The organism is Mesoflavibacter sp. (assembly GCF_964226795.1).
In the GTDB taxonomy this organism is placed as follows: domain Bacteria; phylum Bacteroidota; class Bacteroidia; order Flavobacteriales; family Flavobacteriaceae; genus Mesoflavibacter; species Mesoflavibacter zeaxanthinifaciens.
Genome location: NZ_CAXQQP010000014.1, coordinates 1 through 57,671 on the forward strand (window position 1 = coordinate 1; position 57,671 = coordinate 57,671).

General features: G+C 32.1%; 51 protein-coding genes (1 of these 51 running past the window's edge). 17 read left to right on the top strand and 34 right to left on the bottom strand.

What is annotated here, in order from left to right; translation table 11 throughout:
- From ACEQT4_RS11910 to mnmE, 17 genes are all read right to left on the bottom strand, one after another.
- On the bottom strand, positions 1 to 1,064 hold a 1,064-nt coding region (locus tag ACEQT4_RS11910), incomplete at its 3' end, for an HAD-IC family P-type ATPase (RefSeq protein ID WP_370227948.1).
- Complete coding sequence (locus ACEQT4_RS11915; RefSeq protein WP_013622781.1) at positions 1,061 to 1,423, bottom strand: DUF3703 domain-containing protein; 363 nt, start codon at positions 1,421 to 1,423, stop codon at positions 1,061 to 1,063. The genes ACEQT4_RS11910 and ACEQT4_RS11915, both read right to left, overlap by 4 nt.
- A 56-nt stretch (positions 1,424 to 1,479) precedes the next feature.
- Positions 1,480 to 1,893 carry a Fur family transcriptional regulator gene (locus tag ACEQT4_RS11920; protein WP_013622780.1) on the bottom strand — a complete coding sequence of 138 codons (414 nt, stop codon included), beginning with the start codon at positions 1,891 to 1,893 and terminating at the stop codon, positions 1,480 to 1,482.
- Between the two features lie 2 nt (positions 1,894 to 1,895).
- Entirely contained in the window at positions 1,896 to 3,101 is a 1,206-nt protein-coding gene (locus ACEQT4_RS11925) for an efflux RND transporter periplasmic adaptor subunit (protein WP_013622779.1), read from the bottom strand.
- A gap of 4 nt (positions 3,102 to 3,105) precedes the next feature.
- On the bottom strand, positions 3,106 to 7,440 hold the full coding sequence (locus tag ACEQT4_RS11930; RefSeq protein ID WP_138434440.1) for a CusA/CzcA family heavy metal efflux RND transporter: 4,335 nt from the start codon (positions 7,438 to 7,440) through the stop codon (positions 3,106 to 3,108).
- Between the two features lie 123 nt (positions 7,441 to 7,563).
- Positions 7,564 to 7,959, bottom strand: coding sequence for a hypothetical protein (locus tag ACEQT4_RS11935; protein ID WP_229720477.1), 396 nt, complete (start codon positions 7,957 to 7,959; stop codon positions 7,564 to 7,566).
- A gap of 63 nt (positions 7,960 to 8,022) precedes the next feature.
- Positions 8,023 to 10,134, bottom strand: a complete 2,112-nt coding sequence (locus ACEQT4_RS11940; protein WP_138434439.1) for a Piwi domain-containing protein — start codon at positions 10,132 to 10,134, stop codon at positions 8,023 to 8,025.
- 21 nt (positions 10,135 to 10,155) lie between these two features.
- The gene (locus tag ACEQT4_RS11945; protein ID WP_138434438.1) at positions 10,156 to 11,409 is read right to left on the bottom strand and encodes a hypothetical protein; all 1,254 of its coding nucleotides are present in this window, start codon (positions 11,407 to 11,409) and stop codon (positions 10,156 to 10,158) included.
- Positions 11,410 to 11,412: 3 nt separating this feature from the next.
- Positions 11,413 to 11,721, bottom strand: a complete 309-nt coding sequence (locus tag ACEQT4_RS11950; RefSeq protein WP_013622774.1) for a helix-turn-helix domain-containing protein — start codon at positions 11,719 to 11,721, stop codon at positions 11,413 to 11,415.
- 154 nt (positions 11,722 to 11,875) lie between these two features.
- Positions 11,876 to 13,627: a DUF3987 domain-containing protein gene (locus ACEQT4_RS11955; RefSeq protein ID WP_013622773.1), complete on the bottom strand. Its 1,752-nt coding sequence runs from the start codon at positions 13,625 to 13,627 to the stop codon at positions 11,876 to 11,878.
- On the bottom strand, positions 13,624 to 14,352 hold the full coding sequence (locus ACEQT4_RS11960) for a BT4734/BF3469 family protein (protein WP_370227953.1): 729 nt from the start codon (positions 14,350 to 14,352) through the stop codon (positions 13,624 to 13,626). Before ACEQT4_RS11960 ends, ACEQT4_RS11955 begins: the two co-directional genes overlap by 4 nt.
- Positions 14,353 to 14,518: 166 nt before the next feature.
- On the bottom strand, positions 14,519 to 14,815 hold the full coding sequence (locus tag ACEQT4_RS11965) for a helix-turn-helix domain-containing protein (protein ID WP_133355496.1): 297 nt from the start codon (positions 14,813 to 14,815) through the stop codon (positions 14,519 to 14,521).
- Positions 14,812 to 15,114 carry a helix-turn-helix domain-containing protein gene (locus ACEQT4_RS11970; protein ID WP_027879783.1) on the bottom strand — a complete coding sequence of 101 codons (303 nt, stop codon included), beginning with the start codon at positions 15,112 to 15,114 and terminating at the stop codon, positions 14,812 to 14,814. The genes ACEQT4_RS11965 and ACEQT4_RS11970 overlap by 4 nt, the downstream gene beginning before the upstream one ends.
- 156 nt (positions 15,115 to 15,270) lie before the next feature.
- Complete coding sequence (locus ACEQT4_RS11975) at positions 15,271 to 16,218, bottom strand: DUF6617 family protein (RefSeq protein ID WP_370227955.1); 948 nt, start codon at positions 16,216 to 16,218, stop codon at positions 15,271 to 15,273.
- The gene (locus ACEQT4_RS11980) at positions 16,218 to 17,312 is read right to left on the bottom strand and encodes a phage integrase SAM-like domain-containing protein (protein WP_370227957.1); all 1,095 of its coding nucleotides are present in this window, start codon (positions 17,310 to 17,312) and stop codon (positions 16,218 to 16,220) included. The genes ACEQT4_RS11975 and ACEQT4_RS11980 overlap by 1 nt, the downstream gene beginning before the upstream one ends.
- A 7-nt stretch (positions 17,313 to 17,319) precedes the next feature.
- Positions 17,320 to 17,781, bottom strand: a complete 462-nt coding sequence (locus ACEQT4_RS11985) for a helix-turn-helix domain-containing protein (protein ID WP_370227959.1) — start codon at positions 17,779 to 17,781, stop codon at positions 17,320 to 17,322.
- A gap of 121 nt (positions 17,782 to 17,902) precedes the next feature.
- Complete coding sequence (gene mnmE, locus ACEQT4_RS11990) at positions 17,903 to 19,309, bottom strand: tRNA uridine-5-carboxymethylaminomethyl(34) synthesis GTPase MnmE (RefSeq protein ID WP_106678580.1); 1,407 nt, start codon at positions 19,307 to 19,309, stop codon at positions 17,903 to 17,905.
- 65 nt (positions 19,310 to 19,374) lie between these two features.
- Between mnmE and ACEQT4_RS11995 the strand changes: the two genes are divergently transcribed.
- Positions 19,375 to 19,887, top strand: coding sequence for a peroxiredoxin family protein (locus ACEQT4_RS11995; protein ID WP_370227961.1), 513 nt, complete (start codon positions 19,375 to 19,377; stop codon positions 19,885 to 19,887).
- Positions 19,888 to 19,948: 61 nt separating this feature from the next.
- Here the strand turns inward: ACEQT4_RS11995 and ACEQT4_RS12000 are convergent, their stop codons facing one another.
- Positions 19,949 to 20,599: a rhomboid family intramembrane serine protease gene (locus tag ACEQT4_RS12000; protein ID WP_370227963.1), complete on the bottom strand. Its 651-nt coding sequence runs from the start codon at positions 20,597 to 20,599 to the stop codon at positions 19,949 to 19,951.
- Between the two features lie 62 nt (positions 20,600 to 20,661).
- Between ACEQT4_RS12000 and ACEQT4_RS12005 the strand changes: the two genes are divergently transcribed.
- Positions 20,662 to 21,552: a lysophospholipid acyltransferase family protein gene (locus ACEQT4_RS12005; RefSeq protein WP_370227965.1), complete on the top strand. Its 891-nt coding sequence runs from the start codon at positions 20,662 to 20,664 to the stop codon at positions 21,550 to 21,552.
- Between the two features lie 70 nt (positions 21,553 to 21,622).
- Here ACEQT4_RS12005 and ACEQT4_RS12010 read toward each other — a convergent pair whose 3' ends face one another.
- From ACEQT4_RS12010 to uvrA, 3 genes are all read right to left on the bottom strand, one after another.
- The gene (locus ACEQT4_RS12010) at positions 21,623 to 22,312 is read right to left on the bottom strand and encodes a TIGR00730 family Rossman fold protein (RefSeq protein ID WP_027879775.1); all 690 of its coding nucleotides are present in this window, start codon (positions 22,310 to 22,312) and stop codon (positions 21,623 to 21,625) included.
- 146 nt (positions 22,313 to 22,458) lie between these two features.
- Positions 22,459 to 22,626 carry a lmo0937 family membrane protein gene (locus tag ACEQT4_RS12015; RefSeq protein ID WP_370227968.1) on the bottom strand — a complete coding sequence of 56 codons (168 nt, stop codon included), beginning with the start codon at positions 22,624 to 22,626 and terminating at the stop codon, positions 22,459 to 22,461.
- Positions 22,627 to 22,714: 88 nt separating this feature from the next.
- Complete coding sequence (gene uvrA / locus ACEQT4_RS12020) at positions 22,715 to 25,549, bottom strand: excinuclease ABC subunit UvrA (RefSeq protein WP_370227970.1); 2,835 nt, start codon at positions 25,547 to 25,549, stop codon at positions 22,715 to 22,717.
- A gap of 152 nt (positions 25,550 to 25,701) precedes the next feature.
- Between uvrA and ACEQT4_RS12025 the strand changes: the two genes are divergently transcribed.
- A complete protein-coding gene (locus tag ACEQT4_RS12025; RefSeq protein ID WP_370227972.1) occupies positions 25,702 to 26,226 on the top strand; it encodes a hypothetical protein in 525 nt (174 codons plus the stop codon).
- A gap of 115 nt (positions 26,227 to 26,341) precedes the next feature.
- On the opposite strand, the gene ACEQT4_RS12030 is transcribed toward ACEQT4_RS12025, so the two are convergent.
- Genes ACEQT4_RS12030 through ACEQT4_RS12040 form a run of 3 tightly spaced genes read right to left on the bottom strand, consistent with a single transcriptional unit; the run spans position 26,342 to position 29,365 of the window.
- Positions 26,342 to 27,070 carry a hypothetical protein gene (locus tag ACEQT4_RS12030; protein WP_370227974.1) on the bottom strand — a complete coding sequence of 243 codons (729 nt, stop codon included), beginning with the start codon at positions 27,068 to 27,070 and terminating at the stop codon, positions 26,342 to 26,344.
- A 10-nt stretch (positions 27,071 to 27,080) separates the two neighbouring features.
- Complete coding sequence (gene ggt / locus ACEQT4_RS12035; protein ID WP_370227976.1) at positions 27,081 to 28,769, bottom strand: gamma-glutamyltransferase; 1,689 nt, start codon at positions 28,767 to 28,769, stop codon at positions 27,081 to 27,083.
- Complete coding sequence (locus ACEQT4_RS12040) at positions 28,766 to 29,365, bottom strand: ACP phosphodiesterase (RefSeq protein WP_370227978.1); 600 nt, start codon at positions 29,363 to 29,365, stop codon at positions 28,766 to 28,768. Before ACEQT4_RS12040 ends, ggt begins: the two co-directional genes overlap by 4 nt.
- A 40-nt stretch (positions 29,366 to 29,405) precedes the next feature.
- Here ACEQT4_RS12040 and ACEQT4_RS12045 point away from each other — a divergent pair, with 40 nt between their 5' ends.
- The 6 genes from ACEQT4_RS12045 (at position 29,406) to ACEQT4_RS12070 (ending at position 39,831) form a co-directional block, all read left to right on the top strand.
- On the top strand, positions 29,406 to 30,476 hold the full coding sequence (locus ACEQT4_RS12045) for an acyltransferase family protein (RefSeq protein WP_370227980.1): 1,071 nt from the start codon (positions 29,406 to 29,408) through the stop codon (positions 30,474 to 30,476).
- Positions 30,473 to 31,861 carry a phosphoglucosamine mutase gene (glmM, locus tag ACEQT4_RS12050; protein ID WP_370227982.1) on the top strand — a complete coding sequence of 463 codons (1,389 nt, stop codon included), beginning with the start codon at positions 30,473 to 30,475 and terminating at the stop codon, positions 31,859 to 31,861. Before ACEQT4_RS12045 ends, glmM begins: the two co-directional genes overlap by 4 nt.
- Before the next feature lie 27 nt (positions 31,862 to 31,888).
- Positions 31,889 to 33,388 carry an aminotransferase class V-fold PLP-dependent enzyme gene (locus tag ACEQT4_RS12055; protein WP_370227984.1) on the top strand — a complete coding sequence of 500 codons (1,500 nt, stop codon included), beginning with the start codon at positions 31,889 to 31,891 and terminating at the stop codon, positions 33,386 to 33,388.
- A gap of 10 nt (positions 33,389 to 33,398) precedes the next feature.
- The gene (locus ACEQT4_RS12060; RefSeq protein ID WP_370227986.1) at positions 33,399 to 34,235 is read left to right on the top strand and encodes a hypothetical protein; all 837 of its coding nucleotides are present in this window, start codon (positions 33,399 to 33,401) and stop codon (positions 34,233 to 34,235) included.
- A gap of 232 nt (positions 34,236 to 34,467) precedes the next feature.
- Entirely contained in the window at positions 34,468 to 37,233 is a 2,766-nt protein-coding gene (locus tag ACEQT4_RS12065) for a metalloprotease (RefSeq protein WP_370227988.1), read from the top strand.
- 186 nt (positions 37,234 to 37,419) lie between these two features.
- Entirely contained in the window at positions 37,420 to 39,831 is a 2,412-nt protein-coding gene (locus ACEQT4_RS12070; RefSeq protein WP_370227990.1) for a thiamine pyrophosphate-dependent enzyme, read from the top strand.
- A gap of 71 nt (positions 39,832 to 39,902) precedes the next feature.
- Here ACEQT4_RS12070 and ACEQT4_RS12075 read toward each other — a convergent pair whose 3' ends face one another.
- Entirely contained in the window at positions 39,903 to 40,733 is an 831-nt protein-coding gene (locus tag ACEQT4_RS12075) for an alpha/beta fold hydrolase (protein ID WP_370227992.1), read from the bottom strand.
- 147 nt (positions 40,734 to 40,880) lie between these two features.
- Between ACEQT4_RS12075 and ACEQT4_RS12080 the strand changes: the two genes are divergently transcribed.
- Together ACEQT4_RS12080 and ACEQT4_RS12085 are read left to right on the top strand one after the other, a co-directional pair.
- A complete protein-coding gene (locus ACEQT4_RS12080) occupies positions 40,881 to 41,147 on the top strand; it encodes a DUF202 domain-containing protein (RefSeq protein WP_370227994.1) in 267 nt (88 codons plus the stop codon).
- On the top strand, positions 41,148 to 41,621 hold the full coding sequence (locus ACEQT4_RS12085; RefSeq protein WP_027879760.1) for a hypothetical protein: 474 nt from the start codon (positions 41,148 to 41,150) through the stop codon (positions 41,619 to 41,621).
- Between the two features lie 84 nt (positions 41,622 to 41,705).
- On the opposite strand, the gene ACEQT4_RS12090 is transcribed toward ACEQT4_RS12085, so the two are convergent.
- The 3 genes from ACEQT4_RS12090 to holA all read right to left on the bottom strand — a co-directional run bounded on the left by ACEQT4_RS12090 (position 41,706) and on the right by holA (position 43,795).
- On the bottom strand, positions 41,706 to 42,266 hold the full coding sequence (locus ACEQT4_RS12090; protein WP_370227996.1) for a type 1 glutamine amidotransferase domain-containing protein: 561 nt from the start codon (positions 42,264 to 42,266) through the stop codon (positions 41,706 to 41,708).
- A gap of 162 nt (positions 42,267 to 42,428) precedes the next feature.
- The gene (locus tag ACEQT4_RS12095) at positions 42,429 to 42,791 is read right to left on the bottom strand and encodes a cupin domain-containing protein (protein WP_370227998.1); all 363 of its coding nucleotides are present in this window, start codon (positions 42,789 to 42,791) and stop codon (positions 42,429 to 42,431) included.
- Positions 42,791 to 43,795 (bottom strand): DNA polymerase III subunit delta, encoded by a 1,005-nt coding sequence (holA, locus tag ACEQT4_RS12100; protein WP_370228000.1) that lies wholly within the window; start codon positions 43,793 to 43,795, stop codon positions 42,791 to 42,793. The genes ACEQT4_RS12095 and holA overlap by 1 nt, the downstream gene beginning before the upstream one ends.
- 96 nt (positions 43,796 to 43,891) lie before the next feature.
- Here holA and ACEQT4_RS12105 point away from each other — a divergent pair, with 96 nt between their 5' ends.
- The 3 genes from ACEQT4_RS12105 to ACEQT4_RS12115 all read left to right on the top strand — a co-directional run bounded on the left by ACEQT4_RS12105 (position 43,892) and on the right by ACEQT4_RS12115 (position 46,337).
- Positions 43,892 to 44,341 carry a type I restriction enzyme HsdR N-terminal domain-containing protein gene (locus ACEQT4_RS12105; protein ID WP_370228002.1) on the top strand — a complete coding sequence of 150 codons (450 nt, stop codon included), beginning with the start codon at positions 43,892 to 43,894 and terminating at the stop codon, positions 44,339 to 44,341.
- A 47-nt stretch (positions 44,342 to 44,388) separates the two neighbouring features.
- Positions 44,389 to 45,378 (top strand): glycosyltransferase family 2 protein, encoded by a 990-nt coding sequence (locus tag ACEQT4_RS12110; protein ID WP_370228088.1) that lies wholly within the window; start codon positions 44,389 to 44,391, stop codon positions 45,376 to 45,378.
- 95 nt (positions 45,379 to 45,473) lie between these two features.
- Positions 45,474 to 46,337, top strand: coding sequence for an OmpA family protein (locus tag ACEQT4_RS12115; RefSeq protein ID WP_027879754.1), 864 nt, complete (start codon positions 45,474 to 45,476; stop codon positions 46,335 to 46,337).
- Between the two features lie 61 nt (positions 46,338 to 46,398).
- Here ACEQT4_RS12115 and ACEQT4_RS12120 read toward each other — a convergent pair whose 3' ends face one another.
- From ACEQT4_RS12120 to ACEQT4_RS12135, 4 genes are all read right to left on the bottom strand, one after another.
- Positions 46,399 to 46,743: a VOC family protein gene (locus ACEQT4_RS12120; protein ID WP_370228004.1), complete on the bottom strand. Its 345-nt coding sequence runs from the start codon at positions 46,741 to 46,743 to the stop codon at positions 46,399 to 46,401.
- A gap of 147 nt (positions 46,744 to 46,890) precedes the next feature.
- On the bottom strand, positions 46,891 to 47,511 hold the full coding sequence (locus ACEQT4_RS12125; RefSeq protein ID WP_370228006.1) for an L-threonylcarbamoyladenylate synthase: 621 nt from the start codon (positions 47,509 to 47,511) through the stop codon (positions 46,891 to 46,893).
- A gap of 109 nt (positions 47,512 to 47,620) precedes the next feature.
- The gene (locus ACEQT4_RS12130; protein ID WP_370228008.1) at positions 47,621 to 49,960 is read right to left on the bottom strand and encodes an ATP-dependent helicase; all 2,340 of its coding nucleotides are present in this window, start codon (positions 49,958 to 49,960) and stop codon (positions 47,621 to 47,623) included.
- A 75-nt stretch (positions 49,961 to 50,035) separates the two neighbouring features.
- Entirely contained in the window at positions 50,036 to 51,586 is a 1,551-nt protein-coding gene (locus ACEQT4_RS12135; RefSeq protein WP_370228010.1) for a hypothetical protein, read from the bottom strand.
- Positions 51,587 to 51,699: 113 nt separating this feature from the next.
- Between ACEQT4_RS12135 and ACEQT4_RS12140 the strand changes: the two genes are divergently transcribed.
- Together ACEQT4_RS12140 and ACEQT4_RS12145 are read left to right on the top strand one after the other, a co-directional pair.
- Positions 51,700 to 53,253, top strand: a complete 1,554-nt coding sequence (locus ACEQT4_RS12140) for an FMN-binding glutamate synthase family protein (RefSeq protein WP_027879749.1) — start codon at positions 51,700 to 51,702, stop codon at positions 53,251 to 53,253.
- Positions 53,254 to 53,341: 88 nt separating this feature from the next.
- Positions 53,342 to 53,860 carry a hypothetical protein gene (locus ACEQT4_RS12145; RefSeq protein WP_223076497.1) on the top strand — a complete coding sequence of 173 codons (519 nt, stop codon included), beginning with the start codon at positions 53,342 to 53,344 and terminating at the stop codon, positions 53,858 to 53,860.
- 3 nt (positions 53,861 to 53,863) lie between these two features.
- Here the strand turns inward: ACEQT4_RS12145 and ACEQT4_RS12150 are convergent, their stop codons facing one another.
- Positions 53,864 to 54,796, bottom strand: coding sequence for a patatin family protein (locus tag ACEQT4_RS12150; RefSeq protein WP_223076496.1), 933 nt, complete (start codon positions 54,794 to 54,796; stop codon positions 53,864 to 53,866).
- A gap of 24 nt (positions 54,797 to 54,820) precedes the next feature.
- Positions 54,821 to 56,887, bottom strand: coding sequence for a M1 family metallopeptidase (locus tag ACEQT4_RS12155; protein WP_370228012.1), 2,067 nt, complete (start codon positions 56,885 to 56,887; stop codon positions 54,821 to 54,823).
- A gap of 83 nt (positions 56,888 to 56,970) precedes the next feature.
- On the opposite strand from ACEQT4_RS12155, the gene recG reads away from it, so the two are divergent.
- On the top strand, positions 56,971 to 57,671 hold the beginning of the coding sequence (gene recG, locus ACEQT4_RS12160) for an ATP-dependent DNA helicase RecG (protein ID WP_370228014.1). It continues 1,438 nt past the right edge of the window; the window shows 701 of its 2,139 coding nt (coding positions 1–701); its start codon is at positions 56,971 to 56,973; its stop codon lies beyond the right edge, outside the window.

Below are 57,671 nucleotides of genomic sequence, written 5' to 3' on the forward strand. Positions count from 1 at the left end.
ACGGTTCCTGTTTTGTCCATTACCAAAGTATTTATCTTGGTCATTGCATCTAAAAATGAAGCACCTTTAAATAAGATTCCATTTTTTGAAGCTGCTCCCAATCCACCGAAATATCCTAATGGAATTGAAATCACTAACGCACAAGGACAAGATATTACCAAGAAAATTAATGCTCTGTATAACCAATCTCTAAACACATAATCATCTACAAAAAAGTAAGGTATAAAAGTAACACCAATAGCTAAAAACACTACAATTGGTGTGTAGATACGAGCAAACTGTCTGATGAATAATTCTGTTTTAGATTTACGTGCTGTTGCATTTTGAACCAAGTCTAATATTCTCGCAATAGAACTGTCTTCAAACTTATTGGTTACCTCAACTTCAATAACGCTTTCCAAATTAATACTACCCGCGTAAACCTTTGCTTCTTTTTGAATGGAATCTGGTTTGCTTTCTCCTGTTAACGCAGCTGTATTTAAAGATGCTTTTTCGGATAATAAAATGCCATCCAATGGAATTTTTTCACCTACACGAATTTGAATTTTCTCTCCAATATTGACAACTTCAGGCGAAACACTTTTATAATCTCCCTCACGAAATACATTGGCTTCTTTAGGTCTAACATCTAATAATGCTTTTATATTTCCTTTTGCACGATTTACAGCAGCACTTTGAAATAATTCGCCTACTGCATAAAATAGCATTACTGCAACACCTTCGGGATATTCACCAATAACAAATGCACCAATGGTTGCTATAGACATTAAAAAGAACTCTGTAAAAACATCACCTTTTTTAATACTAATCCAACCCTCTTTTACAACAGGAAACCCTACAGGAAGATATGCAATACCATACCAAGCAATACGAATCCAATCCTTAAAGAATGAAACATCAAAATAATCTAAACCTATACCAATGATAAGCATTGTAAAACTTATTATTGCAGGCACGTAGGTTTTGAATGCACTTCCATTACCGTGATTATGACCATCATTATGCGTGTGTTGCACTTCTGAATTTGGTTTTAAATCTCTTAAATTGACTTTCTTTTTTTTCATTTAATATCTAATAATTTTTCAATGTCATTGGGAATAGGCATTCGTTTTAATGGTGGCACGTTTGCTCCACCAGTATTACCAAGTGGAACGTGATTTATAAATGATTTCCAGCCACCCACAAGCAACCTAATTATTTGACCTATTACTTCTTTCGTATCTTTTTGTCTAAATCCAAACTTTAGCATAAGCCAATGTGAATAGGTATGTTCTATAGGATAAGATTGTCCTATTATATGACTACGTTCTAAATGATACCAAGCATTACCAAACTGCTTATTTTCTAAACAGAAACTGTATTGTTTTAATTCTTGGTTATACGCCTGTTTTAGATGTTTAGGTATTTTAGTATTAAACTTCATATCCTCTAATTTTGGATAAATGTACTTTAATAGTAAGTGCAATGGAAGTGCAATAATTAGACACTACACTTGTCGCAAATACCTTTTACCACCAAATTTACATTCTCTGACACAAAACCATCTGGCACTTTTATTTGAGGTATTTTATGTTCTGTTAAGCAAATGGTTTCATTGCAATTATTACAATGGAAATGTAAGTGCAAATCGGTTTCAATTTCACAATTACATCCCTTTTCACATAATGCATATTTTGTAATCCCTGTACCATCGTCTATTTGATGCACAATAGCCTTTTCTTCAAAGGTTTTAATAGTTCTGTATAAAGTGGTTCTGTCTGCTTTTGAGAAAGCATTTTCAATATCACTTAAAGTAACAGCGACCTCTTTTTCTGCAAGAAACTTATATATAAGCAAACGCATTGCTGTAACACGAATATTTTTTGACTCTAATACTTGTTCTATTGTTTCCATAATTAATGTGCGTGTTCTGCTTCTCCTTTTTTCATTTCTGCGTTAAGATAATAAGCATTGTTATAAGCAAATTTTGTATTACTTTCTATGTTTTCAGTAAATTGAACCGATACCCAATCACCATCTTTAGTGCCTAACACAACTTCGATAGGTTTAAAGCTCCAATCGTCATTTTCTTTTTCTACTGAAAACACATAATATCTTTCGCCTTCTTTTATAATTGCACTTTCTGGTAAAGCTTTTGTTTGGGTATTATCTACTTGAATTTTACCTTGAATATACATACCAGGAATTAAGTTACCTTTTTTGTTTTCTATTTCTGCGTGAACGTGGACTGCTTTTGGGTTGTCCTCAAAGGTTTTGCTTACGGAATAGATTTCTGCGATAAGCTCTGCATCTGGTATGGATTGTACCGTAAAGTTAACTTTCTGACCTTTCTGTACTTTATAAACATCTTTTTCAAAAACCATTAAATCGGCGTGAACGTGATGCGTATTTACAATTTCAAATAATTCGGTTTGTGGCTCTACATATTGACCTGTTTTTACTTCAACTTTTTGCACAAAGCCTTCTATTGGACTTCGCAATGCTATGCGCTGTGCAATTGTTCCATTGCGAACTGATGTAGTGTTAACGTTGAGTATTCTTAATTGCGCTTCTAAACCATTAACCATTGCTTTTGATGCTTGATATTCTGCTTCTGCTTTCTGGAAATTAGCACCAGAACCAACACCAGCATCGTATAATTTTTGTTGACGTTCATAATTTTTCTTTGCAAGCTCGCTATTGCTATAAGCGTTTAAATAATCCGTTTGCGCTTGTATGATATTTGGGTGCGATAGATAAGCCACAACTTGACCTTTATTAACCTTATCACCTTCAATCACTTCAATTGAAACGACATTTGCACCAACAACAGTAGTAATAGCTGCTTCGTTTTGTGGTGGTACTTCTAACGTTCCGTTTGCTTCTACATAGCCGCTCATATTACGTAATGCTAACGTATCTATTTTCATTTTCAATGCATCGAATTGCTGTTGTGAAAGCATTACTTCGTCTTCATCGTGATGCTCTTCGTTAACTTCTGTTTTTTCTTCCTCATCGTGGGAATGACCATCATTCTCGTTATGATTTTCTTTATTTCCGCAAGCTGAAACAAATATGGCTAACACCATTACGGTAAGGATTTTATATATTTTGTTTTTCATTGTCTTATTTATTAAAATATTGTAATTGAAATGTGCTTTCTAAATAGTTTACTAATGCAGTCTGTGCTTCCAGTTCCGATTGAATTGCTTCTTTTATCAACTGCGTAAATGCAGTATAATCAATTTCGCCTTCTCTATATGCCAGTAATGCACCTGTTTTTTGCTCTTTTGTTAATGGTAAAACTTGGTCTTTGTAAAACTCCCAAGATGTTTTCCATTTCATATAATTTTCTTTAGCCTGAACAAACCTTGATTGTACTTCCTGTTTTTTGAACGCTACATTGGTTTCCGCTATTTCTTTATCAATTCTGGCACTTCTAACTTGTGCTTTGCTAGAACCTGATAAAAACGGAACTGAAATTCCTGCTTGATAGGTGTAAAATCCTGAATTGCCATTTACTTTTTGTAAACCACCTTGAAGATTGAACTTTGGCAAATTATCTGCTTTTGCAGCTTTATATTTAGCTTCCGCTTCATCTACAATGTTCTGCGACATACTGTACAATGGATGACTTTCAATACTGAATGTTTCCATATCACTATCTATCGCTACCTCAAATTCATCTGAAACTGTAAAAATTTCTTCTGATACCAACCACAAATTGAATTGCTGTAAGGCAATAAGATAATTACTATAGGCTTGCGCTTTTTTATTCTGAATTTGAAACGCTTGATTTTTTGCTGCCGAATATTCTAATTTAGAAATAGCTTCGACTTCATAATTTAAAGCTACTGCTTGCTCGAATTTGGAATAAATGGAATCCAATTCCTTATACAAATCATAGTTTTGTTTCATTTGATAGCAATTAGACCAAGCTTTTTTAACTTCCAATTCTAATTCCAACTCGGAAAGTTGAAAGGCTTTTTGTGCCAATTGAATGCGTTGTTCTTGTAGCTTCTTTTTAGAACCAATGCCAAATACATCGATATTTGATTGACCAATACCAATGGTTGTATAGATGCCATTTCCATTATCAATTTCTTCTCCACCTGTAAAAATTTGAGTCGTTCCGAAATCATAGGCAGTCGATTTTAATTGTTCTTGTTTTGTAATTTCCAACTGCTTTTGCTTCAATAATGGATAATTACTTTTTGCGAGTTTAACAGCTTCCTGTAATGAAATTTCGGGAATTGTATCATTCAACTCTTGTGCATTACTTTGTGGTGAAAAGCCAAATAGTAATAATACAACTGCTGTTGCTGTTACTAACTTTTTATTTGGCTTAAACGTAAAAGATTTGTTTTCTACCCAATGATATAAAATTGGTAAAACAAATAAGGTAAGCAAAGTTGAAGTTAATAATCCACCAATAACAACCGTTGCCAATGGACGTTGTACTTCTGCACCAGCTGATGATGAAATAGCCATTGGTAGAAAGCCTAATACATCTGTAAAAGCAGTTAGCATAATAGGTCTGATTCTTCGTTTAGTACCTTCAACTATTCTATCCTTTAGATTGGTTACACCTTCTTCTTTTAATTCGTTGAGTCCGCTTATCATTACCAAACCATTTAAAACTGCAACACCAAACAGCACAATAAAACCAACACCTGCCGAAATACTAAATGGCATATCACGTAACCACAACGCCACAACACCACCAATAGTTGCCATTGGAATAGCTATGTAAATCATTAAGGTCTGTGGTAAAGATTTTAATGCAAAATATATTAGTATAAATATGAGTAACAATGCAATAGGCACAACGGTTTGTAATCGGTTGCTGGCACGTTCTAAATTTTCAAATGCACCACCATAACGAATAAAATAACCTGATGGTAATTCTAATTGTGCATCTAATTTTGATTTAATTTCAGTTACTAACGATTTTACATCACGTCCTCTAACATTAACACCTACATAGGTTCTTCTATTGGTGTTATCTCTACTGATTTGCATTGGTCCTGCTTTATAGCTTACATCTGCAATTTCACGTAAAGGAATTTGAGCACCCGAAGGTAAATTGATATACAGGTTTTGAACATCTGAAATATCCTTACGGTTTTGATCGCTTAATCGTACTACTAAATCGAAGCGTTTTTCACCTTCAAAAATTACACCTGCTGTACCACCTGCAAATGCAGATTGTACGGTTTGATTAAGCGTATTTATTTGAAGACCATATTGCGCCAATTTATTCCTGTTGTAATTGATTGTCATTTGTGGCAAACCTGTTGTGGCTTCCGCTTTCATATCACCAATACCTTCAGTACCTGCGATAATTTTAGATATTTCTTCGGCTTTTTGAGATAGAATATCAATGTCTTCACCATAAAGTTTTATAGCAATATCTTCACGAACACCTTCTAATAACTCGTTAAAACGCATTTCAATAGGTTGTGTAAACTCATAATTAACACCAGGAACCATTTCAACTGCTTCTTTCATTGCTTCAATCAATTCATCTTTTGATTCTATAGTAGTCCATTCACTTTTAGGTTTCAGAATTACAAAAACATCGGCAATATCCATAGGCATCGGGTCGGTTGGAATTTCGGCAACACCAATACGACTCACAATTTTATCAACTTCTGGAAATTTTGCTTTTACTATTTGTTCTATTTTGGTAGTAGTTTCAATAGTTTCTGTAAGTGAACTACCTGGTTTTAAAATAGCGTGAAATGCAATATCACCTTCATCGAGTTGCGGAATGAACTCGCCACCCATTCTTGAAAACATAAAAACGGTTATTCCGAACAACACAACTGCAATACCAATTACCCATTTCCCTTTTCGCAAGGCTCTAACCAATAAAGGTTGGTATTTATCTTCAACCCAATGCACAAATCTATCTCCATAAGATTTTTTATCGTTTTTAGGTGCTCTTAATATTAAAGCTGACATCATTGGCACATAGGTTAAACAAAGTACCATTGCACCAATCATAGCAAAAATAAAGGTCAAAGCCATTGGTTTAAACATCTTTCCTTCAATACCTTGTAAGGCTAAAATGGGTAGAAAAACGATAAGGATAATCAACTGACCGAAGAAGGCAGCATTCATCATCTTTTTTGAAGCATTAGAAGCAACTTTATCTCTTTCTTTAGATGTAAGTTGTTTCTTTTTCAAAACTTGTGATGCTATAAGAAAAACAGTGCTTTCAACAATAATTACAGCACCATCTACAATGATTCCGAAATCAATTGCTCCTAAACTCATTAGGTTTACCCAAACATCAAAAACATTCATTAAAATAAAAGCAAATAATAAGGATAATGGAATAGTAGAGGCAACTATTAAACCTCCTCGCCAATTACCTAACAAAAAGACCAACACAAAAATGACGATTAATGCACCTTCAATAAGATTAGTTGTTACTGTAGAAGTTGTTTCGCCAATTAATTTACTTCGGTCTAATAATGGTTCAATAATTACGCCTTCTGGTAACGACTTTTCAATTTGAGTCATTCGCTCTTTTACATTGGCAATAACATCATTGGAATTAGCTCCTTTTAGCATCATTACCAATCCACCTACAACTTCTCCTTCACCATCTTGGGTTAATGCACCGTAACGAATTGCAGAGCCAAATTGTACCGTAGCAATATCGCCAATAGTGACAGGTATATTATTAATATTCTTGACAGTGATTTTTTTAATGTCCTCTAAACTTCTCACCAAGCCTTCACCACGAATAAAATTGGCTTGATGGTTCTTTTCAATATATGCACCTCCTGTATTTTGATTATTGGCTTCAAGTGCATTAAACACATCTGTAATGGTAAGGCCAATAGCATTTAAATCGTTTGGGTCAACCGCTACTTCGTATTGTTTTATTTTTCCACCAATAGCGTTTACTTCTACCACACCAGGAACCATTGCCATTTGACGCTGTACAATCCAGTCTTGCATTGAGCGTAAATCTGCAATGTTGTATTTGTCTTTAAACTCTGGTGCAACTTTTAGTGTGTATTGGTAAATCTCTCCTAAACCTGTTGAAATAGGACCCATTGTAGGTTCGCCAAATCCAGCAGGTATTTGCTCTTTGACTTTGTTTAGTTTTTCGGCTACTAATTGGCGAGGTAGATATGTTCCCATATCATCATCAAATACAATAGTAACCACAGATAAGCCAAAACGAGAAATTGACCTTATTTCCTGAACATCAGGAAGATTGCTCATTGCCACTTCAATTGGATAAGTAACAATTTGCTCAATATCTTCAGTACCTAAATTGGGGGATTGTGTAATAACCTGTACTTGGTTATTGGTAATATCTGGAACAGCATCTATTGGCACTTTGGTCATACTCCAAATACCTGTTCCGATTATGGTAAGCGTAAGCAAACCAATAATGAATTTGTTATTGATTGAAAAATCAATGATTTTATTAATCATAGAAAATGTATTAATTCAGTTAAACTATTCGATACAATTCTGATATAAGAAAATAGAATTACACAAAATGAAATGAACCCTTTAGGCTCAAAATTGGATATAGCTATCCATTAAAAAACTGAATTATACTTTAGGTGGCTGGAAAAGTGATTCCAAATATCTGGAAGTGAAGTTTACTTTATGTAAATTATATTGTTTTTTCTCTTCAAACTTTAATAGATTGGTTAAAGCCAAATTATTGTTCGCAATAATTAATACCAAAGGGTGACAACATTGATTATGGGAATGGACTGGTGTATTCTCCTTATCTGGGTTATGATGATGCTCTTCATTTTTAGCATCGCTCTCAATGTAATCTTCAACTACATATTCAAAGAAAGAGTCTCCATAAACTTTATGGTCTTGATAATGGGTAATTACATTTGAAATTTCTTTAATTGGACCACAAAAGTCCATATCTATGCTTATCCCTTGAAAAAAGAATAAAATAGACATTGATATGGAAACAAATATTTTCATATAATTTATACAAATATACAAATTATTGAATGCAATGGTGTTGCAAATAAATTGATTGGTAAATTACAAAAACCATAGAGCATCTTTAGCATCGTCTGGAACGCCATTATTAAAATGTGGTGCTATTTGTGCTACCATTTCTGGATATTTTATTGTGATTGGTACATTTTGTTGTCGAAGCGATTTCCAATATAATCTGCTAAACTGATACACTTGTGTTAATAATTCTAACACTACATCTGCATCTTCAAAAGCATCTTCATCTGGACTGCTTACCTTAATTTTTATTGGGAACGGATAACCATCTGTATCTGCATACCGCTGTGAATTAGGGTAACGTGCATTATTAAACAACAAAAAATGATTTTCGCTAATACGTATGTATGTACCACTTACAGGCATTAACTTTTTGTTCCAATTAAGGTCGTAAGCAATAATATCTTCTGCTTCTGTTTTATTGATATTTAGAATGTAGAGCGGAATTTTTAACCCTAATGTATGCATCCCTCTAATAATTGGTTTTAGTTCCTCGTAACTCATTTCCTTATAGAAGTGAATGACTACTTTATCTGCTTCTGCAACCGATGTAAAATCTCTAATGGCTTTACATATACTTCCTGCCAATAGGTCTGTTTCGCTTTGGTCAAAATATTCGAACTTTCTAAATAAGCCATTGTTTTGAAAGCTAAAAGCACTTGCTATATAACGTCTGTTTTCGCCTTGATTGGTAAATGCACCAACACCTATTACTAATTCTTTTTTATCGGTTACTGCAAGTTTCCAAGGTGCGCCACCTAATTTGGCGTGAATAGCTAACGCCATATTTTGCAATGAAAATTGGAAGTTGTATTGATTCTCGATATTGACCACCATTTTTTCATAATCTACCACTTGTGTAACAATGCCTTCATTTAAAAACAGTTCTTTGATTTGAATATAGATTTCGCGGTCTTCGGGATTTTGTGTGAACTTATCGAAAGGACTTAAATAAAAAGCTGCGTAAAGCACATTATCGTGGTCGAAGGTTAAACTCTCTAACTTTTCAACTATTTCTGGTATTGGGTTGTTTTCGTTAGTAAATTCAATAAAATGTTCTTTAGAAGTTGAAGCCTTAATATTTACATAAGCCTCAATCCCTTTAAAATACTTTTTATCCGCAGTAACACCAGTTTTGAGGTTATTGTAAAAGGTTTTAATTGCTTCTTTATGTGAGGTATGGTATACAAAGAAAAACTTAATGTTTTGGTTGTTGGGTCTTTTGTAAGGGTTGAGGTTATTCATTGCCAATTTAGGCACTAAATGTGTTTTTTTATTACCATATTGGTCTTTACCAAATTCTAATAAACCTACTTGTGGGTCGATATGGTTGATACGATTGAGAGGCACATCTATAAAAGCATCATTCTTAAATGGAAATATGGCTTTAAAATCTTCTGTAAACAGATAGTTGGTTGCAAAATTATTGATAAGTGCTACATATTTTTGGTATTTATTAATTGGTCTTACAGGTTCTTCAATAGGTATATTTAATGCTCGTGCTAATGGTAAACTAAATATTGGGAATGCTTGGTCAAACTCAATTGCATTATAAAATTCTTCTTTCTCCTCTGTATCGAGTTTCATTTGGTAATTAAAAGTCTTTTGTCCATATACACAACGCTTAATATTCTCTGTTTCCTCTATATCCTTAACAGATGTTGTAAGGACTTTTGATGTGCCATCATACGATACAATAAGCTCTGGTAAGTCTGTGAGTTTTGCAAATTGTACCTTAAATGAGAATTTGTAATACAAATTATAATGTTCTGTATTGCCTTTAAGAGAAGGCATCCACACTTGTACATCACCAACAAAGTTTTTTACTACTATATAGTCTTTTGATTGAAAATAGCTTCTTAATTGGTGTTTAAGGTATTGTTTATATATTCTCAATTCTCTACCATTTACTAAATTCAGCTTAATGCTTGGTGCATTAGGTGTTTCTGTTGTAAATGTTGTAAATATTTGGTCTGTATTAGATAGGTCTGTGTCTGGAAACACCTCTTTAATCTGTCTTGAAAATTTAGATTTATGAATGGGATGACTGCCTTCAATATCCTCTAATGATAAAAATATTGTAGGCGCACTATTAGGCCATTTAAAATTAAGTATGTTGGTTTTGAGGTGTTCTTGCATAAATGAAATTATATTGTAATTTTACATAGAAGGTTGAACTTTATTATTGTTATCAACTAATAAATCTTTGTTTAGTAGTCTATTTACAGACTGCATATCTTGGTATGTAGATTTAGCACGCTCTATTATTTTTTCAATAATTTTATCAGAAACTTCCATTTGTTTCACCAAGCCTAAACCAACCAAATAATCTAATAAAAAGGATATATACAATAGTTCAAACTGTGAAAAAATATTGTTTTTTGTTTTAGTGCGATGTATTAAATAATCTCGATGACGAACAATCTTTGATACATATGTTTTAATATCATCTTCTGGAATATTAGTTATATCGACTAATAATTGCTTTTGTTCTAATAAATCTTTGGCAAAAGATGAGTTCTTAATCTTATTACCAAATTTCAAACTATAAGCCTCGAAAGCTGTATAGGAATTTGTAAATCGCCTACTATGACTCGTTTTAACCGAGAGTAAATTTTCGATAATAATATCAGCACAATAACTTATGCCTTCATTGTTATACCAATGCTTAATTATATTGGACAAATCATCTTTAATAGTATCATAGTCAAGCGCTATAAAACCAGATATGTTTTCTTTGTTGAAATCATCCTTGTAATATAACGAAGCCCAATTACCACAGCTTAAACATTTAAAATTAAAAGATTTAAATTGTACAGACTTACCGTATAAAAAATGAAATAATTTTTGAAATGAATTATATAAATCTATACTCTCAAGAATACTCAATTTTTTTTCTGATATAAAATCGACATATCCAACATTGTCCATTCTAAAAAAGTCGTGGTTAGAAGTATATGATGTTGATTTTGTGATTTTAATAGATAAGTCTTTAGTAATATTCGTATTGTGGACTACGTCATCCTCTTTTTCAAGTTTGTCTTCTAAAGAATTATACCAATGCATTTTTCTAACCCAACTCACTATTGCTAAATTGTCAATTTGAAATTCATTAATTTTCAAACCTATAGGTTCAATTAAATGATATGCACAAGCAAACGTATATTTAGGCTTATAAGTTTTAGTCTCTACTATTCCATTGCTACTGTTTTTAATCTTGCAGTTTACAAAAGTTAAATAGCCTAAACCTGTAAAAACCCCATAAATTAACTCTATTTGATAGGCAGGTAATCTTTCTGACAAATTGGTCGTTATGTGCACTTCATCATTAATTAACTCTAATACACAAAAGCACTTATTATCCTCTGCAGATTTAAACCATACCTCGCCATAATATTTATTCTCTTTAAACATAAATTACTTTAAATCCTTACCCTTTTTAACAATCTTACTAATTTTTTCTTCAGCTATTTTGAGGATTTCCGTACTCTCTTTTTCATTTTTGAGCATTAGTACAATTTGTTCGGACATCCATAGCTTAATTAATTCGTTTTCGTCTTGTTTTAATGCTTTAGCGAATGCAACTACTTGTTCGCGTCTTGCCATCCGATTTCCTCGTTCTATTTTGCTTAAATAGGCAACGTCCATATTTAGGTTTGCAGCCATTTCTCTTAATAGCAAATTGCGGTTTTCACGCAATGAGCGTATGTACTCTCCAAACTCCATAATAGAATTATTTAGACTTGTCAAATTTTGTCTAATTTAAGTAAAGGAAACTAAAGGAAAAGAAAAAGATATTAGTAGTTATTAACAGATAATGAGGATATTAAGGATTTGAGGAAGTCATTTAATCATATCCCTAAATCCTTAAAATCCTTAACTACGGCTTTGCAGGATTTGAGTAGTTATTGTGTGCTTCTCTGTGTATTAATCCTGCTTCTACAAATTTGGTAATATATCCTTCTGCGGTTTTATGTGGGATGTTCTGTTTTGTGGCTAAATCTAAATACACTTGTCTGATAAATTGTTTTGGTAAACTTTCTAAAAAGCGTTCTTTTCTATTTGAACGTTTTGTTGCTTTCTGCTCTATTGGTAAATCATTAAATACTTTACTACTGTGCTTCACTAAAATTGAAATTATGGTTATAGCGTTCTCAAAATCTATATCCTCACATTCTTTAGTTCCATTTACATCACCATCTTCCATAATGCGGAATGCTGTGAATAGCATCATTACCCTAAATGCAATTAAGCCTAATCTCCTTATTGTTGCAATATACTCTTCGGGTTGTAGGTTGATGTATTTGGTCTGTAAGGATTCAAAAAAGGTATTGAATTGCTGTTGTTGAGTTGTGGTTAATCGTATTTCAATCTCTGGATTGTTTTTTAGCGTTTTGTACAGTTCTAAAAACTCACTACCTAATTGGTTATAGTAATCATCTAAACCTACTTTATTGCTATTTTGAAACACGTTTTTCCAAGTTGGTTTTATATTCATATAGTAAAACATAAAGCGACTAAATAAGCCATTTTCTGCATTGGGTATTAGAGTCGCCACTTGTTTAGGTGTACCTGATAATACTGTTGATAAACAGGGTTTTTCAATATCTACGTATTCTCTATCCGTTCTGCGATAATAGCTTATAGTTTCGTGATGAAAGGCTTTCCGAAAACCATCGGAATAATTACCATAATCGCTTTTAAAGGCTTGTGCTAACGTATCGCCTTCGGTTTCAAAAATTAATCCTCTGCCTTTATTATCAGAAATTAATTGATATACGCCTGTTACACTATTGTTAGCAGGAATGAATAGCATTCGCTCTGGCGGTTTACTCGGTTTTTCTAAGTTTTCATCTTTGCCTTTGTTCATATTGTAAGTAGCGGTTTCTGATTGAAATTGCTGCTTTAATACTTTGGCTTGTTCTCGTTTTAATTTGTGAACGGGCTCTACCAAATTTTTAATTTGGTTAAGCCTTCCTTTTCCTGCAGAAGCAGGTGCGGTTACAAATAAATATAAGTTGCTGAATACTTTACGTTGGTCATAGATTCCGAAGAGTTTAGGAAAGCACGCACTAAATGCTGTTAATGCGCCTAACAATAAAATGTCCTTTTCTTCCTGTCCATTAGCAGGGTTTACAACTTGTTGTAAAAACTGTGGCAAATTCTCATATACCGTTTCTGGTATTGTAGGCATTGCTTGGTTGGGTGTATCGACAACAGTTACAACGTTTGTTGCAACTTCGTTGTTATACTGTTGTTTAGTCGGTTTTATACCTGACTGATGTGTGTAATGGTAAAAGGTAGCAATTGTAATTCCGTGTCCTTTTGCGTTTAAGCATTTATCGAATTGTGCATCACACTCTTTAGCATCGTAACCTGCATAATTTTTACTTATTCGGTGGAAATAATCTCTTCCTGTTTCTCTGTATTCTTCTGCTAAAGCAAAGCCTAAATCTCTCCAAGTGGCATAACTTCCTGTTATGTCTGTACCTGATTGCTCGATTGCTGAAATGTAGGATTCAATGTCGTTATCAGCAACAGCAACAACATTAGTTGTTGCTGTGTTGCTTTTTGGTTTTGTTGGCTCTTTAGGAACTTCTAACCAATCTTTTGGGTTAAATATTTTAGTCATAATGCTTGATGTCTTTTATGTAAAAAGGCTGTTGGGTCATATGGTAAAAAACACGCTCTGGAAACGTCTTTACCTGACTGGTCAACCTCAATGTTATAATTGTGTTTAATGTAATTTGCTACTGCTGTGAAATATTCTGAATGCGATACTTCTGAAATATCTATTCTAATAATCCATTTTAGGCCATCGCCAGATGGTGATATGAATAGCATTTCGGTTTCAAAATATTCATCATTTAAGAGCTGTGTTCTTAACTCTTGTAGATTCTCTAAATGGTCAAAATCAATGGTTAATAAATTAGAATGCTTTAGCAAATTTTTATCGCCTCGTTTTTCAAATATTCCTGAAAGTGTTACGTAATCAAAGCGATTTGCTTTGAATTTACGTGCTTCTTTTACATTGGTAATTGCTCTTAATTCTTCAGTAATCCTTTTGTATTTATCACTTGTGATTAATGCAAATATTTGATGCAGTCGCAATGTTTCCGCAGGAAATACATTACGAACAGGTGCTTTGAAAAAGCTACAGTAAGCATACCAGGTATCGTCTGGTTCGTTTAACCATTCTAACTCGTCATTTTCTTTGATTTCTAAATTCAGATGTACTGCTTCATTTATTTTCTGCAATAAATCAGCTTCATCAATAGTTTTAAAATGATATTTGGCAAATTCAAATACATCACCGTTAAAGGTTTTTAGTTCGGTATCTCTATGGGTTGCAATCACTCCATCAATATGAATCCGTAAAGTTTCTTTTCCACCATTAAATGGGTTACGAGTTATCCCGCAGTCCCTTCCTTTTACGGAAAGGACTGTTGTATCAGGATAATACTGTCTTAACACATAGGCATAAATCTTTAAGCCATAATGTGTTTTGTCTAAAATTGCTTCTCTACTTATTTCCATCTTGCTTGAAATTATGGTTGTAGTAGTTATCTTGAAGCAATTGCTCTATGTCAGCAACTCTATAGTAAAATTTACCTTTTACTTTGCTGTAAGGCAAAGTGCCATTGGTTCTTAAAGTTTGCAACGTACGCTTACTAATATGTAAAGTCTGCAATACATCTTGATTGTCTATCCACGTATCCTTTAATACTTCTGCTCTCGATTGTCGCAACAATTCGATACGTGCTTTTAAGTCCTTAACATCTTGCGAGAGCGTTAAGAGTAAATCGATTATTTCTGTCATAACTTCACCGCTCCTTTCTTAATTAGGTAATCGGCAGCTTGCTGTTCGATTTCATCTCTTGAGTCCATACGGTTACGTAGTAACCAATGGTCTAACTCTTCTCGTTGGAAATAAATCTTTTTACCATTCGGTTTATAATGTGGAATGGTTCCCGTACTTGTAAGTTTATACAAGTGCGATTGGGATAATTCTAAATACTTGCAAGTTTCATTAAAGTTTAATACTTGCTTTTGCATTGTTTGTTGCTCTAACAAGAGTTTTTCAATGCGGTCTAACTTTTCGATGATATTTGTGTCCATCGTTTATTTTGTTTTAAATAAATGAGGACATCTGGCCAAATGTCATTCTTGGTTTTCAAGAACAGGACAAAGGTTCAAAATTGGCTTCTCGATTTTAGTAAGAGTGAAAAACAAGGGTAAGACAACAGTAAGGTTTCTTACTATTCTTACTGTTTTTTATTGCAGTTGTTGGATAATTTTATCTATTTCTTCCTTTTCTTTTGGGTTATGAACTTTGTTTTTGTGAAGATTATTAGCCTTTAATAGCGTACCTGTTTTGGTAACAAATTTTCCAGAACGTTCTATTGCCGTAGGATTGAAATAAATAAAAAATGGTTTAAGTTTTGTTACAAGGTAACTAAACTGTGTCGTCTCGCATTGAAGATAAATTTGCGATTCTGTATTTGTGAAATCTTTTGCTAATAAGAGTTCGTGCAACTGTTCTACAGTTGTACGGTTATCTAACAAATCTATTTTTAGATTTACCAGTTTGAGCACAGTTAGCAAAGTTGAAGTGTCATTACTTTTATATCCGAAAGAAGTCTTTGGTTTTGCTTTCGTTTTTGATGTTTTTTTGGTAGCAACTTTTTTAGTGGTGCTCTTTTCTATCACATTAACATCAAAAGTTTCATCATTAAAGTATTTTTCTGCAATTTCTGAAATAGAAAATGTTGTGTTTTCTGAAAACTGACCGTATTGCTCTTGTAGTTCAGCATACAATCTTATAGCAGACACTTTTAAGTAGTTTATGATATAATTATCATCATTATTTAAATCTGCTGTTATTCCTCTCTTATTGATATAAGTTGCAATGTCATTTAAGTACTTATCAAATTTATTATGTAGAATAGTATAGCTATATTTATTTTCCGGTGTAGTTGCATTTACGGGAAATTCTTTTGAAAATGATGCTACTGTATTTTCTGTTTCAATAAAGATTAGCTTTTGGTAGTATTCTTTTTTCGCATTTAAAGGCTTTTTAAAGTTTACTTTAAAAACTGCATTATTGGCTTTTGGATTCAATTTAAAATCAGACAGTAGGTATTTAAAATCCTTTTTTTGTCTATTATCTCTATGTAAGCCATTGGTTATAGAAACCAAACTTGAAAATACACTTCCTTTCATTATAAATCCAGTTGAATACGGTTAGCAGCTTCTTTCTTTTTATCGTCAATTACTTTAGCATATATCTGTGTAGTGCGTAATTCTTTATGACCTAATAATTTTGATACTGTATATATGTCTGTACCCAATGTTAATTGTAAGGTAGCGTAGGTATGGCGCGCGCAATGGAAGGTTATATTTTTAGTAATACCTGCTTTCATCATCCATTGTTGTAGCTTTAAGTTAGACCAGGCACTATAATGTAAGCCATCAAACACTTTATCATCTGGATTACCTTTTTCTCCTAATAGATTTCTTGCTTGGTCTGATATTGGTAAGGTTTCTACACCTTTAGTTTTCTTTTGTCTAAATCTGATATAATATCCCATTTCTTTAGAGTGCTGGATTTCTGACCATATCAATTTTTCAATATCTGACCAACGTAATCCGGTTAAAGCTGAAAAAATAAAAGCATTCTTTAAAATAGGCAGTTCACATTCTGTATTAACTGCCTTTTGTAATTCATCAAGCGTTAAAAATTCTCGTTGAGGTTCACCTTGTTTGAAGTATTCAACACCATTTGCAGGATTTACTTTTAAAATACCATCCTTGACCGCCTGTTTTAATGCTGCTGAAAATTTTCCGAAATATGAATATTTTGAATTTTGAGACAGTTTTTTACCTGCTCTACTTATTGCATCTTTATCTAAATACTCTTTGAAACGCTCAACAAATGATTTGTCTATGTCTTGAAAACTAACATCAGTTGGACAAAACTTTTTTAAATGTTTTAGCATACTATTCCAATTACCATAATTGCCAGAGCTTGTATTTTTCTTTTCTGCTAAAGCTGTGATATAAGTAATAAAACTGCCTTTTAGCTTTTCAATATCTTGAAAGCCATAAATACCGTTTTGAATTTCAATCTGTCGTTGTGCACAAATAGTTTCTGCAAGTTGCTTCGTTTTCCTGTTTACCTCTCTTTCCGTTTTGGTTTTAGGATTTGGTGTAAGGTATAAGCGTAAGTATTCGGTTTTACGTTTACCTTTATGATAGTAATCTAAATACAGGCTTATTTTGTCGTTTTTCTTGCGTTGTCTTAATGTTACTTTCATAATGGAATTAATTAAAGAGGTTTTCTATTTGCCATCTGGCCACAATACGCTTTCTACCAAAAGGAACTGCTTTTAAACGTCCTTGTTGAATCATTCTTTGAATGGTCCATCTACTCACACCAATAAGTTGTGAGGCTTCTGTAACGCTTAAAAAATCCTTGTTATTTACAGCATTAGGATTGTGAACTTCAACAACTTGTTTTTGCTGTTGCATATCTTCAGTAAGAGTAGCTTGGATTTTTTCTTTACGCTTACGTGCCTTATATGCTCTTTTTGCACAAGTATCGCCACAGTATTTAGTAACTGTTGTACGTGCTGTGAAGGCATTACCGCAATGCTTACAAGTTTTAGGAATGAATAAATTACTGCTCATAAATGGTGCTTTATGTAGCGTAATGGTGCAACGTGGTGCGTTATGGTGCATCATTTCGCCTTTATTTTTGCCAACAGATTTGGGCAAAAAATCCATATTTAAGGCAACAGATATACAACAAATTTAATCAAAAAAGAGCAAAAAAGCAACAAATAAAAGAAGATAAAATAATATAAAGTAAACAATAACAAGGGATTAACAAATAAAAGAAAGCAAGTTACTTCCCGATACAGAAATTAGCAAAAATATTACCCAAAAGATCATCACTTGTTATCTCACCAGTAATCTCTCCAAAATGATACAAAGCTTGGCGAATGTCTATTGCCATTAAATCTCCAGAAAGTCCAGTTTCTAAGCCGTATTTTACTTTTTGGATTTCTTCAAAAGCTTTTAATAAAGCATCATAATGACGTGTGTTTGTGACAATAGTTTCGTTATTGTTTAATGCACCAGTATTAACAAAACCTATTAATTTATCTTTTAAATCTTCTACACCTTCGTTATTTTTTGCCGAAATCATTAATGCTTCAATGTGTTGAATTGTATTTAAAGATTGTGACACTTCTTCTTTTTCTTCCTCTGATAATTGATCTACTTTATTGGCGATAATTAACATTGGTTTAAGCGGAAACTTGTTTTTAATCTTTTCTACCTCTACAATCAAACGTTCGCTTTGTGTTTTAAACTCGTTAGCAGAAAATAAGAAAACAACAACTTGCGCTTGGTCTATTTTCTCAAAAGTTTTTTTAATCCCAATATTTTCAACAACGTCTTTTGTATCTCTAATTCCTGCGGTATCTATAAACCTAAAACCAATACCGTTAATCACCAATTCATCTTCAATGGTATCTCTGGTTGTTCCTGCTATATCACTTACTATGGCACGTTCTTCGTTTAAAAGCGCATTAAGCAATGTAGATTTACCAACATTTGGCTCTCCAACAATTGCTACTGGTATTCCGTTTTTAATCACATTTCCTACTGCAAAACTATCTATTAAGCGTTTTAAAACGAAAGAAATACGATCTACCAAATCTTTAAATTGTGTGCGATCTGCAAACTCTACATCTTCTTCTGCAAAGTCTAATTCAAGCTCTATTAGAGAAGCAAAATTTAACAGTTCTTCACGTAGCTTAGCTATTTCAGAAGAAAATCCGCCACGCATTTGCTGCATTGCAATTTGATGTGATGCTTCATTATCACTTGCAATTAAATCGGCAACAGCTTCGGCTTGGCTTAAATCTAGCTTTCCGTTTAAAAAAGCACGTAAAGTAAATTCGCCAGGATTGGCCATTCGGCAACCTTTTCTTAAAAATAGCTGAATAATTTCTTGTTGAATATAAACCGAACCATGACACGATACCTCAACTACATCTTCTCCTGTATAAGAATTTGGATTTTTAAAAACCGATACTAAAACCTGATCTATCACACGGTTTTCGTCAATAATATGTCCCAAATGTATGGTATGCGTCTTTTGGTCGCTAAGCGACTTTTGGCTTTTTACAGACTTAAAATTATCTGCTGCTATCTTTATAGCATCCTTACCCGATAATCTAATTATGGCAACTGCACCAGCGCCAGAAGCGGTTGCTAAAGCTACTATGGTATCGTTATATATCATAGTGCAAAAATATGCATATTTTATTCAACTTTTATAGTTTATATTTGTTGTAAACTTTATTTGTAATGAAAAACACTTTAATATTATTTATTTCGGTTTTGACGTTATTTTCTTGTAAAGAAGAAAAAAAGGAGATTACCGTTTTTGGGACTAACATTGGTGATTACGCACCAACTTTTACTGCGCCAACTCCGGATGGAGCTACTTTAAACATTAACGATATTGACGCTAAAGTCACTATTTTAGATTTTTGGGCTAGTTGGTGCGGACCTTGCAGAAAAGAAAACCCAAATGTGGTTAGAATGTATAATCAGTATCACAAAAAAGGATTAGAAATTGTAGGGATTTCTTTAGATAAAGCACAGCAAAAAGACCGATGGTTAAAAGCTATCGAGCAAGATAAGCTAACTTGGAAACATGTATCTAACCTACAAGGTTGGCAAGAGCCAATTGCACAAACTTATGGTGTAAGATCAATACCTGCTACTTACATTTTGGATAAAGATGGTAAGATTGTTGCAAAAAATTTACGTGGTAAAGCTTTAGAAGATAAAGTTGCTGAGTTATTAGCGAATTAAAATTTTTATTTCACTTTCGTGGAAAATCAAGAACTTCGATAAAACATCGGAGTTTTTTTGTTTAGATTTTGCCTAACTTTTTCATTACAAACAATAAAATGATTGGTAATGCTAAAACAACAACCATTGTTAAATTAATTTGAAACAAGTACGGAACAAAAACTAAAGTAGTTACATAACCACCAATTGCGCCTCCAAAATGTGCATCATGTCCAATATTACCAATACGTTTTTTCATTCCGTAGATAGAATATAATAAATATCCAATACCAAAAACATAACCAGGAATTGGAACAGGAATAAAAAAGAAAAACAAACTCATGTCTGGATTAAGCAGTATTGCAGCGTATAAAATACCTGTAACTGCTCCACTTGCTCCTACTGCGCTGTAATGGTATTCATCTTTATGAAAATATAGCGACAATAATCCACCAGCAACTAAGCTAACTATGTAAATAATTATAAATTTAAGTGAACCAACATATGCAATTACATTGTTAGCAAAAAAATACAGCGTAATCATGTTAAATAACAAATGTTGGGTATTTACATGTAAAAATCCAGAACTAAACAATCTAAATTGTTCGCCTCTTTTTATGGCACCAACATTAAATTTATACTTATCAAAAAAACCATAATCTTCAAATCCTTTGTAAGAAATTATGACGTTTGCAGCGATTATAATTATTGTAACAATTGCTAAATTACCCATTTCAATATTTAAGTTTCATTCAAATATACTATATATTTGCCAAGCTAAACTAAGAACGCATCATGCAATTTATTGCCTACATATTAATCTACCCATTTTTGTGGTTAATCTCTATCTTACCCTTTAGATTACTTTACGCATTTTCTGATGGATTGTACATTTTAATCTACCGTATTATTGGCTACAGAAAAAAAACCGTAAAGGAAAATTTAAGACTTGTTTTTCCTGAGAAATCTGATGATGAAATTAATACGATAACTAAAAAATTCTATCATCATTTATGTGATATGGTTGTTGAAGCTATAAAATCTATGACTATTTCAGAAAAAGAAATGAAAAAACGCTTCACGTTTAAAAATATTGAAGAGCTTAAAAAACACGAAAAAGAAGGTAAGAGTATTGTAATGATGACTGCGCATTATGCCAGTTGGGAATGGATTTTTATACTACAAACCTATATAAACTACACTGGTTACGCTATTTACAAACGATTAAACAATAAGTATTTTGACCGTTTGGTAAAACGTATTAGAGCACGTTACAACTCTTATTTAATAACTACTAAAGAAACTTTTGAAGTTTTACAAAAAGCCAAAAATAAAGGCGAATTAACTATTAATGGCTTTGCTGCAGACCAAAGTCCTAAACCAGATAAAGCTTACCATTGGTTAAATTTTATGGGAATTAAAGTTCCTGTTTATACTGGTGCCGAATTAATGGCAAAACGCCTTGATATGACTGTAGTATTTTTTGCTGTAAAGCGTGTTAAAAGAGGTTATTATGAAACCACAATTACTACTCTTGCAGAAAACCCTCATGATTTTAAAGATTACGAAATCACCGATCGTTTTTTTGAATTAGTAGAACAACAAATTTACGAAGCACCAGAATACTACTTATGGACTCATAAACGATGGAAACACAGAGATAAGGTGCCAAAAGAGTTTATGTAAAACAAAAAATTTCAGAAAATAACATCATATTATCTTCTGAAATTTCTTTTTTAAAACCTTTTTTGTTTGTTTAGAAGTTTGGACTTAAACCATATTCTTCGTAAAATTTATCTAGTATTTCTACCACTTCATCTGCTGTATCTACTAAATGTATTAAGTCGATATCTCCAGGACTAATATTTTTAAAACTATCTAAAAGTGTTGTTTTAACCCAATCCATTAATCCTTCCCAAAACTCGGTACCAACTAATATAATCGGGAATTTTTCAATTTTATTGGTTTGGATTAAAGTAATTGCTTCAAATAACTCGTCTAATGTTCCAAATCCACCAGGCATAACTACAAAACCTTGAGAGTATTTTACAAACATAACTTTTCTAACAAAAAAGTAATCAAAATCTAAGCTTTTATCAGAATCTATATAAGGATTATCATGTTGTTCAAAAGGTAATTCTATATTTAATCCTACAGATGTTCCGCCAGCTAAATGAGCTCCTTTATTACCTGCTTCCATAATACCTGGTCCTCCACCAGTAATTACACCATAACCGGCATTAACAATTTTTGAAGCTACTTCTTCTGCTAATTTATAGTATTTATGATCTGGTTTTGTACGAGCAGATCCAAATATAGATACACTTGGTCCTATTGCACTCATTTTTTCAAATCCGTTAACAAACTCGCCCATGATTTTAAAAATCGCCCAAGAGTCGTTTGTTTTCTTTTCATTCCAACCTTTAGGATGTTGTTCTTTTCTCATATTATAGTTTTAAAAAATTCAAACAAACAAATTTAATAGATTTGAAAGGATTTAGCTGTTCTATTCACATTTTTTAAACAAAAAAAGACTAGCAATATTGCTAGTCTTTATATAATATTCTAAAAATGAATATTTTATACTAAAAATTAAAGTGGTTTTCTTCCTGAAATGATGTTATAAAGCACTGCTATTACTGCAATTACTAATAACACATGTATTAAACTTCCGGTTCCCATTCCTGAAACAATTTCGAAAAATCCAAGAACCCACATGATGATACAAATTACGGCTACTAGCCAAAGAATACTTCTCATAATATATTGGTTTTTAATGGTTAATGTTACTTAAAGTTACATATCCAAATCACCAATATGTGTTAACAAAATCGTAATTAGCTTATTATTAAGAGTTTAATTCTTTCTTTAAAAAACGTGCTGTATGGCTTTTTTTATGTTTAGCAACTTCTTCTGGTGTGCCTTCAGCAACTACTTGTCCGCCACCTTTTCCACCTTCATATCCAATATCTATAATATAATCTACCGTTTTAATTACATCTAAATTATGCTCTATAATTAACACCGTATTACCTTTATTTGCTAATTTATTTAACACTTGCATTAACACTCTTATATCCTCAAAATGAAGTCCTGTTGTTGGCTCATCTAAAATGTAAAAAGTATTTCCTGTATCGCGTTTACTTAGCTCGGTTGCCAATTTTATACGTTGCGCTTCTCCACCAGAAAGCGTTGTACTTTGTTGTCCTAAAGTAATGTAACCTAATCCAACATCTTTTATGGTCTTCAGTTTTTTATGAATCTTTGGTATGTTTTCAAAAAAGTCTACCGCTTCATTAATGGTCATATCTAATACATCACTAATGCTTTTTCCTTTGTATCTTATTTCTAAAGTTTCGCGATTAAAACGTTTACCTTGACACGTTTCACATTCTACATAAACGTCTGGTAAAAAGTTCATTTCTATTACTCGTAATCCGCCACCTTTACAAGTTTCGCATCTTCCACCAGCGACATTAAAACTAAATCTACCTGGTTTATAACCACGAATCATGGCTTCTGGTATTTTGGCAAAAAGACTTCGTATTTCGTCAAAAGTTTTGGTGTATGTTGCTGGATTACTTCGTGGTGTACGACCAATTGGCGACTGGTTAATATCAATCACTTTATCAATGTGTTCTAAACCTTTTATGCTTTTGTAAGGCATTGGTTTTTTTACACCATTAAAGTAATGTGCATTTAGAATTGGATACAACGTTTCGTTAATTAACGTCGATTTTCCGCTTCCTGAAACACCTGTAACACCTATCATTTTTCCTAAAGGGAACTTTACAGAAACGTTCTTTAAGTTATTACCAGTACAGCCTTTAAGCTCTAAAAACTTACCGTTACCTTCACGACGCTTTTTTGGGATTTCTATTTCCATTTTACCATTAAGGTATTGCGCTGTAATGGTGTTACCTTTTAATAACGCTTTTGGCGTGCCTTCACTTATAATTTCTCCTCCATGTTTTCCTGCACGCGGACCTATATCTATGACGTGATCAGCACGTTCTATCATATCTTTATCGTGCTCTACAACTATTACCGAATTACCAATATCACGCAAAGACACCAAACTGTTAATTAGCTTTTCGTTATCACGTTGATGTAAGCCAATACTAGGTTCGTCTAAAATATATAACACGCCAACTAACTGCGATCCTATTTGTGTTGCTAACCTAATGCGTTGTGCTTCTCCACCAGATAAGGATTTTGAACTTCGGTTTAACGACAAATAATCTAATCCTACATCTAATAAAAATTGAATTCTGGCACGAATTTCCTTAATAATTTCTTCTGCTATTTTTAGTTGCGTTTTGCTTAAATGTTGTTCTAAATCGCCAAACCAAGCAGAAAGCTCGCTAATGTCCATATTGGCTAGTTCGGCAATATTTTTTTCGTTTACTTTAAAATAAAGCGACTCTTTACGCAATCTGCTGCCTTCACATTCTGGACATTCAATTTTGTCCATATATTCTTTTGCCCAACGTTTTAAAGATGTTGACTCTGCTGTATTGTACTGGTTTTCAATAAAATTAGCGACACCTTCAAAATCTATTTTATAATCTCTGGTAATACCTAATGTTTTACTTTCAACAGAAAACTTCTCATTTCCGCCATATAAAATCACCTGCTTTGCTTCGTCAGGAATAGACTTGTATGGATCTGTTAATTTAAAATTATAGCGTTGTGCAATAGTTTCAAATTGCTTAAAAATCCAGCTCTTTTTTTCTGGTCCATGTGGCGCTAATGCACCAGCTTTTATGGATAAAGAATCATCCGGAATTATTTTTTTCTCGTTAACTTGATACAAGGTTCCAATACCGTTACATTTAGGACAAGCACCTTTTGGCGAGTTAAAAGAAAAGTTGTTAGGTTCTGGATTTGGATAAGAAATCCCTGAACTTGGACACATCAAATTTCGGCTAAAATAACGTGCTTCTTGCGTATCTTGATCAATCACCATTAACACGTCATCTCCATGATACATTGCTGTATTAATTGTCTCAGTTAAACGTTTATCGTTATCTACATTTTCATCTATCTTAAGGCGATCTATAACAATTTCTATATCATGTGTTTTGTAACGATCTAGTTTCATGCCTTTAACTAAATCTCTAATTTCGCCATCTGTTCTTACCTTTACAAAACCTTGTTTTGCAATTTGCTCAAACAACTCGCGATAATGTCCTTTTCTAGATCTAATTACTGGTGCTAACACGTTAATGCGCTTACCTTTGTAACTTTCGGTAATTAATTTTTTGATTTGCTCATCACTGTAACTCACCATTTTTTCGCCAGTATTGTAACTGTAAGCATCGCTACCTCTTGCAAATAAGAGTCGTAAAAAGTCGTAAATCTCGGTAATCGTACCAACGGTAGATCGTGGTGATTTGCTGGTTGTTTTTTGTTCAATTGCGATAACTGGTGATAAACCATCAATTTTATCTACATCTGGTCGTTCTAATCCGCCTAAAAATTGTCTGGCGTACGCCGAAAATGTTTCAATATAACGACGTTGTCCTTCGGCATAAATGGTATCAAACGCTAAAGACGATTTTCCGCTTCCTGACAAACCGGTAATCACAACTAGTTTTTCTCGCGGAATGGTAACGTCTATATTTTTTAAGTTATGTGCTCTTGCGCCTTTAACTTCAATGTTTTCTTCAAAATTTGTCATAGCAATTTTTAGCAAATATCTGTGAATTGGCAAAGTTGCAAAGATACGGTTTTTATCAATCTTTTTGAAGTGCAATTAGTTATCATTTTCTTAATGAAGTCTTTATGATTTTTTATATTTTCGTTGTCACGGAAATTAAAAAACAGATACTAATGAAACTTTTAGGAATAGGATCAAGAATTAATCATACATCATACGGAAAAGGCGTTATTACCAATGTAGACAGTCAACAATATTGGGTAACATTTATTGAAAACGGTTTAGAAACCATACCATTAGACGATGATTTTGAAACTATTGAAGCTGCCGAAAACGAGGTAGATACTGTTAGCTTTTTTGATATTGAAAGTAGCTTGGTAAGTATCTTAAAAAAATACAGTGATGTTTCTGAAGTTGTGCATATTGGCGACAAATGGAAAGGCGGTATTATGGAACTAAAACCAGCAGACCAAAACCTAAAAAGTAAAGAAATAAAAATTGAAGACTTTTTTCATAAGATTACAATGGTTCGTGATCGTTTGCGCGTTATGGAACAAAAAATAAATTCTAGTAATCTTGAAGAACAAGAAAAAATAGATTTACAGCAATATATTACACGTATTTATGGTAGTTTAACGACGTTTAACGTCTTATTTAAACTGAAAGAACAACAGTTTGTTGGGCAGAAAAAGAAATAGTTAGTAGTTAGCAGTTAGCAGTTAGCAGTTAGCAGTTAGCAAAACTATAATTATGTAGTTAAACTTTGTTTTCTTATTAATTATTTGCCAAACATATTAGTGATAATTCGTGTTTTTATTCTGACCTCGAAGTTTTAATATCATCCAACTCTAAACCTAAAAACATAAATTTATGAAAGGTTGGTAATTGCGCATTAGTTTCGGTAGTTTTCCAGTCGCTCCATGTTGCTTCTAAACCGCCAATTGGCAAAATATCTACCCACATTTGAAAGCTTTTAGGTTTATAATTCTCGTCTAAATGCCATAAATAAGAATCGCCTGGTGTACTTCCGCCTTTTGTGTAAGTAATTAATAAACCTTCTTCTCCGTCTTCGTTTTTGGCAATACTTCGTTTTGTTCCAGAATCAAAAACTTTATATGGCGCTACTAACCAAAACGTATCATTATTAAAATAATCTATTGCTTTTTGTACGTATTTCTCTTTTTCTACGCCATTATAAGCTTGATCTTGCACAAATACTTTGGAGTTACTTTTGTTATTTAAATCTAACTCTACTTTAAAATGACTCCAAAATACATTACAAGTATTTTCTAATTTGTTCCATTGGTACTTGTGTCTTTGTTTAAAAGTAAACTCGATATAATCAGTGTTTTTATAAGCCTCATAATCTAAAGCTTCTAACATTTTATTAGCTAAACTATCAGCTTTTTCTGTTGGGTTTATTTGAGGTAAATCTTCTGCATACTTAAAGTATACAAACCCAAAAAACAGTAATGATGGTAGTGTAAAAAAGATAATTACTCCTAAAATTATTTTAAATATTTTCTTTGCTTTTATTGCCATAATTATTCATTTAAAATCCAACTGCGGTATCGTCTCCTCTTGGATCTGCGCCACCTTCTAATTGCCCGTTTTCTTTTACTAAAATAGCATCTACTTTACCAATTACAGGTGTACGATTTGTGTTTATAATATACCCTTTTTCTTCTAATGTATTAGTCAACTCTTCATTAAAAGCGTTTGGCTCTACTCTAATTTCGTCAGGTAACCATTGATGATGAAATCTAGGCGCTTCTACTGCTTCTTGCATACTCATGTCAAATTCATGCACATTAATTATAGCTTGCATTACACTTGTAATAATAGTAGATCCGCCAGGTGTACCAACAACCATGTATAATTGTCCATCCTTTTCTACAATAGTTGGAGTCATAGAGCTTAGCATACGTTTTTCTGGTAAGATACTATTTGCTTCTGCTCCAATTAATCCGTATACATTTGGTTCGCCTGGTTTACTTGAAAAATCATCCATTTCGTTATTAAAAAAGAAACCTAATCCTTCTGAATACAATTTAGACCCATAACCAGAGTTTAATGTTGTGGTTACCGCAACTGCATTACCAAATTGATCGACAATTGAATAATGTGTAGTTTCATCACTTTCAACAATCTGAACATCTCCATGATTTATTTTAGCTGAAGGCGTTGCTGACTCAAAACTAAAATCTTTCATCCTATTAGATGCGTAACTTTCGCTAATTAATTGGTCTTGCGGAATGTTTACAAAATCAGGATCTCCTAAATAAAAACTTCTATCGGCATACGCACGTCTTTCGGCTTCTGTAATTACCTGAATTGCTTTAAGTGAATTATGTCCAAATTCGTCTAATTCATAAGGTTCAATTTGTTTCATTATTTGAGCTAAACAAATTCCACCACTTGATGGCGGTGACATAGAAATAATCTTTAAATCATCATAAGTAAATGTAATTGGATCTCGCCATTTGGCTTCATACTTTACAAGATCTTCTTTGGTGATGATTCCTCCATTTCTTTGGATGAAATTTGCTATAGAATCTGCAATTTCACCTTTGTAAAAGGCATCACGACCATCTATCATAATTTTAACCAATGTTTTTGCCATTTGTTTGTTTTTAATCGTATCACCAGCTTTCCATTGTTTAGCAAACAGAATGGTATCTTTGTTAACTTCAAGAAAATCTTTTCGTTTTTCATCTAAAACAGCTTGTTGCTTTTTAGTGACAACAAAACCACGATTAGCCAAATCTATCACAGGTTGCATAATGGTCTGAATAGGCAAACTTCCAAACTTGTCGTGTACTGCAAATAAACCAGCAACAGTACCAGGCACGCCAACAGCCAATCCGCCTTTTGTACTTAAATTAGGGACGACATTACCCATACTATCCAAATACATTTGTTTTGTAGCTGCAAGTGGCGCTTTTTCGCGATAATCTAACGCACCAATGTCACCATTTTCTAGTCGGTAAACCATAAATCCGCCACCACCAATATTTCCAGCATAAGGGTAACATACCGCTAAAGCTAAATCTGTTGCTACCATAGCATCAAAAGCGTTTCCGCCTTTTTTAAGAATCTCTACTCCTATTTTTGAAGCTTCAGCTCTTGCTGAAACGATCATGGCTTTATCTGCAATTACACCTTCTTTGGTATTTTTTTTATCTTCTTTACAATTGAAAAATGAAAGGAAAACAATTATTAAAAGTAACCTATGTTTCATGATAATTCTTGGTTGATTTGGATTAGTTTTTCTTCTGAAAATGCGATTAGCTCCTCAAAAAAAGAGGTGAATTCGGCTTCAAATTCGTCATAAAATAAATCAAGTTCTTTTGTGGCTAAATTCATTTGTGATCGGTTTTTGGTTCGCTTATTCATTCCGTCTAATACTTTTGCTATGCCTTCTTTTGTCGCGTAACTTAGCAGCCAATTTCCTGAAATTAAATGTGGCATCATTTTTAAGATGCGCTGTGGCAAAATTTCAATATTTTCGGTTAAAATTTGATAAAAATTTTCGGCATAATCTTCTAAAAGCACATCAGAATATTTTGACCAGTTTTTGGCTAAAAAATGATCATATAAAATGTCTACAATGATGCCAGAATAATGTCCGTAATTTTTATGAAGCTTTTTGGTGCTTTGTCTAACGGTCGGATGCGCATCTGTAAAGGTATCGATTTGACGGTGTAATAATATACCTTTTTGAACTTCTATCGGGTATGTTTTATACTTCTTCCCACGTATTCCATCAGCAATAAAGTTACCAATTGTGACCATTTTGTTGTTTCCAGAAAGGTAGATATGCGCTAAGTAGTTCATTCAATAAATATATGTATTTTTAGCCTTTTAATTAAGAGATTTGAACAGATTACCAAACTTAGATGTTTTACGATTTATATTAGCCAGTTTAGTGATAATTTTTCACTTGCCGCAATTATGTCGTAATCAAGGTCTTCCGTATTTTTTAGACGCACCAATTTTTAATCGCGGTGTTGAAGCTGTCTACATGTTTTTTGTTTTAAGTGGTTTTTTAATTATTAAAATAATTTATACCGATAAGTTACGTGACCGATTTTCGATTAGAAAATTTTACATAAGACGTATTTTAAGGATCTTTCCTTTATATTATCTTATTCTTATTTTCGGTTTTGTGTTTTATTGGCAAATATTACCTGTTTTAGGTATTCCTTTTGAAAATAATTACAACCTAAGCAATGCGGTTTTATTAGGTACATTTTTTCTACCAAACGTGATGTCAAAACTATATATGCCTGGCGGAATTCTTGAAGTGTTATGGTCTATTGGTATTGAAGAACAGTTTTACATTATCGTTGCGCCTTTACTTTTTATCATCAATAAACATCGAATATTACAAACGCTTTTAATATTAACAACCGTTTATTTTATTGTATTTCATCTTGATTTTTTTAATGTCTTACAGGAATACATCATGGTATTTTTCTTCTTATTTTTTGGTGGAATTGTCGCCATACTTGAAGACAAAAAACAGTTAGAATTTTTAAAGAAAAACGTGATTTTTCCTGTTTTAATAACCATTTTAACAGTCTTGTATTTTACAACGTCTTTATTTGAGTTTGAATCTGTTTTTCTTTTCAACCTAGTAACAATGGTACTTTTTGGAAGTTTTATTCATACCATTGCACATAATAATAAAGGTGTAGAGATTAGAAACCGAATGCTAAATTATTTTGGACAGATTTCTTACGGAATTTACATGTTTCACGTTATTGCTTTAAACATAGTCGTCTTTCTATTTTTAAAAATAGAATGGTTAAAAACATTTAGTGATAACATGACCATTATTTTAATTAATATTTTGACCTTTGCATTAACCATTTTTATGGCGCATTTGTCTTACAGATATTTTGAGACTTATTTTTTAAAACTGAAAAACAAATTTAGAGAATGACACTTATAAAATCTATATCAGGAATTAGAGGAACTATTGGCGGTAACGTTGGAGACAACTTAACTCCAATTGATGCAGTAAAATTTGCTTCGGCTTACGGGACTTGGCTTAAACAACAACGCGATAAAACAGATTATAAAGTTGTAGTTGGTCGCGATGCGCGTTTGTCGGGCGATATGATTCAAAATTTAGTAATGAATACACTTGTAGGTTTAGGTATTAACGTGGTTGATTTAGGATTATCTACAACACCAACTGTAGAACTTGCCGTACCAATGGAACACGCAGATGGCGGCATTATTTTAACTGCAAGTCATAACCCAAAACAATGGAATGCTCTAAAGTTGCTTAACGCGAAAGGTGAATTTTTAAATGGTAAAGAAGGCCAAAAAATATTAGAAATTGCCGAGTCTGATAACATGACGTTTGCAGAAGTTGATGATTTAGGTGAAATTACTAAAAACGACGCTTACTTTGATTTGCATGTTGAGGAAGTGTTAGCTTTAGATTTAGTGAATAAAAAAGCAATAGAAGACGCTAATTTTAAGGTTGTTGTTGATGGTGTAAATAGTACTGGCGGTATTGCTATTCCTTTACTTTTAGAACATTTAGGTGTAGAAGCCATTAAATTATATTGTGATCCAACAGGTCATTTTCCGCATAATCCAGAACCTTTAAAGGAACATTTAGGCGATTTAAGTAATGCTGTAAAAAAACATAATGCAGACTTTGGTATTGTTGTAGATCCAGATGTAGATCGTTTAGCGTTTATGGATGAAAACGGAAATATGTTTGGTGAAGAATATACCCTTGTTGCTTGTGCAGACTGGGTTTTAAGCCAAACACCTGGAAATACTGTAAGTAACATGAGCTCGACTAGAGCCTTAAGAGATGTTACCGAAAAGCATGGCGGAACTTATGAAGCTTCTGCTGTTGGAGAAGTAAATGTGGTTGAATTAATGAAGAAAAACAACGCCGTTATTGGTGGCGAAGGTAATGGCGGAATTATCTATCCAGCTTCTCATTACGGTCGTGATGCTTTAGTTGGAGTAGCTTTATTTTTAAGTCTTTTAGCTGATAAAAAAATGAGTGTTAGCGAACTTAGAAAAACTTACACTAGCTACTTTATGAGTAAGAAAAAGATAGAATTAACGCCTACTTTAGATGTTGATGCTATTTTAAAAGCAATGGAAGAAAAATACAGTAATGAAAATTTAACCACTATTGATGGTGTAAAAATTGACTTTGCTGAAAGTTGGGCTCATCTAAGAAAAAGTAACACAGAACCCATTATTAGAATATATACCGAAGCTAAATCTCAAGAAGCAGCAGATACTTTGGCAGAAAAAATCATTTCAGAAATTAAAGAAATTGCTAATATTTAGTATATTATAGCTTAAAATTTTCAGGTTATGTACACAACAAACGCTAAAAGAACCGAAACTTCTAAACTAGAAACTTATTTCTCTCAGTTTAGAAAACATATTATAGGAATAGACCAAGAATTTGAATCACCTTACGGAACACAAAAAATGGTTTATACAGATTGGACAGCTTCTGGTAGATTGTACAGACCAATCGAAGAAAAGATAATCAACCATTTTGGTCCTTTTGTAGCTAATACACATACAGAAACTACAGTATCTGGTACCGCAATGACTAATGCTTATCATAAAGCAAGACAAATCATTAAGGGACATGTAAACAGTAATAAAGATGATGTTTTAATTGTTGCTGGAAATGGTATGACAAGCGTTGTCAATAAGTTTCAACGTATTTTAGGACTAAAAGTCCCTGAAAATTTAAGCAAATACACTAAAATACCAAACGAGATAAGACCTGTTGTGTTTGTTACACATATGGAGCATCACTCTAACCAAACTTCATGGTTAGAAACTATGGCAAAAGTTGAAGTTATTCCTGCAGGAGAAGATGGTTTATTCTGCATGAAAAACCTTGAAATCTTACTTGAACAATACAAAGACTATCCATTAAAAATCGCTTCTGTAACTGCCGCATCTAACGTTACTGGTTTAAAAACACCTTATCACGACATTGCTAAAACAATGCATCAACATGGTGGTGTTTGTTTTGTAGATTTTGCGTGTGCTGCACCTTATGTAGATATTAATATGCATCCAGAAGATGAAGACGCTTATTTAGACGCTGTATTTTTCTCTCCTCATAAATTCTTAGGCGGACCTGGAACATCTGGTGTTTTGGTTTTCAATAAAAAATTATACAAAAATATGATTCCCGATTGTCCTGGTGGCGGTACTGTAAGCTGGACAAATCCTTGGGGAGAACATAAGTATATTGATAGTATCGAAGACCGTGAAGATGGTGGTACGCCAGGTTTTTTACAAACTATTAAAACGGCTTTAGCTATAAAGCTAAAAGACCAAATGGGCGTAAAAAATATTTTAGATAGAGAACACGAAATGTCACATCATATCTTTAAAAGTTTAAAAAAAATTGAAAATTTACATGTTTTAGCTGCAGAGCATGAAGATAGATTAGGCGTGTTTTCATTCTATATTGAAGATTTACACTTCAATTTAGGTGTAAAATTATTGAATGACAAATTTGGAATACAAACACGTGGCGGATGCAGTTGTGCAGGTACTTACGGTCATTACTTATTACACGTAGACAAAGAAAAATCTCATTCTTTAACTTGTGAAATTACAGCTGGTGACTTATCTCAAAAACCAGGTTGGATACGTATGTCTATTCACCCAACAACCACTTGTGCTGAAGTAGATTATGTATGCGAAAGCATAGAAGCTTTAGCCAAAAACCACAAAGAATGGGCTAAAGACTATGAATACAACAAAGCTAATAACGAGTTTATTCATAAAACATACATACCAAAGCAAACAACTAAAATTAAAGATTGGTTTGAATTGTAATGTTTTTAAAATGAAGTCTTTTTATGTGTTGCTCACTACTTTAGTTTTATTTACTTCTTGTGCTAAAAAAACACTTTTATCTAAATATAAGGAGGAAATATCCTCACTAAAAACAGATCAAGATATAGAAGACTATTGGAAAGATCTTTTAGACCTAGATCAGAACGCATTATATAAAGATAATTACATAGCAAAACAACACGATTCTCTAACCATTACGCACATGATTAAGTCTGCGTTAATGATTGAAATTCATGGCTTAGAACACTATCTTCATAATAATAGTGTTGTAGAAATGCACCATATTCATAATTATTTTGGACCTTCACAGATTGCATATTGGCCAATTATAAAAACTTGCGCTAATGCAAGAGGTCATCAAAAGTTAATTCAATATCCAGCTTATCAGTTAGAAGGGATTTCATTAACATTTTATAACTACTCTGTTTATGGCGAAAGCAATAAACATCAATCATTACTAGAAAAACTAAATAAAATAAATAGCAACACAGTAAGTAAAGACTTATATGACGCTTTTATATACCAACTTAAACTTCAAAAACTAAAAGAAATTGAAGTTATAGGCAAATGGCAACTTGAATCTTTTAAAACTAAGAAAGAAGATGGTTATTTTGAATTTGTAAAAATGAGTGATAATAACTTATACTATAGAAAACATAAAAGAATTCAAAAATTAAAGCTTGTAAAAACTTCTAACAACATTAAATATTACAGAGTTGAAAAAGAACCTTTTGGTTGGCAATTTGTTTTAGACCATAATGGTCAATTATCATTAAAAGATGAAACCAATAGTGTATTAATTTCGTATTCTATATACAAGGACTAGAGAAAATCTCTAAAACAAACATTTTCAATCAATTAAAACAATATTGATTTTCTTTCGTTATAATTTTAAAAAAAAATTGTTGTTCGCTGTACATTTTTAAATTTGAAAACATTATTTTCAAGGAAAAAAGTATTGCTATAACTTTTAAAAGCTATTAAAAAGAAAATTGAAATTTAAATACACTTTCATCATAATTTGCCTGTTTTCCATTTCGGCGCTAAGCCAAAATAAAATGGACATTAATGCTGTGTTTGACACAAACAATCACAGTATTGCAATAACTCAAAACATTACTTATTATAATAATTCTAACAAGGTTTTAGATACTATTTATCTTAACGATTGGAGTCATAGTTATTCTTCCAAAACATCTCCATTAGCCGAGCGTTTTGCAGACGAGTTTAAAACCGTTTTTCACTTTGCTAAAAACGAAGATAGAGGCTACACTGCCCTAACAAGCATAAGCCAAGATAATAATGCCTTATTTTTTGACCGTTTAGATAAGAAACATATAGATGTTATTAAAGTTGCTTTAAAAGAGCCGTTACAACCTAAAAGCAGTTATAATTTAACTTTAAACTACATTGTACAAATACCAAACAATAAATTTACACGCTATGGTGTAACAGATGATGGTCAATATAATTTACGTTTTTGGTATATTACTCCTGCTATTTTTGATGGTAAATGGCATTATTACAGCAATAAAGATTTAGACGATTTATACTTACCAAAATCTGATGTTAATCTAACAGTAACCTACCCAAAATCCTTTACTCCTATATCTGAATTAAACACCTTAAAAAATACAACAAGAGGAGACAATGTTACTACTGTTTTGCAAGGAAAAGATGTTTTAACGACCAAGTTTTCTTTAGTTAAAAACAATGATTACAAAACGGTAGAAACAGACTTTTTTAACATCAAATCTAATATTGACACTGAAGATTTAGATCCTGCTGAAGTTGCTATTGTTACTGATAGAGTAACTCAATTTATTAATAAAAACTTGGGTGAGTATCCTCACGAAAAAATGTTATTAACCTGGATAGATTATAAAAAAGATCCAATTTACGGTCTTAACTTATTACCAGATTTTATAAGACCGTTTGACGATACATTTCAGTACGAACTAAAAATCTTAAAAACAGCACTAAGAAGCTACTTAGAAAACACATTGCTAATCAACCCAAGAAAAGATCAATGGATTTTGGATGGCATTCAGATTTACTATTTAATGAAATACGTAGAAGAAAACTATCCAAATCAAAAAATACTTGGTAAGCTAGCTAATATTTGGGGCGTACGTGCTTTTCATGCATCAGATTTAGAGTTTAATGACCAATATCCATTTTTATACATGCACATGGCACGTACCAATCTAGATCAACCACTAGATATGCCTAAAGACAGCTTACTTAAGTTTAATAAAAACATATCTAATAAGTACAAAGCAGCTGTTGGACTTAATTATTTAGATGACTATATAGGAAATAAAACCATTGAAAATAGTATTTCTGAGTTTGTGAAAACTAGAAAAATGAAACCAATTTCTGCTTTAGATTTCGAGGATTTTATTAGAAATAAGACTTACAAAAATTTAGATTGGTTTTTTGAAGATTATGTCTCTACAAGTAAAAAAATAGATTATCGTATAAAAAGAGTTAAAAAAACTGAAGACTCTTTAGAAATTACAATAAAAAACATTCGTGACAACACAATGCCAATTGCCTTGTTTAAACTAAAAAATGATACGGTAATTTCTAAACAATGGATTGAAGGTTTTAAAGGCACAAAAAAAATAAAAGTAGAAAAAACTGAAGCTGATCAATTAGCTTTAAACTATGATAATGTTGCGCCAGAATTTAATCAACGTAATAATTTTAAAAAACTTGATGGTTTTTTCTTAACCAATAAACCATTACAGTTTAGACTATTTAAAGATATAGAAGACCCTAATTATAGCCAAGTCTTTTTTATGCCAGAGTTTGAGTATAATTTTTATGATGGTCTTTCACCTGGATTAAAACTTTATAACAAAACCTTATTAAGCAAAAGACTTAATTACAAAATAAGCCCAAAGTTTGGTATAAAAAGTAAACAATTAGTCGGTAGTGCATCTGTATCGTATTCTGCAAGACCAGAAAACTCTAATAACTTCAGGACACGTTATGGTATATCTGGTAATTACTACAATTATGCACCAAATTTATCATATACAAGCTTTACTCCTTATATAGATTTTATATTTAGAGACCATAAAAACTTAAGAGATAATAAAAGAGAATATCTAAATTTTAGATATGTGAATATTGACCGAGAAGTTGATCCAACAGGCGAATTTGAAACCGATGGAGAGCCAAAATATGGAATTTTTAATGCTAGGTATAGTATAAACGATAGAAATTTAAAAGAAACAAAATACTTCAACATAGACTTACAACTCTCTAAAGATTTTGGTAAAGCATCAACTACACTAGAATTTAGAACACTTACCGAAAAAAACAATCAATTTAATTTAAGGGTTTTCTCTGGTATTTTCTTGTATAATCAAACTTATCAAGATTCTGACTTTTTTAGCTTTGCTTTAGACAGACCTACAGATTACCTATTTGATTATGATTATTTAGGACGTAGTGAAGAACAAGGCTTATTAAGCCAGCAGTTAATTATTGCTGAAGGAGGATTTAAATCAAAATTAGAGCAACCCTATGCCAATCAATGGATTACTACTGTAAACACAAGTGCTACAATATGGCGTTATATAATGGCGTATGGAGATGTTGGAGTTATAAAAAGCCAAAACTTGAGCCCTAAATTTGTTTACGATTCTGGTATACGACTAAATCTTGTAGAAGATTATTTTGAAATATACCTTCCTGTTTATTCTAATTTAGGTTGGGAAATTGGTCAACCAAACTACGACCAAAAAATACGTTTTATCGTCACACTTTCTCCTCAAACTTTATTAGGTTTATTTACAAGAAGATGGTATTAAAAAATAACTTATTTGAAGTTTTTAGATATTAAAAAATTCTTAACCAAAATTGATATTTCTTTTAAATAATAAGAAATTAACAAAATTTTACTTATTTAATTTAATTTTTCGTATTATTTTAAGATAATCACACATTGCAAAAATCAGATTTAATACCTATTTTTGCAAGTAACTTATTCCTATATTATGCAAGCAAAAACTAACACAAAAAAAGACCTTTCTTTTGAAGACTTTAAAACAGAAGTCCTTAACGATTATAAAGTAGCTGTAACCAGTAGAGAATGTAGCTTACTTGGTCGTAGAGAAGTGTTGACTGGTAAAGCAAAATTCGGGATTTTTGGTGACGGTAAAGAAGTACCTCAACTAGCATTAGCTAAAGCTTTTAAAAATGGTGATTTTAGATCTGGATACTATCGTGACCAAACATTTATGATGGCTATCGGAGAGCTAAACATAGAACAATTTTTTGCTGGTTTGTATGCTAATACAGATCTTAAAGAAGAGCCTATGAGTGCTGGTAGACAAATGGGTGGACATTTTACCACACATAGCTTAGATGAAAACGGAAACTGGAAAGATTTAACCAAACAAAAAAATTCAAGTTCAGATATCTCTCCTACTGCCGGACAAATGCCAAGATTATTAGGATTAGCACAAGCTTCTAAAATATACAGAAATGTAGACGGTATAGATGCTGCAAAATTTTCTAATAAAGGTAATGAAGTTGCTTGGGGAACCATTGGTAACGCAAGTACAAGTGAAGGTTTATTTTTTGAAACCATTAATGCTGCAGGAGTTTTACAAGTACCAATGGTAATTAGTGTTTGGGATGATGAATACGGAATTTCTGTTCATGCAAAACATCAAACTACAAAAGAAAATATATCTGAAATTTTAAAAGGATTTCAACGCGATAAAGACAATGAAGGTTATGAGATTTTACGCGTAAAAGGTTGGGATTACGTTAACCTAATCGAAACCTATGAAATGGCAGGAAAAATTGCAAGAGAAGAGCACGTTCCTGTCCTTATCCATGTACTAGAATTAACTCAACCTCAAGGTCACTCGACTTCAGGGTCTCATGAGCGTTACAAATCTCAAGACCGTTTGTCTTGGGAAAGAGAACATGATTGCAACGTAAAAATGCGTGAATGGATGATTGCTCATAACATTGCAACAGAAGATGAGCTTGAAACCCTTGAAAAGAACATAAAAAAGCAAGTAAGAGATGGTAAAAAAGCAGCTTGGACAAGCTACTTAAAACCAATTCTTGAAGAAAAAACAGAAGTCATTTCATTATTAACACAATTAGCAACAACTAGTTCTAATAAAGTTTTTATTGAAAAACTTACTAACGAGCTTAAAGATATAAAAGAACCTAACCGTAAAGACGTTATTTCTTCAGCTAGAAAAGCTTTACGTTATGTAATATCTGAAGAAAGCGAAGCTAAGAACCAATTACTAAATTGGATAGAGAATTACTTTGCCAAAATTCAACCAAAATATAGCTCTGATCTTTTAAATGAAACAGAAACAGCTGCTATTCATGTAAAAGAAGTAAAACCAACTTACGATGATAATCCAGAGCAAGTAGATGGTCGTGTAGTAATACGTGATAATTTTGATGCTATTTTTAATAAATATCCTGAAACATTAATTTTTGGTGAAGATTCTGGTAATATTGGTGATGTAAACCAAGGTTTAGAAGGTTTACAAGAAAAATATGGCGAATTACGCGTAGCAGACGCTGGTATTAGAGAAGCAACAATTGTAGGGCAAGGTATTGGTATGGCTATGCGCGGTTTACGTCCTATTGCAGAAATTCAATATCTAGACTACATAATGTATGCGCTACAAATTATTAGTGACGATTTAGCTACAGTAAGATACAGAACAAAATCTACACAAAAAGCACCTTTAATTGTACGTACTCGAGGACACAGATTAGAAGGTATTTGGCATTCTGGATCACAAATGGGTGGTATTTTAAATCTAGTTAGAGGCGTACATGTTTTAGTACCAAGAAATATGACTAAAGCAGCTGGTTTTTATAACACGTTATTAGAAAGTGATGAACCAGCAATAATTGTAGAATGTCTAAACGGATATCGTTTAAAAGAACCTATGCCAAATAATATAGGTGAATTTAAAACACCTTTAGGTGTTGTAGAAACTGTTAAAGAAGGAACCGATATTACACTAGTTTCTTATGGCTCTACACTAAGAATTGTTGAGCAAGCAGCTAAAGAGTTGTTAGAAGTTGGTATTGATGCAGAAATTATTGATGTACAATCTTTATTGCCTTTTGACTTAAATCAAGATATCGTAAAAAGTGTAGCAAAAACAAATCGCCTAATGGTTATTGATGAAGATATGCCAGGCGGAGCATCTGCATACATTTTAGATCAAATTATAAATAAACAAGGCGCTTTTAAATACTTAGATAGCGTACCAAAAACATTAGCAGCAAAACCTCATAGACCAGCTTATGGTACAGATGGCGATTATTTTTCAAAACCATCTGTTGAAGATGTTTTTGAAGCTATTTATGATGTAATGCATGAGTCTAATCCTACTAATTTCCCTAAATTAAGGTAGGTAATTTTAAGTTTTAATTAAAAAAAGCGCATCTTTATTAGATGCGCTTTTTGTTTTAATATATACTAAGTTTATTCTTCTAAAAATTTAATTAAAAGATTATTCAATTCTTCTTTGTGCGTTATATTTAATCCATGAGGAGCATCTTTGATGATATGAAAAGTATTATTTACAATTCCTTTTGCTGCTTGTTTTGCAGAAGTTTCTATTGGCACAGTATTATCAGTATCTCCATGAATGATTAATGTTGGTACATCTACATTTTTTAATTCGTCTCTAAAGTCAGTATGCATCCATGCTTTGGCTGCTTCAATTGTACCACGTGGCGATGCATGAGACGCTACTATAAAGTCATAGTCTAATTGCGCTTGACTAATTTTATCTTTATTTTCTTCATAATTATAAAATCCTTTAGAGAATTCTTTTAAAAAACCTACACGGTCATTTTCTAAAGCGTCCTTGATTCCTAATAAATCCTTTTCTGTTACTCCAGTTGGATTGTCATCTTTTTGTTTTACTAAAGGAATTATACTACTGATTAATGCAGCTTTTGCAATTTTATCAGTTCCGTAATCAGTACAATATCTAACTACTTCTCCTCCACCCATAGAAAAACCAACAATAATCGCGTCTTCTAATTCTAATTGTGTAATAATTTCATTTAAATCACTAGCTAATGAAGAGTAATCATATCCATTCCATGGGAAAGAACTAATCCCAAATCCACGTCTATCATAAGATATACAACGGTAACCTGCTTCAACAATTTTCCAAACTTGATGTTCCCAAGATTTTCTGCTTAGTGGCCAACCATGAATTAAAATAACTGGCTGTCCTTCTCCATAATCTTCATAAAAAATATCAACGATTTCTTCTGTATTTTCATTTGTAATAAAAGGCATAATTAAAATTTTAATTGGTTTACTTAAAGTTACATTTTTAAAGACCTTTTGATGTTAAACTAGTGATAAACTATTCTTTTTATTATGTTAAAGCTAAAAAAAAGAGTAATAATTATTTAATACCTTTAACCTAAATTATATTAAATTATGAGCATTACTAAAAACGATCTAACTACAAGAGATTGGCTAGCTATAGAACGTACTAAACTAGCAAACGAAAGGACTTTTTTAGCTTATTTTAGGACCTTTTTAGTCATTTTAGGTACCGGTATAACTATTTTAAAAATTGAACTTTTTGAAGACTTAAAAACCTTTGGTGTTGTTTTAATCGCTATTGCTCCTATCATATTATTAATTGGTATTTTTAGACTTTTTAGGGTTAAAAACACCATTAGAAAACACTATAAAATATAAATGAAATCTGCTACCGTTGCGAACATACGTAAAGAATTAAAACATAAATCTAACGACGAACTTGCCGAGCTTTGTCTACGTTTATCTAGATTTAAAAAAGAAAATAAAGAACTACTTACCTACTTACTTTTTGAAGCAGATTACGAAGCTGGTTATATTGAAACTGTAAAAGCTGAAATTGATGAACAGTTTGACCAAATTAACACCAATAGCTTTTTTTACATAAAGAAAAGCGTTCGCAAAATTTTACGTAATACTAAAAAATACATCAGGTATTCGCTTAACAAAGAAACTGAAGTCGAACTCCTTTTATATTTCTGTCAAAAATTAAAAGCTATGACGCCTTCAATATCTAGAAACACGACATTAACCAATCTTTACAACAGAAATATTTTAGCAATTAAAAAGAAAGTAAAAAATCTACATGAAGATTTACAATATGATTATAACCTAGAATTAGAAGACCTTAAATAACTACTTTCTTTTACTAACCTTAATTATTGGACATAAAAAAAGCGAACTTAAAAGTTCGCTTTTTTATTGATATTTACTTACTTATTATGCAGTTTGCATTTGATGTTTACCTTCGTAAACTTCTTCAATTAATTTTTTATTAAATGCTGGTAAGTCATTAGGATTTCTACTAGTTACTAATCCTTCATCTACTACTACTTCACTATCTTCCCATTTTGCTCCTGCATTAACCAAATCTCTTTTTATTGAATTAAAAGATGTAATTTTTCTACCTTGTAAAACACCTGCTTCGGCTAACAACCATGGTGCATGACAAATAGCTCCTACTGGTTTTTTATTTGCAAAAAATGATTTTACAAATCGTATGGCATCTTCGTTACGTCTTAAAACATCTGGATTAATTACTCCTCCTGGTAACATTAGCGCATCATAATTTTCTTGAGATGCTTCATCAATGGTTTTATCTACTTCATATTCATTACTCCAATTTCCATCTTGCCATCCTTTAATTTTTCCTAAATTTTCTGATACAATATGTACATCTGCACCAGCTTCTTTTAAAGCATTCATTGGTTCTTTCAACTCGCTTTCTTCAAATCCATTGGTTGCTAAAATCGCAACTTTCTTTCTATCTAAATTTTCCATTTTTGATTGTTTTTTTGTGATTAATAATTCTTTTTCGGTATCTAAATTACTAAAAATGAATACTAAACAAGAAAATAAAAATTGGTTTAACCGGACTTTAATACTTAATGTTAAAGAATATGTTTGTTGTGTTAAAAACAGAGTGAAATGTTAAAGACTTTATTACTTAGACTCTATAATTAAATAGACAGAAGTACTATCTCCTACATTTAATACCTCGTGCTGTGTTATTTTGGTTTTACTCCAAGTTGTTCCTGTAGGCACTTTAATAGTTTTTGTTCCCGAAGTATCTGTAATTTTAAAAGTGCCTCCTTTTAAGGTATAACCAAAATGTGGATTGTGATAATGTTTTTGATGCCCAACACCTGGTGGAAAGGTACACTTTAATATGCGTTGCTCTTTAGTATCTTGCAACACTTCGCACACTTTTTTACCATTCCATCCAGCTTCTAAAGGATCTGGAAGGGTTTGTGTTGTTTTGCATGAAAACAAAGAAATTATTAATATAAAAGTAAAGTATTTCATTAATTTAAAATCTTAACTAATAATTCCTTTAGTAAATCACCTTGCGGTACAGCATTACTATTTACACCTTTACTTTTAACATCAAACTCTCTAAGTAAGGCAACTACTTGACTTACTTTTCGCATTGGGAAGTTTCTTGCAGCATCCAAATATTCGTTTACAAAATAAGGATTAACTCGTAATGCACTTGCCACACTACGCGGATTTCTATCTTTCATTCCGTGTAGTTGTAGTAATTGAGAAAAGAAATTAAAGAGCAAAGCAACCGTAACAACCATTGGATTATCCTTTGGATTATCTGCAAAGTATTGTACAATTTTAAATGCTTTTACGCTATCTCTTGCACCTATTGCTTTTCTAAGCTCAAAATTGTTGTAATCCTTACTAATCCCAATATTTTCTTCGATATGCTCTGGCGTAATTTGTGTGTTTTTAGGTAAAACTATTTGAAGTTTTTCAAGTTCGTTATTAATTTTACCTAAATCTGTCCCCAAAAATTCAACTAACAGTTGAGAGGCTTTTGGCGTAATAGTGTAACCTTTAGGTGATAAAACACGTTTAATCCAATCTGGTACTTGGTTATCGTATAGTTTTTTACTTTCAAAAACAACACCAGATTTTTTTATCGCCTTATAAACTGCTTTACGTTTATCTACTGTTTTGTATTTATAACAAAGCACCAAAACGGTTGATGGCTGCGGGTTTTTAGCATAATCATCCAACTTATCAAACGTACGTGATAAATCTTGCGCTTCTTTTACAATAACCACTTGGCGTTCTGCCATCATAGGAAAACGCTTTGCATTGCTCACAATATCTTCTACTGCTACATCACGACCGTACAAAATCATCTGGTTAAAACCACGTTCTTCTTCTGCAAGAACAGTTTGTTCTATAAATTCTGAAATTTTATCAATATAATAAGGCTCTTCACCCATTAGTAAATAAATGGGTTTGATATTTCCGTTTTTTATATCTGTTACCAGTTGTTTGACGTCGTCCACAAGCTTAAAATTGCAAGTTTAAAATTCCAAAAACATGACATGGAATTTGCTTTTTTATTATTGTACCTTAACTTTGAAATAAATTAAACAGCGTTAATGCTAGACCTCAATTTTCCAAAGTTTTCGTTTCGTTTCAAAAATAGCGAAAATAAAGTATCTATCTTTGATGTGATACGTAAAAAATTTATCGTTTTACAACCTGAAGAATGGGTAAGACAGCATTGTATTCATTATTTAATTGACGTTAAAAATTACCCGATTTCTTTAATTAATGTTGAAAAAGAACTGAAGGTAAACGACTTAAAAAAGCGTTACGACATTGTTGTTTTTAACACCGACGGAAGCATTAAGTTGATTGTTGAATGTAAAGCGCCTAAGATTAAAATAAGCCAAGATACTTTTGATCAAATTGCGCGTTATAACTTAACGCTAAATGCAGACTATTTAATGGTGACCAATGGTATAAATCATTATTATTGCAAAATGGATTTTGAGGCTGAACACTATCAGTTTTTAAGAGATATTCCAGAATATAGTCAGCAGTAAACAGTACGCAGTTGGCTGTATTAGAAAACAAATAAACACATCAACAAATATTGAAAATAGCAGTTGTCATATTAAATTGGAACGGAAAAGCACTTTTAGAGCTGTTTTTGCCTTCTGTTATTGATTATTCTAAAGACGCAACTATTTATGTAGCAGATAATGCTTCTACTGATAGTTCTATTGCTTTTGTAAAAGATCAGTTTCCTAATGTAAAAATCATAGAAAACAAAATTAATGGTGGATACGCTAAAGGCTACAATGATGCATTACAATTTGTAGACGAAGATATTTTCTGTCTTCTTAACAGCGACATTGAAGTCACTCCAAATTGGCTTGACCCAATACTTGACACTTTTAACACTGAAACTGAAACAGCAATTATTCAGCCAAAAATTTTAGATTACAAAGACAAAACTAAATTTGAATATGCTGGCGCTGCTGGTGGTTTTATTGATAAATACGGCTATCCCTTTTGTAGAGGTCGTATTTTTGATACTATAGAAGTTGACACAAATCAATATCAAAGCAAAAACATTTTTTGGGCATCTGGCGCCTGCTTTTTTATAAGAAAAGAAGTTTTTAAACAATTAAATGGTTTTGACGAAAGCTTTTTTGCCCATCAAGAAGAAATTGATCTATGTTGGCGTGCATTTAATTTAAACTACAAAACAAAATATGTTTCAGGAAGCACTGTGTATCATGTTGGCGGTGCAACGTTAAGCGCAGCAAATCCTAAAAAAACGTATCTAAATTTTAGAAATAGTTTATTTACTTTAACCAAAAACGCTAAAGGAAATTTGTTTTTGATAATCTTAGTTAGATTAATTTTGGATGGTATTGCCGGATTAAGATTCTTATTACAACTAAAGTTTAATCATTTCTTAGCCGTTTTAAAAGCTCATTTTTCATTTTATGCCAAATTAAAAACTCTTTTAAGGCAACGTAAAAACTTAACCCAACAAGCAGGATATTTCTCTATAAAATCTATTGTTTATCAATATTTCATTAAAAAGAGATCTACTTTTTCAAAACTTTAAATCTTTTAGCAAAAGTTTTGTTAAACCTAATTTTAACATTTTAAATATTTATACTTTTGGTGTGTATAAATTTAATTTTATTCAATCCATAAATTATGAAGAAACTAATATTATTTAGTGCAAGTGCACTACTGTTACTAAGCTCATGTGTATCTAAAAAAGAATACGCTGCATTAGAAGCAAAACATAAAGAAACACAAGATTTATTAAACACAGCTACAGTTAAACTAAACTCTTGTTTAGCAGATAAAGCTGCAGAGTTAGCAAGAGTTAAAGAGTTACAAGATCGTTTAGCCGATATGAAAGCTAATAACGAAGCTTTAATACAAAGCACTAAAGACATGACTGTTTTAACAACAAAAGGTGCAGAAAACTTAGAAAAATCTTTAGAAAGCTTAAAAGAAAAGGATTTAAAAATCTCTAGACTACAAGACGCGTTAACTAAAAAAGACAGTGTTACACTAGCTTTAGTAACAAGTTTAAAGAAAGAAGTTGGTCTTAATGACGAAGACATTGAAATTAATGTAGAAAAAAGCGTAGTATTTATCTCTTTATCAGATAAATTATTATTTAAAAGCGGAAGCTACAACATTACCGACCGTGCAAAAGAAATCTTAGGTAAAGTAGCAACAGTAATTAATGGTAAGCCAAACTTTGAAGCTATGGTAGAAGGACATACAGACAATGTACCATACAGAAAAGGCGTATTGTTAGATAACTGGGACTTAAGTGTAAAACGTAGTACCTCTATCGTAAGAGCTTTACAAGAATTAGGTGTTAAGCCAGAACAATTAATTGCTGCTGGACGTGGTGACCATTTACCTTTAGTACCAAATGATACTGCTGAAAACAGAGCGACTAACAGAAGAACAAAGATTTATATCTTACCAAAAATTGATCAGTTTTACAAAATGATTGAAGAAGAAATGAAGACATTATCTGAAGAAGAAGGTAACTAATCATTTTCTTATAAAATATATTGAAAGCTCAACTTTAGGTTGGGCTTTTTTTATGGATTAATTATTCACTCCAAATAGCTAGCTCATTACCCGAAGGATCTAAAAATTGAAAGCGCTTTCCGCCAGGAAAAGAAAATATATCTACAGAAATTGTCGCGCCTAATTGAATTAGTTTTGATTTAATACTTTCTAAATCGTTATGATACAAAACCACTAATGCACCATTTACAATTGGTTGTTTTGTTTTTTCAAAACCACCATCTAGTCCGCTAGATTCAAAAGCTATATAACTATCGCCATAATCTGTAAATTGCCAACCAAAAGCGTTGCTGTAAAAGGTTTTTGTAGCTTCTAGATTGGTTGCTTTTAATTCGATGTAGTTAATGTGGTTATTGGTTGGTTTCATTTTTTATTTTAGTTTATTTTCTACGATTAAAGAAAATTCAATATCATAAAACTACTTCTCGATACAATTTACTCATACTTCGTAAATCACTCGAAGTGAAATATTTAAAATAGATAGCTAGGCAAAACTTTTTCTAAACAACAAATACTAAAAAATCTCTAAACTACCTTTTCCTTCTCTAACAATTAAAGGTTCTTCTTTAGATAAATCGACAACTGTAGATGCTTGATTATCTCCATAACCACCATCAATAACTAAATCTACTAAGTTGTCCCATTTTTCTAGAATTAACTCTGGATCTGTTGTGTATTCTATAATTTCGTCTTCATCTCTAATAGATGTTGAGACAATAGGGTTACCTAAAAGTTTTACAATTTCTAAAGCAATATTATTATTAGGTACACGTATACCAACTTCTTTTTTCTTTTTAAATGCAGCTGGTAAGGTTTTAGAACCTGGTAAAATAAAGGTATAAGGTCCAGGTAAAGCGCGTTTTAAAATTTTAAAGGTTTTTGTGTCTATTTGCTTAACATAATCTGATAGATTACTTAAGTCGTGACAAATAAATGAGAAGTTTGCTTTATCCAGTTTTACGCCTTTTATACGTGCAACTTTTTCTAGTGCTTTTGTATTTGTGATATCGCATCCTAAACCATAAACAGTATCTGTTGGATATATTATTAAACCTCCTTTTTTTAATACCTCTACTACTTGCTTAATCGCTTTTGGATTTGGGTTTTCTTCGTATATTCTAATAATATTTGCCATTTGTTTTATTATTAAATTAAAACTTCTCGATACATTTTGATAATACCTCACAAAACACTCGAAGAGACGTTACTCTTCAAACTTTTAGACTTTGAACTTTGAACTAAAGTTACCCTATTACATCTAATTTTGCAAAACGTAACAACAGCTTTTTAACGCCAGCAACTTCAAATTTAATTTCTGCTTTGGTATCGGTTCCTTTTCCTTCTATTTTTAAGACTTCTCCTTTTCCAAATCGCATATGACTTACAATATTACCAACAGCTAAATTACCATCAAACAAGTTAGTACTTGGCACATCGTTTTTACCTAAAGCATCTACTTTTTTAAGGTTTTTAGGTGTTGATGGTGTAAACTTTTCTGGTGCTTTCTTTTCTTTCTTTTTAAACTTAGGTTGGATTGGCTTTTTAAACCTAACCTTATTTGGTTCTACATCTCCAAAAATATCTGCAGATAACATTGGATTGATACGTCTTTCTTCTTTTGGAGTAATATTTTCTATAAACTGATCGTCTATTTCTTCTATAAATCTACTTGGTTCTGAGTCTACTAATTTTCCCCAACGGTAACGTGATAAAGCATAAGTTAAATAGGCTTGTTTTTCGGCTCTAGTTAAGGCTACGTAAAACAGTCTTCGCTCCTCTTCCAACTCGCTACGCGTATTCATACTCATAGCACTTGGGAATAAATCTTCCTCTAAACCTACTACAAATACATTGTTAAACTCTAGACCTTTTGCAAGGTGAATGGTCATTAATGCCACAACATCATCATCTCCTTTTTCGTTATCTAAATCTGTAGCTAATGCAACATCTTCTAAAAACTCGGCTAAATCACCTTTGGCATCTGCTAATTCTTGCTGTCCTTCAACAAAATCTTTAACACCGTTTAGCAATTCTTCAACGTTTTCTAGTCTTGTTACACCTTCTGGAGTTCCGTCTTTATTAAACTCGCGCATTAGACCACTAGATTTTACAACGTGTTCTGCAAGTTCAAAAGCGGTAGCTGTTTGATTCATCACTTGATAACTTTCAATTAAAGTCACAAAATCACGAAGTTTATTTTTGGTACCGTTATTTATATTTACTTGAACTGTGTCTATTTCTTTTAAAATTTCCCAGATGGTTTTTCCTAAACCGTTGGCTGCAACCACTAAACGATCTATAGTCGTTTGACCAATACCTCTTCCTGGATAATTGATAATTCGTTTTAAAGCTTCTTCATCTGAAGGGTTTAAAATCAAACGTAAGTAAGACAATACGTCTTTAATTTCTTTACGTTGATAGAAACTTAGACCGCCATAAATTCTGTACGGAATATTTCGTTTACGTAACGCGTCTTCCATTGCTCTAGATTGCGCATTGGTACGATATAAAATGGCAAAATCGCTATTGTTTAGTTGCTGATTCATTTTGGTTTCCCAAATGGTGCTTGCTACATAACGACCTTCGTCACCATCGGTTAAACTTCGATGCACTTTTACTTTTGGTCCTTCTTCATTAGCTGTCCAAACTACTTTATCTAACTTAGTTTGGTTATGATCAATCACTGAATTTGCTGCACCAACAATATTTTTTGTAGAACGGTAATTTTGTTCTAATCTGTACAATTTTACATTATCATAATCACGCTGGAAATTAAGAATGTTATTAATATTTGCACCACGAAAGGCATAAATACTCTGCGCATCATCACCAACTACACATATATTTTGAAAACGATCTGCCAACGCACGTACAATTAAATACTGACTATGGTTTGTATCCTGATACTCGTCTACCAAAATGTATCTAAATTTATCTTGGTATTTTGCTAAAACGGTTGGGAAACGTGTTAAAAGCTCGTTTGTACGCAATAATAAATCATCAAAATCCATAGCACCAGCTTTAAAACAACGATCTACATATGCTTTATAAATATTACCCATTTGTGGTCGCCTTGCCATAGCATCTGCTTCCATCAATTCTGGATTGTTAAAGTAGGCTTTTACAGTAATTAAACTGTTTTTGTAAGATGAAATCCTGCTGTAAACTTGTTTAGTTTTATACAGGTCTTTATCTAAATTCATCTCTTTGATAATTGACCCTAGAAGTTTTTGAGAATCTTGTGTATCGTAAATTGTAAAATTACTCGGAAAACCTAAATGATGACCTTCTACTCTTAAAATACGTGCAAAAACGGAGTGAAATGTACCCATCCAAAGATTTTTAGCTTCACTTTCGCCAACAATTTGAGCAATACGCTCTTTCATTTCGCGTGCAGCTTTATTGGTAAATGTTAATGCTAAAATACTAAAGGAGTCAACGCCTTTATGCATTAAGTAAGCTATACGATACGTTAATACTCTTGTTTTACCAGAACCTGCACCAGCAATAATAATCATTGGTCCATCTACTTGTATTGTTGGTTCTAATTGCGCGTCGTTAAGTTGAGAAAGATACTTTTCCAAGGGTAAAAATTTTTGTTGTAAAAATAACCATACCACTTGGTTTTACTAAAGGTTTTTATCAATAATTATAAACAATTACAGCATAGCTTCTTTAAGTCCAGCTCTTATATTAACCCATATAAAATTAAAAACCGACTTATGTTTAACGCGTTGTATATTTTTAGCTGTTGCTTTTCTAAAATTATCTGATTGATCATTACTGTTATTTGATACAAATAGATTTATTAAACCTGACAAAAACTTATTTTTTTCTTCGCCATTTTCTTTTAAAACAATTACATCAAAATTTTCATATTTAGTTTTTAAATCAATATTTGAAACATCAGAGTTTCCATTTATTGTAAAGTAAGTTTTCTGTAGTTGACCATCTAATCTTATATTTAAATTAGGCTCCATAAATTGGTTTAGTTGACTTGCATTTAAAACTCCTATATCTGCTTTAAAAACAAATTGATCTAATTGGTTATTAACGTCAAAATCCCAACTAACTTTTAAATTGGAATTATCCATAAATGTAGAGGTAACATCGATTTTTGTAGTACCCAAATCAGTAAAAGCATTACCTAAATGACTAATGTTTGCGTTTAGATTGGTAAATTTTATTTGACCAGCAGGCTTATCTTGTTTCACCTTTTCTTCATAAGTGATAAAAGCATTTTTAATTTGCACATTTTTTACTTTTAAATCGAAATTTAAATCTCTTAATTGCTTACTGTACATAGGTTTTACAGACAAATCATCTGCTACTAACTTATCTCTATAAATGTTGAAATTTGGCTGCTTTATAACTACATTCTCTGTTGTAAAACTAAAAATACTATCATTTTTAAAGTTTGTTGCAAAGTCATTTACTTCAATCTCTTCAACATTTAAATCATAGTAATCACGTTCTACTTTTAAGTGTTTAGAAAGTTCTTGCTTTTCATATTTTGTTTTGATATTTAAATCGGTAAACGTTGCGTTGTTTTTATGGACTTCAATTTTATTTACAGTCAAGTTTTCAAAATCGTTTAATACATAAAACATATTGTTGGTTGACAATTTAAACTCTTCAAATCTAAAAGGAACTTTAGCATTAGATGTATTTGCATTAAAAACAATATTTGATGTAGATAAGTTTAATTGTTCTGATTTAAAAAGTACAGCTTCTGTATTAAAATCAAAAATTTCAACATTGGCATTTTCTACAGAAAAAGTTTCAATATAAATAGGACTTTTAACCTGACTTTTTATTTGAGTATTAAAATCTTCAGAAGATACTTGTTTATTATAAAAATGAGTGATTTTTGGAGATTTTACGTTTATATTTTCAACATCAATTGTATTGTTTTTCCAATAATTCCAATAACTAAAATCTTCAATAGATAGTGTTTTAAATTCTAACTGCGTGTTTATTTTTTCGGTAGTTTTTCCTTTTATCGTAAGTAAAGCTTCTTGTATATTAAAATCGCCATTCAACAAGTCTAAATCTATAGATTTATATTGCAACTCAATGTGTTCTGGTAGATTAGACAAATAGTTTTCAACTTTATTTAAAATACTAGTTTTAGTAATAAAATAGCCAACAATCAATACGATTATTGATAAAATTACGATTAATCCGGTTTTTTTGGTTTTTGTGGTCATATACTAAAGATAATATTTAGAATGTGTAACCTTTCAATTTTATAATTATATTAACTTAACAGAAATATTAGCATTGTAATTTTACTATTTTTGAAAAAACAACTTATAAATTCATGGATACACTATTAAGTTTTCTTTCTAACATCTCTTGGTGGATGTGGATAATTATAGCGCTTGCTTTAATCGCTGTACGCGATATTATTCAACGTAAACATACCATAAGTCATAACTTTCCTGTTGTTGGTCATATTAGGTATATGCTAGAAAGTATTGGTCCAGAGTTAAGACAATATCTTGTCGCTAATAACCGAGAAGAGCTACCATTTAATCGTATAGAACGCGGTTGGGTTTATGCGTCTTCAAAAAACGAAAACAACTATGAAGGTTTTGGTACCGATAGAGATATTTATGCGCATCAGCATATTTTTATAAATAATGCAATGCTTCCTTATAAATTAGAAGATAATCATCCAAATAAAAAAGACAACCATTTTTTACCATGCGCAAAGGTTATGGGGCAATATAATAATCGTAAACGACCATACAGACCTGCATCTGTAATTAACGTATCTGCGATGAGTTTTGGATCTTTATCTGCAAAAGCTATAGAATCCTTAAATAAAGGTGTAAAAATAGCTGATGCATATCATAACACAGGTGAAGGTGGTTTATCACCATATCATAAACATGGTGGTGATGTTGTATTTCATTTTGGTACAGGATATTTTGGCGTTAGAGATGATGATGGAAATTTTTCTATGGAAAAACTTAAAAAACTAGTTCAAGATAATCCGTTTATAAGAGCAATAGAAGTAAAACTATCACAAGGAGCAAAACCAGGAAAAGGTGGTGTTTTACCTGGCAGCAAAATCACTAAAGAAATATCTGAAATTAGACACGTGCCAATGGGTAAAGATGTATTATCTCCACCAAATCATTCGGCTTTTAATACAATACCTGAGTTAGTCGAATTTGTAGAAGCAATTGCACAAGAAACTGGCTTGCCTGTTGGTATAAAAGCTGCTATTGGTAAACTTGGACAATGGGAAGAACTTGCAGATTATATGAAAGCCAACAATAAAGGTCCAGATTTTATTACTGTTGATGGTGGCGAAGGTGGTACTGGTGCTGCACCACCAAGTTTTGCAGACCACGTATCTTTACCATGGGTTTATGCTTTTGGTGATTTATATAAATTATTTAAGGACAAAGGATTAACAGAGCGAATTGTATTTATTGGTAGTGGCAAATTAGGGTTTCCTGCAAAAGCAGCTATGGCATTCGCCATGGGCGCAGACTGTATTAATGTAGCACGTGAAGCAATGATGAGTATTGGTTGTATACAAGCACAAGTTTGTCATACCAATCGTTGTCCAGCAGGTGTTGCAACACAAAACAAATGGCTACAACGTGGTATTGATGTGCCTTTAAAAAGCGAACGTTTAGCGCAATACTTTAATACCTTTAAAAAAGAATTTTTAGAAATTACTCATGCTGCAGGTTATGAACATCCTTGTCAATTTAAAATGAATGATGTTGAAGTTAACGTAGATGACCACAACTTAAGCAAAGAGCTTGACAGCACCTATAAATACCATAAAGTTGAAGTTCCTTTTAGCGGCATGCAGAGTTTAAAAGATTGTCCTCATTTAGGTGGTATTGCTTAAAATTAATATAATCCATAAATATAAAATCAAGTTACTTGTACAATAAATCGAAACACATTAAGTTTGTTGTATAAACCAAAAAACAACCATGGAAGATCAAATCTTAACCCTACTATTGTATTGTATACCTGCTTTAATCACGGGTATTGTTGCTTACTTATTTTTTAGAGAATACTTTAACAATGAATTTGAGCGCAGAAAATATGAAGTAGCTAAAGAGCTTAATAAACAATCTTTACCGATACGATTACAAGCTTACGAACGTTTAACATTGTTCTTAGAACGTATCTCTCCAAATAAATTATTACTACGTGTTGCTCCTGTAGGTAACAATAAAGAAGACTACGAAACTTTATTAATAAAAAATATCGAGCAAGAGTTTGAGCACAACCTAGCACAGCAAATCTACTTTAGTGATAATTGTTGGAGTGTGATTAATGCATCTAAAAGCGCAACAGTGCAATTAATTAGAAAAGTCGCTATGAGCGAAAAAATTGATAATGCAGATAAACTTCGTGAAGCTATCTTAAACGAAATGCTAGACAAACCAGCACCAAGCAATGCAGGTTTACACTATATTAAAAAAGAAGTATCTGAAATCTGGTAAGAGTTAAGACTCTATTTCGTCCTTAAACTTTTCACTTTGATCCATCGGTTGCCCTATAGCATGTTTGGACTCAGCGTAATGATACCCTTGTTGCCACCAGGTTTCCATTAATTGTTTATTAAAGATTAATGAGTTTTCGGTAAGTTTTGTTGGTGTAAAATATAGATTAAGCTTTACATTTCTATGTTTTGCTGCTAATCGTCCTATTGCGATATCGCCTTTTTCTACTTGATCAGACAAATGTCCAAATAAGTTAATCATTAAAGAAAACGGATTTTTACCTAAAACCTTGTTATACTCTAAGTTTTCACTTTCTAAAATAATCGCATCTACTTCGGTTGCACCTCTTAAAATAGCTTCTCTTATTGGCACAACACAAGCCAATCCACCATCTGCATACTCAAAACCATCTTTAGTTGCTAAAGACATAAACGGTACTAAATTGCACGAAATCCAAATCCAGTCACAAAACTCTTCATAACTAAAGTCTTTAATAGACTTATACTCTGCTCTATTTTTAGATAAATTAGTTACCGTAACAATCACATCTTCTTTAGTAGCACGAATACGATCATATTCTTCTTTAGTAAAATTCTCTTTAATATTCTTTCTTAAATTTTTACTTTCTCCAAAGGTTCTCTTACGTTTAATAAACTGCAAAACAGTATTAAAATAATTAATAGATACGTATTCTCTATCACCTTTTTTCTTGACTACAAATGGGTTAATATTAAAAATAGAATGCTGATTAACATGCGTATAAATATCATACAGCTTACCAATATCATGCGCTGCCAAATGCGGAATTAACAAACTACCGGTAGATGTGCCCAAATACATATCATAATCTCTACCTTCTTGCTCTATCAAATATTGCGCGACGCCACCTGCAAACGCACCTTTACTTCCGCCACCAGAAATTACTAAAGCTTTCAAATTTAATCTTGTATTTGGTTACTATTATTTTTGCAAATTACTAATTATTGATTGATATCTATCGTCTTCAGATAATTTTTCTAATAACGATTTAGCAAAACTTTTAAATCGCCAATTATGATGTTTTGAAGCTTCAATTAAGTGTTTTAAAGCATCTTCATTAAACACACCAATACTAGACAAATAACCAAATGCGTTTTGACGCAAACTAAACGGTTGCTTTGGATTGGTATAACTTACCAATTCCTCAAAAAAATCTTGTTTTTTATCTGTTTGAAATTCTGGTGTTGCCAAAGCCAATGTTAACCATAACGTACGCACATTGTAATCGTTAAATCCATAAATAGATTGTGTTTGCTCTAAATATTTATTTCGCTTTCGCGGAAAATTTGCCCAAAGATTATACAAAGCAGCTTCAATGGTGACATACGACTGATCGTTTAATAAGGTTTCATAATCCTGCTGAAAGTCTTCCGGAATTTCGGACATGTTTAATGCTAATATTTGTCTTAAGTGAAGATTTTTAGACGCAAACGCTTCTTTTACCAAATCGTTGTAAGTTGGATAGTCTGGTTTAGACAACGCCTCTTTTAATACTGCAACTTGCATTGGAAAAAATCCTTCTGGTAATTGCGTCACCAAACTTGATGGTATATAATCATCATCATCGGTTCTATATGTTAAATACGGATGCTCTTCGATAGTTAATAAAAACGCAGACGTTTCGTTAGATTGTAATGCGTTTGTCATCTCATTAATTGGCAACGTTTTATTTTTCAACCAAACTTGTACAAAATTAGACAAGCCCATTTTGGAAGCTTTTTCAACTTCACTTATAAAATCATTAGTCTCTACATTACCGTAAGCATGCTTGTTTAAATAACGTTTAACAGCTATTTTAAAAGCCTTATCGCCTACTTTTTCTCTTAGCATATGCAAAACCCAAGCACCTTTTTTATAAAACGTCGTACTGCTAGATTTTGGATCCTGTAATGCTGTACTTTGTCCAGCTTGTTCTTGTGCTTCTAATTCTTTTAAATATTGGTATAATTGCCAATAGTAATAATCGTCACCAAAAATATCACGCTCTGCTAACAGCGCGTAATACGTAGCAAATCCTTCTTGTAGCCAATGGTGTATTCCTGAAGTTTCGGTAACCAAATCGCCAAACCATTGGTGAGCTAACTCATGCGCATTAACATTGACGTAGTTTTTATCTACAAAACCAACCTCATCAATCATAAAATCGTCTGAAAAAATCGTACAGCTTGTGTTTTCCATACCAGAATACAAAAAGTCTTTTACAGGAACTTGCTTGTAGTTTTGCCAAGTATATTGTACGCCTATTTCGTCTTCTAAAAAATCAAACATCTGCTTTGTGTAACGATACGTTGGTTCTACTTTTGCAGAATCTTCTGGATAGTAATACAATTGGATAGGAATACCGCTTTTTGAAGTGATTTCTTTTTTATCGTATTTGCCAATAGCTAAAGCAACAAGGTAACTTGACATTGGTTGTTGCATATCGTAATGCCAAGTAATTGTTGATTCATTGATTTGTTTTTCTGTTAGTTTTCCATTGGCAACAACGGTATAATCTTTATCATAAGTGATGTTTAAATCAAACTCAATCTTATCATTCATATCATCTATACTTGGCAACCAATTGCTAGTGTATTTACCTTGACCTTGTGTCCAAACTTGTGAATATTCTTCTTTTTCGACAAAATACATAGCTTTTTTAGGAGTCATTCCATAATCTAAATGCAGCTTGTATTTTTTGTTCTTTTTAAAATTATGTATTATAAAAATTTTATTATCAGAATTGAAAATTTTTGCTCTATAGTCAGGCTCTTTAGATTCTTCGCTGTACAGATGCCAATCTCTAACTCTTGTATTAATCGCATCTAAAAATATTGTATCTGTCTTTTTTTTAATTTGAAAATCAATAGCAATATGTCCTGTAATAACATTTTCATAACCTCTATGCATAATGTTTGCTTTGATTCTTTTAAAATCTACAACATCCGTTTGTTGGGCAGTTACAAGGCAACTAAAAAATGTAAAAAGAAGTAATAGGTAATATCTCATAGTTTGTTTTTATCAAGGACTAGACCAAAATACGTAAAATTTAGAGTTTCATCTTTCAAGTTAAAGATTTATCTTCGTTGCTTATGAGTACCAACTTACAAACTCCTATAGATTATTTAAAAGGCGTAGGACCAAATCGTGCAGATTTACTACGTAAAGAGTTAGGTATTCATACGTATCAAGATCTAATCAACCTGTTTCCTAATCGATATTTAGACCGAACGCAGTACTATAAAATTAATCAGTTGCAACCTAATGCTAGCGAAGTTCAAATTGTTGGTAAAATTATCAAGTTTGAAGAAGTTGCGCAAAAAAGAGGCAAACGATTAGTCGCTACATTTAAAGATGAAACTGGCACTATGGAACTAGTTTGGTTTAGAGGTCAAAAATGGATTAGAGAAAGTTTAAAAATAAATACACCTTACGTTATTTTTGGTAAAACAAATTTGTTTGCAAACAAGTTTAGCATGCCTCATCCGGACATCGAATTATTGTCCGAACATCAAGCAAATTTGCGTAGCAATATGCAAGCTATTTATCCCTCTACAGAGAAACTTTCTAACAAAGGAATTAGCAATCGTGTGATGACAAAAATCATGCAAAATTTGTTCTTAGAAACGAAGGGGAAATTTGCCGAAACTTTGTCTAAAAATTTGCTAAAAGAAAACCAATTAATTTCTAAATATGAAGCTTTATTCAATATCCATTTTCCGCAAAATCAAGAAGCACTTTCTAAAGCAAAATTTAGGTTAAAATTTGAAGAATTATTTTACATTCAATTGCA

What these genes read in the sequence shown, in the direction of transcription:
- ACEQT4_RS11915 (WP_013622781.1), bottom strand. Translation starts at nt 1,423, where the DNA reads ATGAAGTTTAATACTAAAATACCTAAACATCTAAAACAGGCGTATAAC.
- ACEQT4_RS11920 (WP_013622780.1), bottom strand. Translation starts at nt 1,893, where the DNA reads ATGGAAACAATAGAACAAGTATTAGAGTCAAAAAATATTCGTGTTACA.
- ACEQT4_RS11925 (WP_013622779.1), bottom strand. Translation starts at nt 3,101, where the DNA reads ATGAAAAACAAAATATATAAAATCCTTACCGTAATGGTGTTAGCCATA.
- ACEQT4_RS11930 (WP_138434440.1), bottom strand. Translation starts at nt 7,440, where the DNA reads ATGATTAATAAAATCATTGATTTTTCAATCAATAACAAATTCATTATT.
- ACEQT4_RS11935 (WP_229720477.1), bottom strand. Translation starts at nt 7,959, where the DNA reads ATGAAAATATTTGTTTCCATATCAATGTCTATTTTATTCTTTTTTCAA.
- ACEQT4_RS11940 (WP_138434439.1), bottom strand. Translation starts at nt 10,134, where the DNA reads ATGCAAGAACACCTCAAAACCAACATACTTAATTTTAAATGGCCTAAT.
- ACEQT4_RS11945 (WP_138434438.1), bottom strand. Translation starts at nt 11,409, where the DNA reads ATGTTTAAAGAGAATAAATATTATGGCGAGGTATGGTTTAAATCTGCA.
- ACEQT4_RS11950 (WP_013622774.1), bottom strand. Translation starts at nt 11,721, where the DNA reads ATGGAGTTTGGAGAGTACATACGCTCATTGCGTGAAAACCGCAATTTG.
- ACEQT4_RS11955 (WP_013622773.1), bottom strand. Translation starts at nt 13,627, where the DNA reads ATGACTAAAATATTTAACCCAAAAGATTGGTTAGAAGTTCCTAAAGAG.
- ACEQT4_RS11965 (WP_133355496.1), bottom strand. Translation starts at nt 14,815, where the DNA reads ATGACAGAAATAATCGATTTACTCTTAACGCTCTCGCAAGATGTTAAG.
- ACEQT4_RS11970 (WP_027879783.1), bottom strand. Translation starts at nt 15,114, where the DNA reads ATGGACACAAATATCATCGAAAAGTTAGACCGCATTGAAAAACTCTTG.
- ACEQT4_RS11975 (WP_370227955.1), bottom strand. Translation starts at nt 16,218, where the DNA reads ATGAAAGGAAGTGTATTTTCAAGTTTGGTTTCTATAACCAATGGCTTA.
- ACEQT4_RS11980 (WP_370227957.1), bottom strand. Translation starts at nt 17,312, where the DNA reads ATGAAAGTAACATTAAGACAACGCAAGAAAAACGACAAAATAAGCCTG.
- ACEQT4_RS11985 (WP_370227959.1), bottom strand. Translation starts at nt 17,781, where the DNA reads ATGGATTTTTTGCCCAAATCTGTTGGCAAAAATAAAGGCGAAATGATG.
- mnmE (WP_106678580.1), bottom strand. Translation starts at nt 19,309, where the DNA reads ATGATATATAACGATACCATAGTAGCTTTAGCAACCGCTTCTGGCGCT.
- ACEQT4_RS11995 (WP_370227961.1), top strand. Translation starts at nt 19,375, where the DNA reads ATGAAAAACACTTTAATATTATTTATTTCGGTTTTGACGTTATTTTCT.
- ACEQT4_RS12000 (WP_370227963.1), bottom strand. Translation starts at nt 20,599, where the DNA reads ATGGGTAATTTAGCAATTGTTACAATAATTATAATCGCTGCAAACGTC.
- ACEQT4_RS12005 (WP_370227965.1), top strand. Translation starts at nt 20,662, where the DNA reads ATGCAATTTATTGCCTACATATTAATCTACCCATTTTTGTGGTTAATC.
- ACEQT4_RS12010 (WP_027879775.1), bottom strand. Translation starts at nt 22,312, where the DNA reads ATGAGAAAAGAACAACATCCTAAAGGTTGGAATGAAAAGAAAACAAAC.
- ACEQT4_RS12015 (WP_370227968.1), bottom strand. Translation starts at nt 22,626, where the DNA reads ATGAGAAGTATTCTTTGGCTAGTAGCCGTAATTTGTATCATCATGTGG.
- uvrA (WP_370227970.1), bottom strand. Translation starts at nt 25,549, where the DNA reads ATGACAAATTTTGAAGAAAACATTGAAGTTAAAGGCGCAAGAGCACAT.
- ACEQT4_RS12025 (WP_370227972.1), top strand. Translation starts at nt 25,702, where the DNA reads ATGAAACTTTTAGGAATAGGATCAAGAATTAATCATACATCATACGGA.
- ACEQT4_RS12030 (WP_370227974.1), bottom strand. Translation starts at nt 27,070, where the DNA reads ATGGCAATAAAAGCAAAGAAAATATTTAAAATAATTTTAGGAGTAATT.
- ggt (WP_370227976.1), bottom strand. Translation starts at nt 28,769, where the DNA reads ATGAAACATAGGTTACTTTTAATAATTGTTTTCCTTTCATTTTTCAAT.
- ACEQT4_RS12040 (WP_370227978.1), bottom strand. Translation starts at nt 29,365, where the DNA reads ATGAACTACTTAGCGCATATCTACCTTTCTGGAAACAACAAAATGGTC.
- glmM (WP_370227982.1), top strand. Translation starts at nt 30,473, where the DNA reads ATGACACTTATAAAATCTATATCAGGAATTAGAGGAACTATTGGCGGT.
- ACEQT4_RS12055 (WP_370227984.1), top strand. Translation starts at nt 31,889, where the DNA reads ATGTACACAACAAACGCTAAAAGAACCGAAACTTCTAAACTAGAAACT.
- ACEQT4_RS12060 (WP_370227986.1), top strand. Translation starts at nt 33,399, where the DNA reads ATGAAGTCTTTTTATGTGTTGCTCACTACTTTAGTTTTATTTACTTCT.
- ACEQT4_RS12065 (WP_370227988.1), top strand. Translation starts at nt 34,468, where the DNA reads ATGGACATTAATGCTGTGTTTGACACAAACAATCACAGTATTGCAATA.
- ACEQT4_RS12070 (WP_370227990.1), top strand. Translation starts at nt 37,420, where the DNA reads ATGCAAGCAAAAACTAACACAAAAAAAGACCTTTCTTTTGAAGACTTT.
- ACEQT4_RS12075 (WP_370227992.1), bottom strand. Translation starts at nt 40,733, where the DNA reads ATGCCTTTTATTACAAATGAAAATACAGAAGAAATCGTTGATATTTTT.
- ACEQT4_RS12080 (WP_370227994.1), top strand. Translation starts at nt 40,881, where the DNA reads ATGAGCATTACTAAAAACGATCTAACTACAAGAGATTGGCTAGCTATA.
- ACEQT4_RS12085 (WP_027879760.1), top strand. Translation starts at nt 41,148, where the DNA reads ATGAAATCTGCTACCGTTGCGAACATACGTAAAGAATTAAAACATAAA.
- ACEQT4_RS12090 (WP_370227996.1), bottom strand. Translation starts at nt 42,266, where the DNA reads ATGGAAAATTTAGATAGAAAGAAAGTTGCGATTTTAGCAACCAATGGA.
- ACEQT4_RS12095 (WP_370227998.1), bottom strand. Translation starts at nt 42,791, where the DNA reads ATGAAATACTTTACTTTTATATTAATAATTTCTTTGTTTTCATGCAAA.
- ACEQT4_RS12105 (WP_370228002.1), top strand. Translation starts at nt 43,892, where the DNA reads ATGCTAGACCTCAATTTTCCAAAGTTTTCGTTTCGTTTCAAAAATAGC.
- ACEQT4_RS12115 (WP_027879754.1), top strand. Translation starts at nt 45,474, where the DNA reads ATGAAGAAACTAATATTATTTAGTGCAAGTGCACTACTGTTACTAAGC.
- ACEQT4_RS12120 (WP_370228004.1), bottom strand. Translation starts at nt 46,743, where the DNA reads ATGAAACCAACCAATAACCACATTAACTACATCGAATTAAAAGCAACC.
- ACEQT4_RS12125 (WP_370228006.1), bottom strand. Translation starts at nt 47,511, where the DNA reads ATGGCAAATATTATTAGAATATACGAAGAAAACCCAAATCCAAAAGCG.
- ACEQT4_RS12135 (WP_370228010.1), bottom strand. Translation starts at nt 51,586, where the DNA reads ATGACCACAAAAACCAAAAAAACCGGATTAATCGTAATTTTATCAATA.
- ACEQT4_RS12140 (WP_027879749.1), top strand. Translation starts at nt 51,700, where the DNA reads ATGGATACACTATTAAGTTTTCTTTCTAACATCTCTTGGTGGATGTGG.
- ACEQT4_RS12145 (WP_223076497.1), top strand. Translation starts at nt 53,342, where the DNA reads ATGGAAGATCAAATCTTAACCCTACTATTGTATTGTATACCTGCTTTA.
- ACEQT4_RS12155 (WP_370228012.1), bottom strand. Translation starts at nt 56,887, where the DNA reads ATGAGATATTACCTATTACTTCTTTTTACATTTTTTAGTTGCCTTGTA.